The organism is Syntrophomonas curvata, from assembly GCF_052976825.1.
This window is the reverse complement of sequence record NZ_CM129641.1, coordinates 346,029-403,699: the sequence shown is the minus strand read 5'-3', so window position 1 is coordinate 403,699 and position 57,671 is coordinate 346,029. Positions and strand designations below refer to the sequence as shown.

The window sequence follows — 57,671 nt, the reverse complement described above, 5'->3', positions numbered from 1 at the left end:
GGATCTCCTGTTCTTTCGTACCGCCATCTTTCAAGGCATATGAAGCCAGCTTCTTGGCGGATATCTTCTTATCGATAATCTTGCCGCTCTGCACTTTATAGATATCAGCATTCACCAGGCCGGAGGCCAGGGCCTCGCCGAGTCCGAAGCCGGCATCAATGGATAACACCTTCCTGGTGGAAGTGACGGGATCGGCAGTAAACAAAATTCCTGCCGCCTGCGGGAAGACCATCTCCTGAATAACCACAGACAGGTACACTTTACGGTGGTCGAAGCCGTTTTGCAGGCGATAAGTTACTGCTCTCTCGGTAAACAGCGATGCCCAGCACTTGCTGATATGCTTTAGGATTGCCTCCTTTCCGATAATGTTCAGAAACGTATCCTGCTGGCCGGCAAAGGAGGCCGTCGGTAAATCCTCTGCAGTTGCGCTGGATCGTACCGCATAGGCATTTTTTTCACCAAGCCTTAAGAGGTGGCTGGTGATCTCTTTCCTAATGTCTTCAGGGATGGCTGTCCCTTCTATGGCCCTGCGAATCTCGCCGCTAAGTTCACCGATTTTATCCCGATCCTCCAACTTAAGAAGCGATAACTGAGCAAGTAACTCATTAATCAACGGCGTTTCCGCAATGATTCTTTTAAAAGCTTCAGTTGAAATACAAAAGCCATCCGGTACGCGTATTCCTTCAATCCTGGTGAGTTCCCCCAGGTTCGCGCCTTTACCCCCAACAAGCATGAGTTTTGTTTGGTCAATAGCCTGAAAACCAAGCACATATGAACTCATACGTTTCCCTCCTTTGGCAATTCCCTCTTAGATACTTTTGATGACATCATCCAGGCTAAACGATTTACCGGGGTATTTTACTAGCCCTATAATGTACCTTTTGCATACATTCTAAACACCCGGCAATTTTCTTTGTAAAGGTTGTTTTAAGGAAAACCAAATTTTCTTTGAATTATAAAACAGTAACTCTGACGGGCAATTGCATTATAGCAGCAGCAAATGGGAACAAATAGTCTATATTTACAGTTTTTTAGATGTTATAATTAAAATGGAAAAATAAAATCAAACAAGAAGCAAGAGGCCGTCCCTCCTGCTTCTTGTTTGATTAATGGGTAAAAAAAACAGTGGAGAAAAATCAGAAACAGAAGCCGTTTTGAATGGTAAACCAATAGTAAACTTCTAATCCTTATAAATCCACAATCACAAATCGGGTTGGCTGCATATTGTATACGAATAACTCAAGAAGCAAAAATACCTATTTGCTCAAATACTTGAGTATCGGGCTTGACCTCCTGAAACACTTTGGTTATCCAAAACTACTTGATTTTCGTGAGTATTCCAGTCTTTTTGTGTTTTCAGTACGCATAACGCCGCTGTATAACGGGCTCAGCGTCACAGCGGCAGCACAATCCTCAGGGTAAATATCTCGCCCTTGGCCTCAAGGGAGCAGTAGCCGTTATATTTTTCAGCAATCATGGCCATGCTTTTAACCCCAAAGCCATGACCCTCCCGAAGGCTTTGCGGCAAGCCGTTCTCCATTGCCAACTCGCCCGTGAAGCTGTTCTCTATAAAAATCAGCAAATTGCCCTTGTGGGTTTGGCAGCTGATTCTTGCTTTTCTGAATTGTTCATCGGCAGCCTGGGCAGCGGCCTCTATGGCGTTTTCCAAGCCGTTTGACAACAGGGCGCACAGCTCGGTTTCGGAAATGGAAAGCGCCTGCGGCAGCTGGGCATCCACTGAAAAAAGAACGCCATTTCTTTTCGCTTTCGCCGCAAAGGAGGACAAAATCAGATTGACGGTGTTGTTCTCACAATAGCGATTGGGGGTGATATCCTCGATATCCGCTTGTGCAAGCCTTACATATTTATCCGCCTTTTCCATGTCTCCATCGGTAAGATACCCGCCAATCAAAGCCAGATGATGCCTCATGTCGTGGCGGTATACGACAGCCTGCTCCTGCGTGGCCTGCAAGGCGGACAACTGATGTTCTGCACTCTCCAGCCGCAAGGATAAAGCTATCTTCACCCCCTGCAAGGCTTCCTTTTCACCAGCGGATTTTGCTATATCCAAAATCAGAACATACGCGGTAAGCGTGATTATAAAAAAAAGTGTGCGCAGCGTAAAAACTCCTGCAGCCTTGTCAGCGGCATAGTTATACAGTCCCAGCCAATAATTGGCTATATAATACGCTAACGGAAGCAGGCAAAGCTTTATAAAACTAAGTCCGCTATAGTTTTTGATTAAATAATTGAAATTTGTTCTGAAAAAGCGGTAAATAACCAGCAGTATAACTGCGCACGCAGCCATGTATGCAATCAAAAATCCTGCCGGATAAAGCCCTTTCGAAGTTTGTGAAACGATGGTCAGCACCACATTGGCCGGGTAAATTAAAAAAACTGCGGTAAACAAGGCAAAAATTACTTTTATTGCGGAGGTTTTGGCTGTAATCCAAAAAATAAAAAAAATAGGAACGTGAACGACCAGTATATAGAGTTTCATGTACTGGTCCGTCGGCAAAACCAGGGAAAGTGCTATATTCACTGCCAGAACCAGCAGATTTCCAACCCAGAAAAATATGCGCCGACTGCCTTTGAGGTCTTTGATACGGATATCTAAAAGAAGCATCTGGGCACAAATGCCAAACAGGATAGTTATGTCTGCTAAAAAGCTTGGAAAAACAGCCATCACTCCACCCCTTTTTCCAGAAACAAATGCTTCATATAGGCCTCCCGTACCTTCCCATAAAGCAGGCGGGAAATCGGCACGGTTTTTCCGGCATGGGTGATAAGCTCCTTTGACCCCAGCTCACCCACCTGCCAAAGGTTGACAATATAAGAGCGATGCACCTTGACAAACTCAGCGCGGGCGAGCAGCTCTTCCTCAAACGCCGCCAGGGAAGCCGTCACCTCCTGCACGCCGCCGTCTGCCAGATGAAAATACAGCTTTTTATTCATTATCTCCACAAAAGCCAGCCTGGAGAATAAAATACGGGCCATCCCCAACTGGGTTTTGACGGTCAGCCCCTCCAGTGATTTTTGTTCCTCAGCCATCACTGCATCCAGGATAGAAAAAAGCTTGTCCTTGGAGACCGGCTTGAGGATATAGTCATAGGCCTTGACTGCGTAGCTCTCCACTGCAAATTCCGGCGAAGAGGTAAGGAAGACAATTTTAACTCCCGCATCAAAGGCCCGAATCTCATGAGCGGCCTGCATTCCATTTATCCCCGGCATCAGGATATCCAAAAGCAAAATATCGTAATCTCCGCTGCCCATACTTGAGATAAGCTCGGTTGCGCTTTGAAAGGTCTTGCATATAAGTGGTACTTTACTCTCTCGCTTGTATGTATCTATAAAAGATGAAATTCGTTCGAGTTCCTGCGAATCATCATCACAAACCGCAATCTTCAAATCTTCTCACCTTCCGCAAGCATTAAAATCAGCTTAAACTTACCATGAATGCTCCCCTCTTGCCAGTAACATTTTACATTTCAGGTCGAAATAACATACATTTCAGGCAAACGCAAACTTTTTTGTAGAAATAGTTACCATAATAGAGTATCAAAAGTTTGATTTTGAGGCATCAAGCCCAAAAGGGAAGGGAGGAATGAAGCCTGACTGCCATTATCGCCTGTGTGATTGCCCTCATCAGTACAGCGGCCTTTTTAGTGCTGTGGTTTTGGGTGGTGCACCGGGAGCTGCGAGCCAGAACAGATACCGTGAACAGCGCCCGCAGCCAGCTGGCCGCCTGCCGCAAGAAACACATGCAGGCCAGGGGCGGCCCTGAGGAGCAGGATGCGAAATCCATTCTCTCCCGCAGTCTGGATATCTACCGTCAGTCGGTAATGCTTTTCAACCAGACACTGCTGAAGCCGTGGAACCGTATTCCCGGATTTCTGTTGGGCTTTCGGACAATAAAGGAGGGGGAAAACATATAGTTTATATTTGTGAAAGATGTGGACGCATGTTTTTTAGAGTGAGTAAAGTAACCCAATGCCCTTTCTGCGAGCAAGAGCATATTCGCCCAGCTACAGAACAGGAAAAACAGCAATTAATGCTAAAGCGAAAAAATGAAAACTTTGAAAATATCAAAAAGGAGAGATAAACTCATACTTTTATATAATTTCGAAAGGGTGTATTTATGAAAAAGATTTGTTTTGCTATTTTACTGTCTTTTCTTATTGTTTTATCGGGAGGAACCTTGGCATTTGCTGAGGATTATATTGATGGAGGCGTCCATAAGGACTTGTCAGCACCTTTACTCACAGAAACTGTTACCTACATAAATACATATGATGGGACTGTGGGCAATCCGATGTTTTTTAGGTTAATACCTACTGTGACTGATTATTTTACTATTGAAACAACCGGTACGGTTGACACTGAAGGTGAACTATATGATGCGTTAGGCAACTCCCTTGAAGTGCGAGATGACGTAGTTGGTTCTAATTTCCAAATACACCGTGAATTAATTGGAGGAGAAACCTATTATCTTCGTGTTACCAACTATACCATGATTGCTGGGGATCAAACAACACTTCGTATTACAGGTGATGCTGGCGGATTGTTGGCAGGTTTGGCCCCTGCCATAAGCAGCATCGTAGCATCCGATGCAGGTTCTAATGCAGGACTTGGAATAGGTGACACAGTCGCAATCACCTTCGACCAAAATACAAACAAACCGTCCATCACTGCTGCCACAATCGATTCTAAATTAAAGCTGAACAACGGACATAGTTGGGGAAGTGCGCTTGCTGATGGAGACATTGCCTGGAACGCTGCCGGCAACATACTGACCATTACCTTCAGCAGCGTAACAGGCTCTACTATCGCAGTTGGAGATACAATAACACTTGATGCCACTGCCAACATCAAAGATTCTGGTGGAACAACATCGGCAAGCACAGACAATGAACCTGTAACTGGTTCATTCGCGGATTCTACTGCCCCCACCGTAACAATCACGGCCGGAGCAACCGCCGGAGGTGACGCATTGGTGAATGGGGCTGAGAAAGCGGCCGGTTTCAATGTAGTAGCACAAAGCAGTGAAGCTACAGGTACATTGTATGTGGTACCGTCAGGTACAGCCAATAACATCCCAGCGATAACAGCAGCAGCAATCGGAAGTGCGGCATCAGCAGGAGCGAATACCGATACAACGATAGCAATATCTGCAAATAACGTTGGTGTGATAAACGGAATTTCATACGAAGTATATGCAGTAGATGCAGCAGGGAATATCTCGGAGATATCAGGAGTGGCTTTTACAGCAGAATTAGCTGCCCCGGCAGGCTATAGTGCAGTTATAAACCAGGTGGCAATAAACAACGCAAACAAAACCGCAATGTCCTTCACCTTCGCAGGTGCGGAAGTTGGAGCAACCTATAACTATACGGTGACAAGCAGCGGAGGAGCAGGAAATGTAAGCGGAAGCGGAACAATAAACAATGCAAGCCAGCAGATCACCGGAATAAATGTAAGCGGACTGGCAGACGGCACACTCACCCTGAGTGTTACCCTGACAGATGCGGCTGGAAATACCGGAACTGCATCAACATATACGGTAAGTAAAGATGCTGCAAATGCAGCCCCGACAGCAACAGTGCAGCCCATAACCGGAACATTGCAGGCAGGAAAAACCCTGACCGGGCACTATACCTACAGCGACGTAAACGGAGACTTGGAAGGAACCAGCACCTACAAATGGTACCGGTCAGATAATGCAGCTGGATTAAACAAGACCCCAATAGCAGGAGCAACATCAAAAACCTATGTGCTGCAGAGTGCAGATGAAGGCAAATACATCAGCTTCGAAGTAACTCCGGTTGCAGCAACCGGAACTCTTCAGGGAACAGCGGTTGAAAGCGCGTTGACTGGACCGGTAGCAGCGGCGACGTATGGCAGCTTCTCCTTCAGCAGCGCGGCCTATAGCGTGGCAGAGAACGGGGGCAGCGTGACCATAACAGTAAACAGGACTGGCGGCAGCGACGGGGCTGTTACGGTTGATTATGCCATCATCAACGGTACGGCTACAGCCGGCAGTGATTACACTGCACCCGCGGCCACCTTAAGCTTCGGGAACGGAGAAACCAGCAAAACCTTTACCGTCAGCATCTTGGATGATAGCGTATATGAAGGAGACGAAACCGTTAACCTTACTTTGAGCAACCCAACCGGCGGAGCGGTGCTGGGGGAAACGAGTTCTGCCGTATTGACCATAACCGATAATGAAGCAGCACCCCTGGTAGACATAACGGCAGCCAGCGTAACCATCGCAGTTCCTGTTCTGGGCGCGGTTCCGCAGAATGCCGCAGCCGTAGAAGCAGCAACGAATAATCCAGACTACACCGTAACCGGCTTGGTATGGAACGAAGCCTTGACCATGGGCAACAAATTCAAAGCGGGTCAAGTTTACACCGCCACAGTAACTCTGACCTCAAAGAACGGCAAGAAGTTCCAAGACGCAGCCTTCACACCGACCGTAGCAGGTTCAGCATCAGTAGGAACAACAACTACCGCCGGTGGAGCTGCGGAAGGCAATACCGTTTCGTTTACAGTAAACTATGCAGCCACTGGAGCATTGGCAGTAAGCAGCATAGCAGTAACAACCCAGCCGACCAAGATGAGCTATACCGAAACAACCGATGCGGTATTGGCATTAAACGGCCTGCAGGTAACGGAAACCAACAATGATGGGTCAACCAACGTTGTAACCTTTGCAGACGGAACCGCAGCAGGCTATACAGCCAATCCTGCAAATGGTGCAAGCTTGACAAATGCAGCCCATAACGGCAATCCCGTAGTAATTACGCATACCGCATCTGCTAAAATTGCAAATACCGGTAATTTGACGGTGCAGGATGCACCGGTGGCAAACGCTGCAGCACCGGTGATTACCAATAACTTAAGCACCGCCCAGGTGGAATACAGCCAGAATGCGACGGCAGCAGCCCTTGATGCCACCGCCACGGTAACCGACGGCGGAACCATAAGCTATGCGTGGCACAGCAACACCACCAGCAGTACAGTCGGGGCGACATCCCTGGGAGTAACCACCGCCACCTATACCCCGTCAACGGCAACAGCAGGCACAACCTATTACTTCTGTGTGGTGACCAATACCAATAATGCCGCAAGCGGAACCACAACCGCCCAGACCACCAGCGCCATAGCTAATATCAAGGTCAATGCAGCAGGCGGCGGAGGCTCCGGCCATAGCAGCACCGGATCCAATACACCGGTTATTACCGTATCCGAGGTAAAAAGCGAACTTTTCAGCAATGCGGGAGATATCAAGGTGGAAGCGGATGTAAACAGTGCCTTTGGACAGTCCGTAGCAGTCAAAATAACCGATGATACAGATTCGCAAAAGGAAATATTCTCATTGTCAGGTGCCAACGACCGGGTATATCCCTTTGACATCAGCTTGCATTCCAAGACAAGCAACGAAAAAATCCAGCCCAAGGACGGTTACAGCGTAAAAATAACCCTGCCGCTTCCGAAAGAACTGCTTGACGACCGGGAAAAAATCAAAGTAGTTTATGGCAAGGACGGCAAACTGGAAACCTTGAAGTCGGAACTTGCCGAGAAAGACGGTAAATGGTATATAACCTTTGAGGCTACCCATTTCAGCCCTTATGCCTTAATAGTAAGTGACGAAAAACCGGCTCAGCCTGAAACTGCCCCCTGGGCCAATCCGTTCAGCGATGTAAAGGCAAGCGACTGGTATTATGCTGCGGTGCAGTATGCCGCCCAGAATGGCCTGATGAAGGGAACCGGCAGTAATAACTTTTCCCCTGAGTTAGTTACCAATCGAGGCATGATTGCCACTATTCTGTACAACCTGGACGGTTCTGGCGATGCTGAGCAAAGCACCTTCAAGGATGTAAAACCCGGCGCATATTATGCCAATGCAGTAGCCTGGGCTCAAAAGAAAGGTATCATAGCAGGATACGGCAACGGAATGTTTGGTCCTGATGACAGCATAACCCGTGAGCAGTTGGCCGCCATGCTCTGGAAATATGCAGGCTCACCTGCGGCAGCTGACAGCAAAGTACTTGCCTCCTTTAAGGATACCGGAGAAATATCAGCATATGCCCAAAACGCTCTGGCCTGGGCAAATCAAAAAGGGATTATCAACGGCAAGGGCGGCGGTCTGCTTGATCCCAAGGGCAAAGCCACCAGAGGCGAGGCAGCACAGATTATGCAAAACTTTTTGCAGAAATCAGGTTTAATGAAATAAAACCGGGAGTCGGCAAATCCGTTCGCACCGCAAGGTGGTTCAAACCTAAATCAGAACCGTTGAGCTAATCAGGAATCTATTTTGTAGTAAAATAAGATAAAAAGATACCTCAATAAACCTGGATGGAATTGAGGTATCTTTCTTATTTCATGAGTGTATTTTATAACCAACGTAAGTAAAGTTAAGTTGGTTGTGGATTTGCATGTAATGTGTGATCAATTTAGATGCATAGACACACTTCCCAATAACAAAGCCAATTTCTGTTTATTGCATAATGAAATAGGACCTTCGCTGTATTTTTATTTTGCCATTCACAAGCATGATGTTTATTGGTTTTAAATACAGCATATAATACATCAAAGCTACTGGTAGTTTTGTTGTTTGCCTTCAGCCTCTAACAGGGTTGTTTTAGGCAATTAAAGCAGCCTAGTAAATATCTCAGCGCAGAAATGGCCGGGCAGACTGCTTAACTGAAGCGTCTATACTGGCATAAGCTACCACAGAGCCAAAACGTTCAATAGCGAAAAACCTAACTCTGAAGTAACCATTTTGTCGAGAAAACCCACACATCTATTCATTTCTCTTTTTTTTAATCTTCCGCAATATATTCATAACAAAAGCTTCCATGTTATGAAGTAGTTTTATAACAAAATTTCCAATACCTAATGATTCGCCCATCCAATTCGCTAAATTCATAAAAATCCTTGTAATAACTATTAATGCTAAGAAAAAAAATATAAATTTTAAAATGTAATACACAAAATCCAAATTTATTCAATCCCCTCTTAAAATAGAATTATGTTCAAATTATTGAGTAAATTATCGATATCTGGTTGAAAAAATAGAAATTTACTTTTTTTTACACTAAAAAATTTTTATACCAAAATTAATAAAATATAGTAATCATGATTTGTTATAATAATATTATATAATATTATACAATATTACAAATAATTTATAAAAGGAGATGGTAAATGGAAAAAAATTAATCTTATGGGTTTATTGCAAGTGCTTTAGGAGAGGGCAAAAAACAGACTGTAAATTAAGGGAGTGTGAGTACAATGAGAAAAATGTATAAAATAATTAGTCTATGCGTAGCTTTTGTATTACTATTTGCGTTATCTGCATGAATATTCCGGTGCGGCGAAGCCGCAGTTCCGGAGAATAGGAAACCGCCTGTCCGGAACTGGAAACCGCACTTGAATAATCCTTTACTCACTAAGCAATTTATCTAGACCATACACTTCACGCATTGAAATGTCTTTTGACGGATCGGTGCTTTCGATATTAATTTTGTATGCATCGTGTACGATGCGGTCAAGAATGGCATCTGCTATTGTGCTGTTATCGCCGCCCAACTGATCATACCAGCCTTCCTGGCGGAACTGGGAACAGAAGATAGTGGAAGACTTCTTTCGGCGCTTATGAAGCAGTTCGAAAATATCCTTACTTTCTGATTCAGAAGGCTTTAAAAGCAGCCATTCATCCAGAATGAGCAGCACTGGATTGGTATACTTGGTCATAACTCTTCTGTAAGAACCGTCAGTTCTTGCAATTTCAAGATCAAGAAGCAGGTCAGGTAACCTTATGTATTTTACTGAATAATATTGCTTGCAGGCTTCCATGCCAAAGGCACAAGCCATGTAGGTTTTTCCGCTGCCGGTTGCGCCGGTAATAAAAATATTTCGGTGCTCGGTGATATATTCACAGGTTGACAGTCTTTGCAGTAACGACTTATTCAGCTTTCTGCCTGAAGCATAGTTGATATCCATAATGCTGGCATCTGGCTGATCCAATTCGGCCTGCCGGATCAACCTTCTCAAACGGTTGTTTTTACGGCTGGTGTATTCGATATCCACCAGCATGCCCAGACGATCTTCGAAAGGTACGTCCTTCATTCTGGGATCGCTCAGCTGGTTGCGAAATGCATCTGCCATAGCAGTAAGACGCATTTCAATCAATTTATCGATTGTACTCTGGTTTGTCATAATGGCTGCTTACCTCCCATAGTAACCGGCACCTCTGGTGATGCCGTATTTGTTTGTGGTGGATTCAGCTATTGGGGATTGATCAGTGATCTGACCATCCTTTCCGGCTGTGAGTATGTTTTTAATACTCTTGTAGCTGGGCGCTGCAGTATAGGAGAGAGCCTTTTTACAGGCCGCTTCCAGACGCTCTGCGGAATATTTATCCGCAAGCTTCAGAAGCCCCATACAGCTTTTGTAGCTCTGTTGTTCCACCCGTTGGGAGGTAAGTATTGCATCAACAGCTTGATACGTATTGATTCCAATTTTATCAGCCCATTTACGGAATCGATCGCCGTTCCATTCCAGATATTTCTGATGGTCTTCCGGCATATGTTCCACAATGGTGCTGTACTGCCCAGGCCTACCGTGTAGACGGGCATGTGAACATAGACGGTTATGGTTAAAGAAAACCTCAATGGTTGTCTCTGTTATCCTTACATCGACCTTGCGTTTGATATACTCACAAGGAACAGAATATAGCATTCTGTCAACAGATATATGATAATTGAACTGAACAGTGGCTTTTTTCCAAGCTGCCAGTTCATAGGGGGTAGCAGGTAAAGGTGCCAAAAGTGACTGTTCTTCCGCAAGAAACAAACTGATCCGGCTACCCTCTTTCTTTTGGAATAACCGGGCATTAAAAGCTTCCAGCTTTACTCCTATGGCCTTGTTTAATTCATACAGAGAAAAGAACTGCTCGTTGCGGAGAGCTGCGGTGATCCAGGTGGATATGTTTCCGACAGATCCCTCCACGTTTGGCTTGTCCTTAGGCTTTCTGACTCTGGCAGGAATGATGGCTGTGCCATAGTGTTCTGCCATTTCATAGTAGGTGGTGTTGACCTGCTGGCTATACCAGCCGCCATTCTGGATCACAGCTGTCTTGCAGTTGTCCGAGACCAGAATCTTAGCCACACCGCCAAAGTATTGGTACATATGGATATGGGCTGTGATCCATGCCTGTTGTTTTTCGTTAATAAAAGCTTCGACATAGGCATACTGGCTGTAAGTCATGACACCTACGAATATACTTGCTTCAATGATTTCGCCGGTATCCGGGTCTATGATTTGGGCAGGATCACCTGCCCAATCGACCTCGACCTGTTCTCCCGGTTTGCGGGCTATGTGCATGGTAGCACGACGTTTCTGCTCATCCTGCTGGATGTAATAGCAGAATTGAGAATACATAAGCGGCTGCTCATTGTTAAGACGGCATTCCTCCATGTATTCGGTCCATAAGAGCTTTTTGCTGACTCCATTTTTAAGCAACTCTTTGTGGATGTAAGCAAAGTCCGGCATTTTCTTAACTGTGTTTACTTTGGATTTGGAAAAAAGAATTTGTTCTAGTACAGCATCAGTCTGGTTGTCGTCAATTGGCCATGAAATATTAAGTTCTTTAGCCCTGTTGATAACTCGATTGACTGTTTTCTTAGAGACATTGCTGCTGTAGGCGATGTTCTGCTGGCTGAATCCAAGACTATGAAGTCTTAGGATTTCCCGATACTTGGTCATTTTGTGATGACCTCCTTCAAATGTATTTACACCCTCAGGTGCATTGATACATTATATCGGAGGAGGCTTCTTTCACGGTTTCCGCTTCCGGTACAGCGGTTTCCTCTAGAACGGAATAGCGGTTTCCAACCACCGGACAGGCGGTGTAATTTGCTCCGGAATACTCAATCTGCATCGGCGGCTACATCATCAGAAGCTGATTATAGCCAATTATCAGAACAGATATCATCTGAAACTATAATTACAGAAGATAATATCTATGCGGTTCTTGAATATGTAGGTTTAGAATCAAGTGCCTTCATAAGAACGGATGAACTAAAGAGCAAAATATTAACAAAAACAGATAAATCAAATAGTAATGTAGTTACAGTGGGAGATCTGGAAAAAGAGATTGAGAAATTTAATCTGAGGCCACATACAATAATTGATACCGAAGATGTTTTTATTAAAGATGTTAATGCTAATAAAAGCTATCCAGTTAAGACTGTACACAGTGACTCAAATTACGGCTCTTATACTATGAGATATTTTGCTACTGGTGCATACTTTGTTGAACCCCCTCCACCCCACTATACTTACTGGGTACAAGCACTCGGGGGAGATATTCAGGTGGCATCTACTGATTTTCCAACAGTTGTTACAATTAAAAATATAAGCACTTTAACAAATACTTTGTATAATGGCGGTAGTCCGGGTTCGTATTTACAATTAAGTTTTAATTACACGGTTGAAATATTTATTGGAGTGGGGCAATATGGACTTATAAAGATTGGGGAAAATAATATATCAGGCTTTAAAAATTTTTATATTTAATATTTAAACACCTTATCTCAATATAAAACGATAATAATTTCTCCATAAATATTTATTTTGCCGGAATTAAAGGGATATATCCGGAATAGTAACATCTCAAGAATACACTCTATCAGCACAGAAGTCATTTTTGAGTTAACTTTCACTGTTGATAATTCAATTGCCGAGGGCAGGTATTATAATGCCCCCAGTTGTCAAGACACGCTTAGTGGAAGTCTAAGTTAGTCTCCTTTCTACTTTGTGATATTATCAGGCAGCTGGGGGCATTATACATAGCACTTACACGCAACAACACGGACTTCCCATTATTGCTATTTCATCTAAGCCAAACTGCTGATTATTAGCCTAATCTGCAGTTGGTAATAGAAAGCTCTTCTATCTATTGTGACAACAACCCTATTACTTGTTTAAAGACAATTTATAACCATTGGTCAGAGTAAACAACCGTACGTAAAAGTCTAATAGCCTCTTTCGCAATATTTTCTTCATTAGCAGAAAATTGATCATACGAGTTAAGTATATATTCATCATTCCAAGGATCTTTAATATGTACAATTTGATATCTACGAAGACTTTGTAAGAGTTCAATGTCTTTGCTATCCAATCTAGATTCATTTATTAACTCAAAAAGCCTTTTTTCATTACATTCTGTCTCGGATTTAAAATACGCTTCAATTGCAGCAACGGATGTTATTATTGATGCCCAATATGCCCCGTAAACAAATGATACATCTGCATTTCTGATTAGCTCCGAAACATATTCATTAAGAATAACGCCACCTTGAATTAATTCCTCATCGAGGCGTACTATGTAGTCCCATTTTTCTTCCTCATCACTCATTAACTTTTTATCCCCCAATGAACAAGACAAGAACCCATTTCCTAGTCATACTTTAAATAACTTTTGTGCCAGTACTTTATATGGATAATCGGAATTAATATGTATTCTGCCAAGGCTTTTTCTTATAGGTAACTTCTGGTATATAATTCCATAATAAAAGTTCTATTTCAACAACAATTGCCTTAATAATATCGTAATATTCCAAAACAAGTTCTTTTTTTAAATAATCTTCCGCAAAAACATTATGAGCTATTTCACCCCTAGTCCTCACTATATTGTTAACCTTTGAAAGTGAAGGTACTTCAAGTTGGATTCTTTCACCACTAACTCCAAGATATTTGTTAAAAAGTTCCATAACCTTATCTTTTTTAGGTGTGTTGAGTTTGTCAGTATAAGCCCGAATTTGATTACAATAGTATAATTTCCAATTATTAGCCGCAAAAACAGGTTCCAAATTATGCTTTGAATTCTTAATAATGCCCGATATATTTTTTTGTACTGTTAAAGGCAAGCCCCCAGGATCATTAATTCTATTAGAAATTATTAAACCAGCTTCTAAAGAAATTTGCTCAATATATACTTCCCAAGAAGAACAAAGAAAAATTAAAGCTGCTCGTGTAAAATGATCCAAATGCTTTCGGCCTCTGGTCGGAGGTCGCATAGTTGTGAATGCTTCAATCAATTTATCAACCTGTTTAATATTTTTCTTAAAACTGTTGTATGCTTTTGATGGCATAATTTTCTCCTTTTAAATTACTGTACTTTTTATTAAAACTAATTAGCTTGACAAGGCGCGTGTTAACATATAGTTTTAAAAATTGTCCAAGTAGATATTATTGTCCACCCTATCCCAATCATTATTAGCATTTTGGGCTAGTTTATAATGCTCCCATAGGGTGAGAGAAAAAAGTAAAAATCTAAGTTATACTGAGATCATGAGAGCAAGAAATAATTACACACCAGAATTTAAAGCCAAGGTTGTATTGGAAATTCTATCAGAAGCAGAAACAGTCAACCAAATTGCCGCCAGGTATGAGATCAGTCCAGTGGTTATTGCCCGCTGGAAAAAAGAGTTCTTGGAGCGATCTCCTGAGGTATTTCAAAAAGGGCCTTCTGAAGCCGAAAAAGAGCTCGAACACAGTAAAGAACATATAGCTGAACTTGAGCGGAAAGTGGGCCAGCTCACCTATGAGGTGGACTGGTTGAAAAAAAAATCTACACAAATCCTCGGATCCGATTGGAAGAAAAAAATGCGTTGATTTCAGTGACCCCTGCCTGACTATCAGCAAACAGGCAGAAATGCTGGGCATCAATCGTAGCAGCGTATATCGCGATCCTCCAAAAGAGAGAACCATTTCTGACGAGGATTTGTTTATCATGCGCAGAATCGACGAATTACACACTGCTCACCCGACTTGGGGTTATAGAACAATTACGAAGATTATTCGGCGCGATGATAAAATCTTAGTCAACCGTAAAAAGGTCCGCAGAATGATGCGATTTATGGGCATTTACACGATCTATCCCAAGCCTAATCTTAGCAAAAGATATCATGCCCAGTATATCCGCCCATATCTGCTCAGGAACCTAAAAATTGAACGTCCAGACCAGGTCTGGGGTGTCGATATTACATATGTTCGAATGCCAAAAGGATTCATGTACTTATTTATTATAATTGACTGGTATAGCAGACGCATTGTCGATTACGAGCTTTCAAGCACCCTGGAAAAGTCATTTGTCCTGGACTGTTTAAAACGTGCGCTCAGTAAGCGCAAACCTGAAATAATCAATAGTGATCAAGGAGGCCATTTTACTAATCCCGATTATATCAAGCTTCTGGAAGAAGCTAAAGTTAAAATCTCTATGGATGGCAAAGGCCAGGCATTAGATAATGTGAGAACCGAACGTTTCTTTAGAACCTTAAAATATGATCTAATCTATATCAATGAATTTGAGACTCCCAGAGAGCTCAGAAAGGCTATTAACAGCTATATCAATGAGTACAATACATACCGGCCCCATTCTTCAATAGGGGATTTGTGCCCAGACCAGGTTTATTATGGCCAGCTTACCCCAGCTGCCTGATAATATCACAAAGTAGAAAGGAGACTAACTTAGACTTCCACTAAGCGTGTCTTGACAACTGGGGGCATTATAGGAAACCTTCCCAACTTGTTTTAAAGGTATACTCATTATCTTTTATTAGATATCGTTGTGAACTCAACTTCCTTTTCGTGCATCTGCATAGTTTATTTTGGAAACGTTGTTCATCCTGATGATCAAGAAAATGGAACGGTCCGTTTCTAGGCTCATCATATTCATCGCAAAATGCAACGGTCATATTTCTTCTTGTATTGCTTGCATCTAACTGGAGAGTCTTTAAAAGACCGTCGATCTCCAATCGTTCATAAATAATCGACTTAACATTCAAATTTAATTCTCCTTTAAATATGCCTAAGATTTTTTGCGCTAATAATTATTATACTTTTCTACAATTAATCTCGTTTTTCCTGCATTATCCAGGAATGCGCTAAGTAAATAAAATTAGAAAAAGGCTTTGCAAAATTTACTTCGCAAAGCCTTGAAATAGTCCCAATATGGCACTACTATTATATTTTTTTATTTGGTATTAAACCCATTTTTTGGCTACCCTACTATAAAATGATACAAATGCACACCCCTGGTCAATCTTTCAACGATTTCAAGGAGGGGGTGCGCATTTTCGTCTAGGGGTGTGCAAAGCATTATTCTAGCCCCAGTCTTTTGCATTATTCTTCATACCCATGTACGCATCACCTGATTTCAGTTCATAAAAGATCTTATGAGACTTTTTTATGCGGGTTTCCTCGCGCTTGCCGCCCGCAGTCCAACCGATGTAATCTTTCGACTGTTGAAGATTGTAAACCGGAAAGATCCAGATCCCCCATCCCCCAAAAATGCATTTCATAAAAAGAACGTCCCCTGGGTAATCTCTTGACATCGTGTATAGTGTCGCTATATACTATACATAATTAAGATTGTAGGAGAGTATACCATGACGCAAGAGACTAAATTATGTAAGATGAGCGACTTGGTACGTTTATCTGGCGTATCCAAGCAGACAATTCACTTCTATCTCCGTGAAGGTTTACTGCTGCCACCGATACGCACCAGTAAAAACATGGCCTATTACGATGAGTCAACGGTTGATGATATCCGCTTCATTAAAGAACTCCAGGAAAAACGCTACTTACCTCTGGCGGTCATCAAGGAGGTTCTGAAGGCAAAACGTGAAGGCCATGATCCCAGAGAAGAAGACCATCTGATTTTGTTTGATCATCTGTTTGGCCAGTTCCAGGATGATGGAGCAGACCAGCAATTTGATGAAGTTTCCTTTTTAGCGAAGACCGGCCTTACCGACAGGGATTTAAGCCAATTGATCGATATAGGGATTATCTCCCCGTCGCCTAAAGTGGGGAACTGCACGTTTGATAGCTTTGACCTTGCTGTGGCAGGAGCCTTAAAAGGATTAGTGGCCATGGGGGTAAAACTTCAGGACCTTAAACTCTACAGCAGCTTTCTGCAATGTGCCCGCATGGAAGCCGAGCTGGTTCATGATCGGATCATTCACCGGGACGACGATGAACAGCATCTGCCCATCAAGGAGATTTATGCTAGGTTGGAAAAAGTGAAAACTCTCCTCACGGTCAAAGCCTACCGTGAATATTTTCTCATCCATGACCATGCAGAGCAGGCTAACAAAGGAGATGGCAGAAATGATTGAGTTTTACGCATCGCACAAACTGCTAGTATGGATCGCGGCTATCAGCCTACCCATAGCAGGCTGTCTGCTTTATTACATAGCTCTTGGATCCCATCCAGTATCGCGCAAAGGAACCGACCTAGGTGCTCTGGTGCGCAGATTCGGGATCCGGGAATGGATATCCCATTGGCTGATGCTGCTCGGGTTCCTGACTTTGGCAGTGACTGGTTTTATGCAGATCGTTCTGGATAGTACACTAAGCCATACAGGTCGACTTCATGGCTGGTTAGGAGTCATATTTTTCATTATCGCTTTGATAACTCTGCTTGGATGGGTTCGTGGCGCAACATTCAAGCAATATGACTGGCCTTGGTTGCTGAAGCTGGGTGGATATTTATCCCCTGATCCTAAACCGTTAGCAGCCGGAAGATTTAATGCCGGGCAAAAGATATATTACTGGTCGATCTTACTGGTGTTGATTGGCCTGCTGGTCAGCGCCATCATTATGGAACATGGCTTTCATAGTCCTGCCAGTAGAAAGGAGTTGTTCTGGTGCATTCATGGTTTACTGGGATGCTTGGCAACCATAATGGTCATCGGGCATGGTTTCCTTTCTCTTTTCGTCAATCCGGATACAGCCCGGGTTCTACGGGATGGCCGAGTTTCCAAAGCATATACAGATAAATACCATTCCCTCTGGAAAGCCCCTCGGTGAACCAGGAAAGGGGTTAGCAAAATGGGCAAATCTACGGATCATATTATGATAAACATCGAAAAATGCGTTGCCTGCGGCAAGTGTATTGAAGCCTGTCCAAAAGAAGTACTTGGTAAAGTAAATGTTATATTCCATAAACATGCCCACATAGATAAGACTGAACAGTGCGTAGGATGTCTGAAATGCGTCAAAGCATGCCCACAGAACGCCATAATCTCACGCCGCGATCTCGAAAAAGTGGACATATCACCTGCCATTCCCAACCATAGGCATAGGAGGCATCGTCAAAACCTTCGGACAGTAAAGTAATAATGCCTGGTATCTCGGCCCGACACACTCTAAGTGTTTAATATCTTGACGATTGCCGATCAGGCAACGATTTTCAATGATCGGAGGTGCAATATGCAAAATACCAGGATAATTAGATCAGCATGCCGTATGTGCCACGGAGGATGTCAAGTTCTGGTTCACATGGAAGGAGAACAAGAGACCCAGAAACCCCTACCAGCCGTGGCTACATCTGCCCCAAGGGAGCTGCTTCAGCGGAACTACTGTATCACCCCGACCGGGTGCTGCAGCCGTTGCGCAGAACAGGCAAACGCGGGGAAAATAAATGGGAGCCAATATCCTGGGATGAAGCCTTGGATGAGATGGCGGAGCGACTGCTCAAAATAAAACGCGAGAACGGGCCACAGTATTTCGGTATGATGCACGGAACAGGACGGCCTTACGAAAATCTGGGAGCTCGTTTCGCCAAGGCTTTTGGAACGCCTAATTTCACCGGTGTGGCTCATATCTGTTTTTGGCCTCGTGTTTACGCCAATATATTTACACAAGCCGCACTGGGCGGCTCGGTTAGGTGTTCTTCGGTTGTGTATAGGACTTTGTCGGCAAAGCCCAGCTCCACTGCTTTCCAGGCATTAAACCAGCTTTCGGCATCCATCATGTGCGAAATTTTGGCTCTTGATAAACCGGTTTTCTGCTCATAGGCATTGATGATGCTTTCTTTAACCTCGGACAGCATGGCAAAACCGCTTTTAAGGTCAGATATTTCCCCGAATATGACGGTGGCGGGGTTATGGATCATCATCATGGCTACCGGAGACATGTGAACCTCGTCTGCCGCCATGGCGATTACCGAAGCCGCGCTGGCAGCAAGCCCTTCGATTTTGACGGTGATGTGTCCAGGATATTCTTTTAACATGGTGTAGATTTGACTGGCGGCAAATACATCACCGCCTGGAGAGTTGAGCATCACCATCCTCAGCGTAGAGCTCGTCTTTAAACTGCTTGGGGGTAATATCGTCCTCGAACCAGCTGTCCTCAGCGATATACCCATCTAAAAAGAGGGGTCGATTCTGTTCGTTTTTTAGCCAGTTCCAAAACTTTCTGCTCATTGGCTGACCTCCTTTCTGTTGGTATTGGCATACGCGCCCACATCTTCAAGCTTCAGCATGTTACCGTTCATGGCATAAATATCGCCATGCTCGATGGTGTTCATGTTTTCTAAGGTTCTTACATCGTTGGGGCTTAAGAAGCCGTTTTGAATACCTATGGCGTAGCCTTGCATCCTCGAAGCATAGTCGCCCCGCAATAGTCCGTCCACCACAAAACCCACAAAATACCGGCCTTTTTCGGATGGGCTGAGCAGAGCTTTATTTTATTCCTTGCTCGAGCCTTACCAGCCAAGGCCGGATGGTATGGACTACAAAACTGATAGATTGATGCTCGATGTTGCTGAAAGTGGCTTTATCCAAGTTAGCCACCAGATGGGGCAGCACCCGAAAGATCCGGCAAATCTCCTCGGTCTGAAACTTCCTGGTTTCAAGAAACTGCGCTTGTTCCGGCGGAATGCCTATCGGCTGAAATTTCATGCCTTCTTCCAGCACAGCTACCCGATGGACGTTGCCGCTGCCCTGGTAGACCGCGTTCCAGCTTTCCCGGATTCGGGCCGGGTCTTTGACTACTCCGGGATGCTCTAAAACTCCGCCCGGACTGGCTCCATTGGCAAAGAATTTGCCCCCATATTCTTCGGTGGCGATTGCCATGCCGATGGCGTTCTTGGCCATAGCGATGGGGGAGTAGCCCACCAATCCGTCAAAACCAAGCCCGGGAATATGCAGGATATCTTCCGGCCTTAAGATTACATATCCGGTGTCCTTGCGGTATTCGTAATAGAGCTCTCCATCAGTTGTCCGATCCACTGTCATGCGGTCGGGCAGTAGGGGATAGAGGGCCAGTACCTTGCCCCGCCCGTCTCGGATAATTTGAGCATAGGCGTTGCCCCATAATAAAAGATGACTCATCAGTGTTTCCCGAAACACAAATGAAGTCATCTCCGGATTAGGCTCATCATGGAGCAGATAATATAGCTGGTGGTCTATGGCTTTCTCCTTGCCATTGCCCGTGGATCGGTAAATATTGAGTGGCAGACTGGCTATGGTTTCCGCCAGGATGCGAACGCAGGCATATACCGCGGTGGTCTGCATGGCCGTTCTTTCATTAACGGTTTTGCCGCTAGCGGTCCCGCCGAAAAAAAAGCTGTATGTGCTGCCATACAGACGATTTTTAGGACTGGCTCGGGGCTTCAGCAAGCCCGAAAGAAAAGGTATTTTCATAAATCGTTCCTCCTGAAAATGGGCATGAAAAAAGCACCTGTTTTCAGCAGATGCTTTTTTATTCGCTTAGCTTTATGCTATGCAATAATCTTATATTGGGTTTTTAAGTCGTTGTGCCAACTATATTCGATATAACCTTCTTTTTGCAGCCTTCCGACTACAATGCCAGCATCAATTTCAATCATATTAGCAAATTGAATAATTGATGATTTAGTGAAATCTTTTTTTGCAATAAACGAATCGAATTCCTCGCTTGGGATTAGAGTCTCCTTAGCGAATTCATCCGCGGCAGACTCATCCGCATCTGAAGTGCCATTCGGCTGACCAATGTGCCCATAAATAATGTGGGCAATTTCATGGAAAAGACTAAACCAAAAGCGATCTGCATCTTTGCCTCTCACAGTCAGTCCCATGACAATTTTATCTCCGTCATAGAATGTAGCACCATGCAAAAATGATCCACCGATATGAGGAAGAAAAACAATCGCTATACCGCAGTCGGCAAGCATAGTTACTAACTCGCCGCAAAATATCCCAGGATCCTCCCGCGTCATCTTCCTAATGTGCGGTATGATATTTGCGAGCTTGTTTATATCGATGGGTTTCGTATTGACGTGTCTTGCCTCAAGTTTAGCTTTCTGCGCCCATGCATACAAAGCGTAATCGGCTTTTTCATGGTCAGCTAAGCGTCTGCAGGCTATACCCGGAATTAAAGAGTCCTGAAGCAGACCAAGCCGAACTACTTCAAAGTGTTTACGGAGATGAATCACCTTTTCTTTAGCTTCGCTTGTTTCCGGAACCCATCCGTTTTTTGACATCTCTTTGTAAGGGAACTTTTTTGCTATTTCTATATCTGCATCCATTTCATTCTCGGCGTTGGCCTTTGCAAGCTTTTCACGATAGACTGACTCTAGCCTGCTCCAAAACTGTGCAGGAGCTCCAAGCACCATCTCAAGACGCATGGCCATGTCAGGGGTCAACTGGACTTCACCATTGATAAGCCTACTGATATGCTTTTCAGACATATCCATTCTCCGAGCAAACTCTTTCTGGCTCATTCCTCTGGTAACAAGCTGCTCCTTTATGGTCGCGCCTGGTGGTGATGCAATTATTGTACGACTTCTCACCATCTGTGATACCTCCTTATTATGCCACAGATTTAATGGTAGTCTATAATTCCTATGATACGGACAATTTGAATCTCAGAATCTTTCATCTCGAAAACGAGGCGGTAGGGCTGAATTAAAACCATGGCATATTGTTTTTTTCTATCTCCCTTTAGTATGTGGCAGCCGCCAATTTTATATTGAATCAGCATTTCGACGGAATCCGCAGCGGTTATTTCATCTATTCGCTGGTGTATCTTCGCCGCCATGTCTTTTCCGTGCTTCTTTTCGGCCTCGTGAGCGTTTGTACATACCTTTTTGAGTCCACGGCTCTTATACTCTATATGCAATCCATCACCTCATTTTGCAATTTACCTTTGAGGTAAATTTACTATAACACGAACAGATAGCAAGGTCAAGATTGAAGTTAACCTCAGAGGTAAATTTAGAAAACGAGGAGCCCACGATCATCATAAACAGATCTGTAATTTGCTGCACCACAACGAATTGCTCGGTCCAACGCCATGATCAGCGCCACAGCGCCGTTAATCCGCTCGGTGCTTTTCTCCTTGTCCGGCTTGATGTTGCCGGCCGGATCAGTTCTGATGAAGATATTGTCCATCATCCATCTAAGCACCGGCTGACCGCCATGCGCAATCTTTTCTTCCAAAGTCAGTTTCATCAATTCCTTTGTAGGCGGGGACAAATCCTTAAAGCCCTATCCAAAGCGGTTTTGTCGTCGAGGTCGCGAAAGCGGTGTATTCGCACCAAATCAAAGGCATTCAGCAGCCTGCCGCAGGCCGGATCAGTAGCGTGATGGCTGTAGGCGAATTTGCCATCGTATATTACCAGTCCCGCTGAAGAATCAGCAGGGATATAGTCGTAACAGCCATTTATGGTGCTGGGTTCATAGACATCAGATAGAAAAGTGGCAATTGCGTCCTCAATGGAATAAGCCCGGCAGAACGCACCGACTGCGCCTTCCTTAGTAAGGGGATCTGCCTGCTAGGTAATCTGGCTACGAACCACTTCTGACTGACGCGAGGATACCGGCCACATGGAAGTATCCCGCCAGTCAGCATATTTTCCGAGATATGCATCGGGGTTGAGCAGTTCGCCTTCTTTTTCTTGAAACACAAACTCACCATCGGATGGCGTAGACGGCCAATACATAAGCCGCGAGGGTTCATAAGTCGTGTCGTCAAACAAGTCGATACCGATTTCCTTGGCTACCATGCGACCAAGAGCGGGGTACTCGTCCTCGCTGACCTCGCGGGACAAAGGGATAACAAGCCGCAAGCGCAGTGCATCCTGAGTATGTTTGTGAGTAGAGTAAACACAGCACTTGAAATCGTGAAGCATATTAATTTCATCCCATATTCCTGGCCTGGCGTAGTCCATATCCAAGGTGAGCAGGGAGCGGCAGAGGACATAACCGTTCCTGCGTTTACCTTCACGTAAAGCGCCGCCCACGAAGCCGCCCACATCTTTGATGGAATCCTGCTGCGCGCGGCTCATCTTACGGAATTCCGATACCGTTTCGGTGGTGCGGATCGTCGTGCTGACCCGGGTGAGGAAATTATCCCATGAGATGTCCCTGTTTTTCCATTTCTTATCCATGCGGCTGTTGCCGACTGCTATCTTCACGTTACCTGCACCTCCTCACACTTCTCGGTAAAGTACCGAATGGGTATGCCCTGCTTTTTTGCTTTTCTGATTTCCCGGGCCATACCATTTGACACCCGGTGTCCGAACACCCATAGTTCATCGCATTTACTAAGTAGAACCAGGGCAAAAAATAGTCCGAGTTCGCGCTCTTTTCGGTCACTGTCATCCATAAACTGTGGATAGTGGAGGTGTGGCGCGAGGGGGATATATCCCTTGCTAACTGCGAACCGACAATAGCCTAGCACACGGATGAGGTTGTGTTTCGTGTCACCGGCAAAAGGAGAGCAGATGTAAACCAGCGGACGGTGCCTTATTTCATTTTGTGCCGCACAGTCCAAAGAAAGAGTGGCTATATGTTCCGGGCAGCCCTCGCTGTTATGCTCGTCCATCCCTATCCACCCCTCCCCCGAGGAAGTAGTTGACAAAATACTGCTGCCCTTTGCCAGTAACTTTGGTGGTTTTACTGATGGTGACATGACCATCCGAATGGGTAATGGCGGTTTCTTTAACTTTGAAAAGACCAAGTTCCATGGCCTTCTGAGTTGGCGCGTTGTAGTCGGTGCCTTTGCGCTTGATAAGGAAACCGTCCTGGCGGAGCCTTTCAAACAGGCGGTTTTGCCCGATTTCGATACCGTTGCCTTTGAGAATTTTCGCCAGTTCGCCGATTAAAATGGTTCCGTCCGATGCGGATACAGCATCGGCAAATACTACCTTAGGCTTATCTTGGGCGGTCTGTACCTGAAGCCGCTCTTTTTCCTGGCGTTCCTTCTTGAGGGCGGTCAAGAGCCTGATCCAGGAGTCAGGGTCATTTATGATTTCTTCCAGCTTAGAGGTTGTGATGTAAGCTCCATGCCTGCGAATCTGAGGAAGAACCTCGTGGGTAACCCAGCGTTTAAACTTCTTGGCTTCGGGCTTGTCAGAGCGCAGGATAACGTTGTAAAGCCCGCTCTCGTTAACAATGTTAGTTTGCTGCTGCCTGCCCATGCTGTCGGTGACGTAAGCCAGACTTACATCATCCTCATCAAGCCGGTCGGCAATCATGCGAGCATTGCTGAGTCCCAGCACTCCGCACACGTCCTTTAGGACCCACCAAGTTTCACCGTTCCTCTGGATGGTTCTGATCTCTTTTCCCTCGTAGGAGAATACCTGCAATTCGTTCATATGGATTCGTCCTTTCCGAAGGCTTGGATTTGTTTTTTGGCCTTCGCTATATCGCCACCACAAGGAGCGGAATCGGACGGTCCATTAACTTTTTTCTAATCTTTTTTATAGAACTGGCACTCAAAGCCATCGGCGCGAAGCAAAAGTCCCTTTGCCCAGGGAGGAGTCTCACCCATAACTTGGCAGATATCATCAACCGATGCCTGAGCCGGGGCTTCAATCACAACCTCATCATGAACATGCATCACTATGTTGTAGCCCAAGGCATCCAAACGGCGCATGGCATAACAAAGGATATCCCTGGAGGTTGCCTGGACAATGTTCTCAACAAACTTAGGCCCATAGCTTTCGATGCGTTCCCATTTTTTTGCGGCACCAATACCCTCATATGTCACCGATTCGCTGCCGAAGCGGTTTAGTTCTATTCGGGGCTTTACATAATAAAGCTTCCTGCCGGATGGCAAGGTGATGAACAGCATTCCGCTGCGGTACCCAATACGGATTCCGTGTGTTTGCGTAGTGACGCGATCCTTGACCGCCCTTTTGACAGCCCGGTCAACGTCCCACCAGAACCGGACAATATTGGGATTGGCCTTTCGCCAGGAGGTTACCAGCGGCTGGAGTTCATCCTCAGTAAGCCCCATATCAAGAGCTCCCATAGCGGTTAGAGCACCGACCGATCCGCCGTAGCCAAGCGCCAATTCGGCTATTTTCCCTTTCTGGCGCAGCGGACTGCCTTTGGTGACCTCTTCAATAGGGACATGGAACATCTGCGCCGCCGATGCTTCATAAATCTTGCCGTGAGAGGCAAATACCTCATTACGCCATGTTTCACCAGCCAACCAGGCTATTACTCTAGCCTCAATGGCGGAAAAGTCAGCAACAATAAATTTGAATCCAGATTGGGGGATGAATGCGGTACGGATAAGTTCAGATAAAACGGAGGGTACAGACTCATAGAGCATCTCTGCTGCATCAAATTGCCCGGAACGAATAAGATTGCGAGCTTCCTCCAAATCTGGTAGATGGTTTTGCGGAAGGTTTTGTACTTGAATCAACCGTCCAGCAAAACGCCCGGTGCGATTAGCTCCATAGAACTGCAGCAACCCGCGCGCCCTGCCGTCGGAGCAGACTGCGTTTTCCATGGCTGTGTATTTCTTTATACTGGACTTGGCTAGTTTCTGCCGTAATTCTAAAACACGTCCTAGACTGCCGGGTGCGGTCTTAAGCAATTCTTTAACCGCGGCTTTGTCCAACGTGTCTGTTTCAAGGCCATGATCAGCAAGCCAGGACTTCATCTGCGCGACTGAGTTAGGATTATCTAGTGCAGTCAGCTCTTGCATAACCCGCGTCAGTTCCGACCGGGATTGCTCATCGCAGCAGATCGCCTGCCTGACCAGGGTCATGTCCAGCAGGATACCCCTGTCATTGATTTCCTGGTCAAGGATATAGTTTTTACATTCATCCTCCGGTACAGGAAAGTTTGCCAGCTTTGCCTGTATTGCCATTTCCGTTTCTACATCGCGAGCATTATAGGCTTTGAAGCGTTCCCATCTTTCAAGGTCGTGTTCGGGGAGATTACGTGTTCGCTGACCGTTTGTTTTTGTAGGCTTGCAGGGCATGGAGAAGTAGCGGATTAGATCTTTCCCCTCGGTCAGCTTTTGCTTTTCTGCGCTGGTGACCAACGCAGCGCCCTCCAGTGATAAAGGCAGACCAAGATAGGCTGACCAGACCATGGTGCAGCGCCAGGAATTTGGTTTCAGCCACTGGTTAAGATAGCGGGACAGACATACCCGTTCAAACTGCGCATTATATGCCCATTTGATAATGGATTCATCTAAAAGGGTGCTGTAAATCTCATCCGGCAAATGTTCACCTCTGGCCAGATCAATAACCTGAACACCTCCGCCGTCAACACTGTAGCCGAACAACAAGATTTCAAAATCCGGGGACTCAGTATAGCGATAGACCCCGCTTCTCGCGAGGTCTACCGTGCTGAAAGTCTCTAAATCAATACTAAGCGTTCTCATGACAGAAAATCATCGTCCACATCAGTGGCAAAATCATCAGCAGCACTTGATTTGCTGCCCAGCGGTTCACCGTCACGAATTTTCTGGATGTTGCCCAAGCCACAGGCAATCCCTTTGTTGCCGTTGGAGTTGAAGGCATAGAAGTTGATGCTGACTCTCGCGTAAACGCCAGAATAGATTTCGGAACGTTCAAGGATAGGATTGACTTGTCTGTCCACGATTTGCGGAGCGGTATTGCTGTTGGCATTTACAAAGTAGCTGTTGGCGTAGGCTTCGTCATCAGGGCGGTCAATATCGCCATCACGAAGCGGAAGTTTTAACTGCGCTTTAGAAGGAATCTTGCCGCCAAATTTGCCTTTGCCTTCCTCGATCGCAGCATCCACAGCAGCATTAATGGCCGCGACGGTCTTGGTGTCTGACTTGGGAATAATCAGGCTGACACTGTATTTTTCCGCGCCGCCGTTGATGGACTTGGGTTCCCATACGTTCGCATAGGATAGGCGTACAATGCCGGTGATAACCTTGGTAGGATTTTTCCCAGGACTACGATTAACTCTGTTTGCTGTATTTGACATAATATTAAACCTCCATAAATTCGTTTTTTGCGTTTGATATACTCATCGCCGGTCGCTTATCTGTAACCGGAACCAGGGTCGGTTTGCCGGGCGGCTTTATAACCAGTCCGCCGAGAATTTCATTGAACCTTGATTTGCCCATCAGCTTTTCCATCTCAGTAATGGTGATAAGGCTCTGCTTATAGATGTCACGATATCCAGCAGCTTTTGCCGCTTCGGCGACCGCCTTCTCGTCGGTATATTTCCGGACGGAGCGCCCTTCGACCACCTTGAAACCGGGCCATTCCTTGCCATGGTTCACAGCGGCGTCTGTAGCATAGGCTATAATCTCATTTGCCCAGCTGGTCAGGTCGCCGATCAAATTAAGGACCTCGCCAATTTCCTCATCGGAAAGCAAGGGAGGAAGGGCAAACTCAAAGGCCGCCAGTTTAAGCTTGGCTTCAGCTCTGGCTCGACACTTTACCGCAGCCCGGCAGAACTGGCAGTGTTCACCCGGGACGTAGTCGCCCTCACCTTTAAAAGCCAATTCAGCGGTCGGTATCAATGTTTCCTCCGCCCATTGATAAAGCGATTCTTTAAATACCGTGAAGGTGCTGACATTCTCCCGGCGTGGCTGGAAAATTGTCATGGCCACTGTGCTGATGTCATATATCCCGTCAAACAGTTCCAGGGCACCAATTGCATACAGCTTCATCTGGGGATTGTCCTTGGCATCCACCAGAACGCCCTGCCCATACTTAAGATCGATAACATGGAGTGTAGCATCGCCGATAATAACGCAGTCGCCGGTACCGAAACCATTCGGTACATACCTGGAAAAATCCAACCTCTGCTCAATAAGCACCAACGGGTCGTTGCAGGTCAACTTTATCTGGGCGATGGTTTCAAGCACAAAATCCACGTAAGCGTCGGTGTGGGCGTCCATTTCGTCGCAGTCGTACTTGGAGATTGGCTTCCTTGAGCGCATTTTTAGTGCCCGGCGCAGCTTGTGTTCAGCGAGGGCATGAGCTGCGGTACCCTCAGCAGCAGCTTCGCTTTCACTCTTATCAAACTCCAGTTCCAGCCTGGCCGATGGAGTACAGTTCATCCAGCGGTGCGCCCCGGAAGCAGAGAGAATAGCATGTTTGCTCATTTCAGCCCCTCCGCATCCGCGAAAAGTGAGGGATAATTTGCCGGGTCAATTTCACTGAGCCTTGATGCACCGTGCTTCTCCAACAGTGCTCGGACCTCAGCGGTAAAGCCATCATGGCTTTTCGCAGCCAGCACAGCCCGGACTTGCTCAAGCGTGACCGCTTTGGTTTCAGGTTTTTCTTCCTTTTTGACAGTTGCTGCTTCCGGCTTCAAAGCCCCGCTAGGCTCACCATCCGCCATTGTCTCTGCTACAGCCCAAATGCTGTCTGCCAGATTTTTTAGGTTAGCCGCTACATCCAGCAATAGCTTGGTTTTGCTCATGGCCCTCACCCCCCTCCTCAATAATTGAAAGCGCTCTCACGCTGTCGCCTGGGACAATGACCGTCAGCCTTTGCTTGTCACCCAGCAGGAGACGCAGCAGTCTCTCGCGCACGGTGACATGGCGACAGCCAACTATTCCGCCGCCCTGTGGTTCCTTTGAAACACTAATTCTAAGCGTGTGCTTCATGCGGATCACCTTGCCTTTCCGAAGGCTGATTTCTTGTGCCTTCTGCCTTATGCCACCTGCGGAAGATAAATCGGACGGTTACTATAACATTTTTTTGAGTTTGTTCTTTGCTCGGTTTACGGCGTGGCGTATAGCGGACTCGTCCACGCCTTCCAGTGCAGCAAGTTCTGTGTATTTCCAACCTTCCAGACAGGTTTTACGGATAAGGTACTGCTGTCGCTCGGTCAGGTGGGACATAGCGCGGCTAACAGTTTCTGAAGCTATAAGGTCGTTAAGCAAGTCCGTTCCATCATCGAAGAACCGCTTGTCCTCATAGGTGAAACTCTCAAGGGAAGTATGGCGGCGGGTTTCCCGTCTTTCATTTTTCTTTTCTTCTTCTACTGAACTGAGATAGAAGGTACCGACTTCGTCAGAAACCTCCAATTCGATAATTTTGCCATCGGCATCTTTGTAATTTATTAACATCTTTTTCCTCCTGCGATTTTCAAAAGTTGGCTTGAAAATCCGCAGGGAGCCGATGTCTCAAATCCGTAGAAACAAAACGAGACGGGCGGCAACACCAATTGTTGGTGTCATCCTGCCCGTCTCGCGGTTCTGCGGATTTTCGCTATTAACTTGTATTTGCGGTTATGCTACTTCTGTATTTATGATTTCTGCTGTTCCATCTGGTTTAATAAAAATCAGCGTCTTGCAGCCTTTGTGGACAATTTCTACTACGCCAGCTTTCTCATCCAGGCGACAGACCAGCTTGCCGCGAGCGTTTCGAATGTCTTGCATCTCGACGCATCTCCTTTCCATGAAAAGTACGGCTTGTCTGACCGTCTATATTGATTTTATTGGCTCAAGCACGGTGAGTCCTCAGCTACAGCTCCGCTATCACTCCGCTACTACTCAGCAAATTTTCATTTGTTTGTATCGCAGAAAATTGAACTAAGCATTTGCAAAGATTAAATTCACATATTTAAATATATGTTTTTTATTTGCTTATTTATTTGCTATAATTAGGTAACAACTTATTTTGAGAGCGTCCAGAATGCTTGGAGGCGATAAAATGGCATTTAGTTATAACAAGCTTTGGAAACTATTAATTGATAAAAAGATGATGAAAAAAGACTTGATGGCAAAGACGAATCTGACATCAACTACGATAGCAAAGATGAGTAAGGACTTGCCGGTAAGCATGGACGTATTAGCCAGAATCTGTAAGGCTCTTGATGTGAACATTGGTGATATTGTTGACTATGTCGATGATGATGCATCGAATTCTTAGATTTAATTAAGGGGGCGCAATTTATGAAAAAGCTGTGCTTTGGTTCTTACGCAACGGTTTTAACGCTTTGTAAAGCAAAAAGCGTTACGCAAAAGCGGTTGTGTGGCACCATCTTGCTTTCTATTGCGCCAAATTATGATATTCGTGAAGATGATGGCACTACTTCAGATTTGGTTCGTGGTAAGAAAAATCTATCGCCTATCGTGACTGAAAATGCCCCAACAGTGGACTTGCGTACTGTTGCTGATTATTTCAAACATAATATCCTATCTCTCCTGGACAGCAACAAAAGGAGCCACATCGTTCTTGCGTTGAAGGATATTGTCGCTTCTGATGACACAATCGAGCCTGATACAATTGTGGAAAGAGTTAACGGAATGACAAAAGCAACTATTGCAGGACGTAATGCTTTTGTATTAGAAGACTTTCTGGCCGGGCTTTTCCTATATACGGTGGTCAATGTAGAAAACCGCAACTGTCAAGAAAGCATAAGAGAGATAACCAGTGAGTACATACAGTCCTTTGAAACGCAAAAAACGATCATAGACTTTCTTACGGCATACAGCAATTTCTCAATGGGGATCGCCGATGAAATAGCGATTAACACTCGCGCTTTGGTTTTACTAACAGAGACAAGCGGCAAATGTCAAAAATGCGGGAGACCATTAGGCATAAAAAAAGAAGGTAACGACGTTAATTACGCTAAAGTCGTTCACCTTTCTGAAACTGATGATGTTATTCTATGTGTTGACTGTGAACGCGAAATGCAAAATGCCTCAGAAGACGATAAATTGGCTTTATTATCGGACAAACATTATTTAGAAAATCTTACGGCGGCAAGGAATGCAACGTCACTATATACATTGCAAAATCAAATTGAAGATGTGCTTCGTGAAGTAAACTTAATGGATGTTACAGATGATACACGTCTCAAAATAGAACCTGTCAAGGTTGAAAAGAAAGTCACTGAAAAGCGGTTGAAAGAGCGGGTGCTTTTTGATGTTACGCAGTTGTATGAAGGCGTTAATAATGCGTTAGATCGATTGGCAGGAGAAAACAAGCTAAACGTTGATAAGTTTGCTAAAAGTATTAAGCGGATGTATGAAGATGCAAGCGAATCGCTTTCCTCCCAAAGTGCCATTTATAATCTTCTCGTTGAAACATTGTTTGAAAAGACTGGCCGCAAATACAAAGAAGCCTGTGAAATCATAATCTCCTACTTCGTGCAAAGGTGTGAGGTATTCGATGAGATTGCCGAATAAAGTTACATCTTATACAAACAGCGTTATTGCTCGTTTTCCAGATATCTTAGAAGTGTTGACGCAGCGAGATATGTCTCCTAAAGAGCTGTTTGAACTAACCACATCAGGAAAGAAGGATATGGGCGATTTTCTAAGTGCTTTAAACTGCTTGTTTGCATTGGGGAAAATTGAACTAATTGAGGAAGGGAGGGTACTACGCTATGTTGACAGAAATTCGATGTGATAAATTTGCACCTGGGCATCAAAACATCCAATTTAATTCAGGACTTAATACGGTTTTAGGTAGTGCTGGCGGCAGTAATGCCATCGGCAAATCAACATTCCTGTGGATTATCGACTATGCATTCGGCGGTGAAGGCTACTACACCCTTTCTGATGACATTAAACAAGAGATCGGCCCTCATACCATTTATTTCACTTTTCAATTTGAAGAACAGCCACATTACTTTTATCGGAGAACCGATGAACCTAAAAATGTATATCGCTGTGATAAAGAAGGCCATTTCATTACAAAGTTGTCACTTGATGAATTTCGGAGCTTTCTCTTTCAGGAATACAAGGTTGGACTTCCAGCCCTTACATTTTCGGAGATTACAGAGCGGTTTTTTCGTATTTATGGCCGGGAAAATACACTGGAAAAGTACCCCCTGCTCGTAAAGCCTCGTGAACAGGATGAAAAAGCAGTTGATTTTCTGATGAAACTATTTGGTCACTACAATATTCTTTCTGCCATTAAGAACATGGAGGAAGAACTTGGTGTCAAATTCTCGCAGCTTAAATCGCGTAAGCGTCAGCAGGTTGACACCGCAAAAATTGAAATGAATCAGAAGACTATAGAGTCACTGAAAAAAAGGCTCCAGAAGCTAATGAAAAATAGTGAAGAGGCCCAATTAGCGCTGTTTGGGTTTGATACACAGACATTTGAACGGATAAAAGCAACTCAAAAAGAGTTGAATAAATTCATCCGCAAACGCAATCGTCTGCAGTCTCAGCTTAATGCAATTTCGAGTAACATCGCTGACACTAATCCTGAAACCGCCAGTGAATTTGATTCCCTGGTGCATTTTTTCCCAAATACTGATATAAAAGCCTTCGAGGAAATTGAGCACTTTCATAAGAGAATAAGAGAAATTCTGGGCGAAGAAATGGCTCAGGAAATAGCACGTTTGCAACCGCTCATTGATCATTGCGATAAAGAAATCAAACGTCTACATCAAAAGATAGAGGAATCCGGCTTGGCAAAGGAGATGTCGGAACGAGTGCTCTCCCAATGTGTCAACGTGTCAAAAAGCATTGATAGACTAGAAGAGGAAACAGCCGAGTTGATCCACCAGAAACAATTGCAGGAAATCCGCGCCGAAGCAGAGCACAAGCTAGAAAGACTATTGCTACAACAAACCGAGAAGCTGGAAGAAATACAGGACAACATCAACCTACGTATGGCAACGATAAATGGTGTAGTGACTGAACACCAAGAAATAGCACCCATTCTGCAGATTACTCCCCAAAAGGAAATTACCTTCGAGACTCCTGGAAACACCAGTGAGGGTACTGCGTTTAAGAGCCTGGTGGTTTACGATTTAAGTGTGCTTGAGTTACGACCAATCCCTGTACTCATTCATGATTCTAATATTCTCAAACGCATTGAGGATATACACCTAGAACACATATTGGAACGTTATCAGGCCAGTGGACGACAGATCTTTATTGCGTTTGACAAGGCTGATTCTACAACCACAAAGGCACACAAGATTTTAGAAGCTACAACGATTTTGCGGTTGTCGGATGGAAATGAGCTTTTTGGTCGTTCGTGGAGTAAGCACGAAACGAATGATATTAATGGGAGGATCTAAAATATGGCTGCAATCAATGATTTAATAAAGCAAATTCCTGATACGTCTTTACGTATTCGCTTGGAACAGGAAGTTGCTCGCCTATCTAAGAATAAAAAATTTGGACTAGTTTTCGAGGAACACATCCCTGAATGTACTCCGCTTTATGATGTTGCTGTCAAACTTGGCTCGACTGTTGCACGAAAAACAGGACACATCAATGATGTTTATACAGTGGTGAAATTAAATGCCGATATCGCCCTTTGCCGTAACAAGGCAACAGGCGGCACTGTAACCATCCCACTTACGGAGCTTGTTTCGGTCGCCCAATTTGGCGAGCCGATTTTTCCTATGCTCCAACCGATTGATTCTATAGAGAATGCGCCTGATAGTAACCTGTGGCACACACTCATTGAAGCAGACAACTACCACGCTCTCCAGTTGCTGGAATACCTATACCCCAAGCAGGTAGATTGCATCTACATTGACCCGCCATACAACACAGGGGCAAAAGATTGGAAATACAACAACGACTATGTGGATTCCTCTGATAGCTGGCGGCACAGCAAGTGGCTGTCGATGATGCAGAAGCGGCTGAGGATTGCGAAGAGGATTTTAAATCCAGACACAGGTGTTCTCATCGTCACCATTGACGAACACGAGGTGCATCACCTTCGAATTCTGTTAGAACAGCTATTTCCAGAGTATTATATCCAAATGGTAACCGCTGTGATAAACCCGAAAGGGGTTACTCAGGGACGCTTTTCGCGGGTAGAGGAATATATAGTGTATTGCTTTGCTCCTAACGCATTTGTTGATCCCAGTGATGATAATCTGCTTAACCCACCTGTTTCAAACAGAAAACCACGTTGGAAAGGACTCTTACGTTCTGGAACAAATGCACGGCGTGAAGATAGAAAAAAAATGTTCTACCCGGTTTTAATTGATACTAAACTAGGCAAAGTTGTTGGTACTGGTGAAACTTTACCTTTTGAAGAATATCCAAATTTCGATTTGAAAATTGATGGCTATGATGTTGCGTGGCCTATAAGAACAGATGGCTCGCTAGGTAATTGGGGGGTTGGATATGAGACTCTTCGAACATTAATTAATAAAGGGTACGTTTCTCTTGGAAAATATGATTCAAAACGTAAAACATGGGGAATTTCATATATTAGCCTACCTAATCAGAAGATGATAGACGATGGACGTATTAGAATAGTAGATAGGGATCCCAAAACTGGGGTTGTATCTATTGAATATACTGACGGTAATAATAGGGCAATTAAAACTGTATGGCACAGGAGTTTGCATGACGCTGGAGCTTATGGATCCGATTTGGTTTCAAGTATTATTGGTCAGTCAAGAGCATTTTCTTTCCCTAAATCACTTTATTCTACTAAAGATGCAATTATGGCAGTGGTTCGAAATAATAAAAATGCCCTTATCGTTGATTTCTTCGCCGGAAGTGGTACAACTCTCCACGCCGTGAATCTGTTGAACGCTGAGGATAGTGGCCACAGACGGTGCATATTGGTCACTAATAATGAGGTTTCAGTTGACGAGGCACGGGACTTACAAAGAGACGGCTATCAACCAGGTGACCTCGAATGGGAAAAACATGGAATTTGCCGCGCGGTAACTTGGCCGAGGACAAAATATAGCATTCTTGGCAAACGTGACGATGGTACGGTTCTAACGGGAGAGTACTTTACGAACCAGACCGTAACAAAGGAAGTTGATCGTTCATTCTATCAGCTTGGCTTTGTAGAGAACCCCACAGAACTAACAACCAGTGCTAAAAAGCAGCTTGTTTCCTTGCTTCGTGGCAAGGATGGAAAGGCACAACTGCCGCAAACGTTGGTAAAAGCGGGCAGTAAATTTATTGTTTCGGATAAACATTCAGCGTCGGTTTTATTTGATGTAAACGCTGTTGATGAATGGCTGGAAGCGTTGGAAGATCAAGACCACATCACAGACTTTTACATATTGGTCAAAGAGACGGCGAGATTCAAAGAAATAAAAGCACTGGTTACTGATTTGCTTGGTCCCATTAACGAGACAACACAAGTGAAACGCCCCATGGGTGATGGCTTTCCTGCCAATGTCGAATATTTCAAACTTGGTTTTTTGGATAAAAACAGCGTGTCGCTGGGACAGCAGTTTCATGAAATACTACCACTGCTGTGGCTGAAATCTGGGGCACTTGGTCAGCGACCGGAACTGAGCAGCGATGAAGAACCAGAAATGTTAATTCTTCCACAGAACGGCTTTGCTGTTCTGGTTGATGAAACAAAGTTTGCCGAGTTTGCCGAAAAGCTCTCGGAAGAAGATAAAATCAGGGTGGTCTATTTCGTAACAAACTCCGAGGACGCTTTCCGTGAAATGACCGCTGGGATAAAAGTAAATAACACCTACCAACTATACCGCGATTACATCGATAACTTTGTGTTGGGGAGCAGGAGGGATTCATAAATGAGAGATACATTATTTCCGTTTCAGGAAACAGCTCTTGCTGAATTGCATGAAAAGATAAATAAAGCACACTTGATGTGGAGCGAACGTGACCCACAAGTAATTTCCTTTTCTGCACCTACAGGTTCGGGAAAAACAATCATCATGACCACACTCTTTGAAGAAATTCTGTTTGGGAGTGCAGATAACATTGGCGAGCCGGAGTCAGTGTTTGTTTGGCTTTCCGATTCACCGGAACTTAATGAGCAAACGCGACTTAAAATTGAAAGCAAGTCTGATAAAATCCGTGTGCGGGATTTAGTTACTATTGATGCAAACTTTAGCGCCGAGTATCTTGAAGGCGGCCGCATCTATTTTCTGAACACACAAAAACTAGGTTCCGACAAACTATTGACGGCAAAGTCCGATACACGGCAGTATTCAATTTGGGAAACACTTACTAACACTGCCAAACGTAATCCAAAGCAGTTTTATGTGGTGATTGATGAAGCGCATAGAGGCACCTATACATCCGTTCAAGCGGAGAACAAGGCGCAGTCCATCATGCAGAAATTCATTAAAGGCAGCAAGGACGACGGGCTCTGCATTATGCCTCTTGTTATCGGCGTAACTGCGACCCCTCAGAGATTTGATAATTTAATTGCTGGAACTACATCGACAGTTCAGAAAGTCATCGTTCCGCCTGAGCATGTGCGTGATTCCGGACTTTTAAAGGACAGAATCATCATTCATTTCCCGGATATTCAACTGAGTGCCGAAATGACCATGTTCAAGGGTGCAGTAGAAAATTGGCTTAAAAAGTGCTCTCACTGGAAAGCTTACTGTGAACGCGAAAACGAGAAAATGGTAAATCCTATTCTCGTTGTTCAAGTCGAAGATGGCAACGAACGCGAAGTAACCCATACTGATATTGGGGCTTGTATTGATTTACTTGAGGAATCACTGGGGCGCAAATTACTGCCTGGTGAAGTGGTGCATACCTTTAATGACCGTGGCACGATTAAAGTGCGTGACGTCGAAATTCAGCAAATTGAGGCCTCTCGAATTGAAGACGAAGAAAATGTGAAGGTAGTATTCTTCAAAATGAACCTTTCCACAGGCTGGGACTGTCCCCGTGCTGAAACGATGATGTCGTTCCGCAGTGCACAGGACTATACTTATATTGCGCAGCTTTTGGGACGTATGATTCGCACTCCTTTAGCGAGAAGAATTGCCTCCGATGCTGAACTTAATAGCGTCAGTCTTTTTCTTCCGTACTTTGACGAAGATACAGTGAAAAATGTGGTTAATGCTCTACGCGATAGTGAGTCGGCTATGCCCGCCGAAACAGGTACTAACAAAGAACTTGTTACACTTGGTCGCAACCTTGCCTATGCCGATGTGTTTGATGCAATGGATAACCTCGTCACTTACCGGGTAGATTCATCCCGCAAACAGGCACCGCTTAAGTTACTAATACAGCTTTCCCGCGCACTGACGATGGACGGCATTGATTTGGGAGCGCAGAAAACAGTTAAACATGCAGTTTTATCAAAAATGGATGAGGAAATTGCGCGGATAAAAGAAAGCGGAGAATTTGACAGCCGAGCTGCTGCAATCACCGGATTTGCTCTGGGTACACTGATATTTGAGTACGGAGTCAATGCCTATTCCTTTGACGAAGCAACACAAACCATGACAGTATCGGATTTCGATATTTCACGACATTTTGAACAGGCCGGAAAGCTGTTGGGCGAAGGCCTGCACAAAGAATATTGGATTCGGCACAGTAGCCGTGACCATATCGATATAAAAAAGGAGATTATCGTTCTTACAAACGATACGGACGCAATGGAACGAATAGAAGCCTTTGCAGAGGAAAAATTCATTAATCTCTACGAAAGCAATAAGCGCTCCATTGCAAGATTAAACGAGGCACGAAAGAATGTTTATGAAAGGTTAATCAATGCTTCTGCGCAACCGATAGCTGTGCCATGGGTATTACCCGATTCAATCGATTTTTCTGTGCCGGATGATAGCATTAAGTTTGAACAGCACCTCTATTGTTCTAAGGATGACACATTCCAAACATCACTAAACCGGTGGGAGAGCGGAGTTATTAAAGAAGAACTTAAAAACGGTGCCGTCTGCTGGTTACGTAATCTCGACCGTAAAAAGTGGTCACTTGAAATACCATATGAAGTTAGCGGTATTACCACTTCTATGTTCCCGGATTTAGTGGTTGTTAGAGCAGATGCACAGGGTTACGTTTTCGATATTCTGGAACCACATGACCCCAGTCGTAAGGATAATTACCCCAAGGCTGTAGGCTTGGCGAAATTTGCCGAGAAACACTGGGATAAATTTGGCAGAATTCAGCTCATCCGTCTAAAAAAAGGTGTAGATGGTCACGAACATTTCTATCGATTGGATATGGGAAAAACAACGGTCAGGAATAAGGTTCGCGGTATAACGTCAAACGAGGAGCTTGATAGAATTTTTGATTCTGACGCTATCCGTGAGGATTGAGAAATTCTTAATAGAAATAGTGATTTTGTGTCATTGGGTATTAAAAGGAGGGCACGTTTCATGGCTCAAAGTATTGTTCCTAAAAAGGAAGAAAAAATTAAGGCTATTTTTGATGTTATGACTGATAAAAGCAGTCTTGAAGAATTTAAAACAAAATTTAAAGAAATGTTCCCAAAAGATTGGCAGCGTATTATCGCTCGGTACAACGAACATGAGAAAAGAGACACTAAACGTAAAGGGCACCCTATGCCTAACCCGGAAAAATATTTGCAAAATATGTTTAATACTTATTTGAAAAAATAGTTATATTCTATATTGTTCTGAGTTAATATTTTCATACTCTGTTTCAAAGGTGCTAGTAAACATAAGCCGGGTTTGAGACTCGAACTGTGATTTTACAAGCAAAAAAACGGTAATAGCTGAACATATCCGTAAAACGAGGATCTTAATATGTTTTATTGGAAACAGAAAACAGAATCTGGTACAACTTTAGAGTCTGAATTGCTTTCGTGTAAATCAGTGAGCAAAGCCGTAATAGCTTCTGCCTTTTTGTCCCGAGAGGGTGTCCGAATATTGCAACAGATAAAGGACACATATTTGCTGCAAAAGGATGACATCACGTTGTATCTTTCGGCACAATTTTCGGCTGACAAACCTCACGAAATCCTTAAACTGCTTTCTAGCCTGTGTGTTACGAAAATAATCTTCGATTACAACTTTCACGCCAAAGTATATCTTCTCGTGGGGAAACCAGACAAAATAATCTATGGATCATCCAATTTTACAGAGGGAGGTATGGCGAGTAACATTGAGTTTGATTATATTGGCTGTCCAACGCCGGATGAATTAAAGTCGTTCAATTCCTTTTTCAGTTTCTGTGACTTTATCTCTAAAGAAATAAACGATGAGATTATTAAGTATTATGAAGACAATCAGAAGAAAATATCGGAACTGCATCGTACTCAGAAAAAGCTAACAATGACCCTGACAGGCTTTACTCATCAGAACGATGCTTTCTTACCGGATGATTATGATATTGATGATTATTTCTTTGACTATAGTGATTATGAAACCTTCTTCTTTAGAAACCGAAAGAAGAACGGCGCGGACATTAAAGTAAAACGCGAGCGAGTTCAGAGTAAAATGCTCGATATCCACCAAAAGATATATCCGAGCGTTAAGAAGCTGGGCATAGCCCATCATAAGAGAAAAGAGAACATCACTTCCCTGATTATCCCTCATCCCATTAATCAGTATTCAGTAGGCTGGTTAGGTGTTCGCTATGGAAAGACACCACCGGAAGTTGAAGTACTGAATATGGGTAAAAGCAAAGATGAAGATATATACGGATTCCAAAAACACGGTTGTTTGCAGTATAGCATCGGTAGTGACGGGTTCGAAATAAATCTCTTTTTAGCCGTAAGGCACGGAGCCGTTGACCGTGCTTATCTGCATCAACATTTAGGAGGACTAAAACCAAAAATAGAATCCGAACTTAGGAAATTAAAAGGCCATGGAATGGAATGGATCATTTGGGATAACGATAACGAAGATCCTTTCGTTTTTGAAGTTGACAAAGAAGAGCCTACAGCATTTTACGACTTTTTTAAAGAAAACGACCGTGATGGGCGTGAGTCATATTTGCGAAAATATTATCAACCTGACGATGTTGTACTTCAAACTAAAGATTCTATCTGTAGGGAGATTCTAAGGATAATGAAGATTTTACTGCCACTTTACAATATTATGGTATGGAGACCTCCGCTTAAAAGTAGATAATAGTATCTTTTAACGATTAACCAATCTTTCAACGATTACCCGTTGGCGATGCACACCCTTGCTATCTTTCAACGATTATCCAGATAACTCTTCGAAAATGCAGGAGTTAAAATCCTGTAAATAGTGAAAATGATCCCCTACAAATAGATAAAAGCCGCCCCGCTAAAACCACAGGAACGGCTTAAATACCAGCTTTTCAAGCAATATAAAAACCACCCACCGATAAAATTTATTTTATCAATAGATGGTAGATAATCTGGTGGAGGCGGGGGGAGTCGAACCCCCGTCCGAAAGCAAGACCAGTCCAGTCTCTCCGAGCGCAGTCCGTGTTTTGAGTTTCGCCAACCGGACGCCCACGAACAGGCTTCCTTCGGCTATCCCCGATTAGTTTCCCCTTGAAGCCCCTCGAGGAGGAAGGCTTCAGGGTACCCTAACTAAGTGACGCCCTGCACCAGGCCGTTAGGAAACCTGGCCGGACGAGCCGCTTAAGCGGCTAGTGCGAAGTTATCTTCTGCAGTTACTTTAAGTTTTTCGCCTTTTTATCGAGCTGGCGACAACTCGGCTCGCTGCTCGACCCATCTTATCCCCCGTCGAAACCAGTACGCCCCCATATATTTATGGTAACTGCCGGTTATGCTAATAGAGAATAAATGAGCTATTTAATTATTTAATTACAACCGCACCAGTCATAATAATATCGCAGTACGCTTTTGTCAAGAAGTGAGCCAGAGGAACCGTCCCTTGACTCAATTCATGCGGCTGCGTTCTTTTACTGCCCGGTCAATATCGCGTTTGGCATCCCGGGAGGCGATGTCTTCACGCTTGTCGTAGAGTTTCTTGCCTACCGCAACAGCTATCTCCATCTTAGCCCGGCCGTTTTTAAAGTAAATCTTCAGCGGTATCAGGGTGCACCCTTTTTCCTTCTGCATCCCCAGCAGGTGATTTATTTCCCGGCGGTTCAGCAATAGCTTTTTGGGCCGCAAAGGGTCATGGTTGAAGCGGTTGCCTTTGTCATAAGGACTGATGTGAAAATTATTCACCCAGACCTCCCCGCCTTTAACCGTGGCATAGGCGTCCTGCAGGTTGCCCTTGCCCATGCGCAGGGACTTGACCTCGGTGCCCACCAGCACCAGTCCGGCTTCAAAGCTTTCTTTTACATGGTAGTTGTGCCGGGCCTTGCGGTTATCAACCACCGGTTTTATGCCCTTTTGTTTACCCATTTCAGCACCCCGATTAGAAAACTCGGCTTGAGCCGAGCCGTTGACTTAAGGCAAATAGCCTTGTTTCATATCTTTCCGCCTTTGAAAATAGTTGTCTGATGCGGTTAAAATAACCCTCGCCTCGGTTTTTCAAGGCCAGGGTTTTTGCTTCTATATCTGCCTCTAAAGTATACCTTACGCCTGGTTAATGGTCAAGTATCCTGTATATCGCTAACTTTAAGGTACGAATAGGAACTGTCCTTACTGTCTGACCCTCACCGATATGATCAGCAACCCCGACCTCCCGGCAACTTTAGTCAAGTAATTCAAAGTCGATTTTGGCCTCATCCACATCTACCCGTACCAGCTGCACCCGGACCTGGTCACCGATGGCAAATTTGCGGCCGCTATGGCGTCCTGCCAGGGTGTAGTTGCGGTCATTGAACTCGTAGTAATCATCGGTGATGCTGGATATGTGTACCAGTCCTTCCACCGTATTATCCAGTTCAACAAAGAAACCAAATGACAGAATGGAAGAAATGCGGGCTGCAAATTCCTCTCCTATGAACTGTTGCATATACTGGGCTTTCTTGATATCAACCAGTTCCCTTTCCGCTTCTTCCGCCCTTATTTCCTGCTGCGTAGACTGCTCACCGTATTTAGCCATCTTCTTTTCCAAAGCAGCCCGTTTTTTGGCATTCATATTACCGTCCAGCAGAGCAGTCAAAGCCCGGTGCACTACCAAATCGGGGTAGCGGCGGATGGGACTGGTAAAATGACAGTAGTATTTGGAGGCCAGGCCGAAATGCCCCAGGGCTTCCTGAGTATAACGGGCATGCTTCATGGAGCGCAGCAACAGCATGGCAATCATCTGCTCTTCCGGCCTGCCCTTGATATCTTCCAGGATTTTTTGATAAATAACAGGCTCAATTTTTTTGGCTTTAATCTTATGTCCAAATCCACCCAGAACCAGGTTAAGCTTGGCTAATGACTCTTCATCCGGCTTTTCATGAACCCGGTAGAGTATCGGTATCTGCCTTGAGTACATATGCTCGGCCACCACTTCATTAGCCTTTATCATAAAGTCCTCAATCAGCATTTCTCCCGGGCCCCGCTCCAGGCATCTGATTTCAACCGGGAAGCTGTTATCATCAACTATTACCTTGGACTCGGGAAAATCAAAGTCCAGACTGCCCTGACGGGTTCTTCTGGCTCTCAAGATATCGGCCAGTTCCTTCATCAGATAAAAATCTTCCAACAGTTCCTGGTAGCGCGCCTTTTCTTCCGGGTCATCATCAGCCAGGATGCGGTTTACGGCTGTATAGGTCATGCGCTCTCTGATATTGATAACCGACTTGCAGATATCATGGTTTAAAACCTCTCCATTAGGATCGATATCCATGATACAGCTCATGGCCAGGCGCTCCCGGCTGGCATTAAGGCTGCATATGTTATTGGAAAGCTCCGGCGGCAACATGGGCAGTACTTTATTTATCAGATAAACGCTGGTACCGCGGGCAAAAGCCTCCTTGTCCAGGCGGCTGTCCTCCCTTACATAGTGGGATACATCAGCTATATGCACCCCCAAACGGTAGCCCGCGGGAATCCGGCTGATGGAAACGGCATCATCCAGGTCTTTGGCATCTTCGCCGTCAATGGTAACCATGCGCCAATCCCTTAAATCACGGCGCTTTTTTATCTCCGCAGCCGTAACCGGCTGGGCCACTTCCCCGGCCTCCTGCAGCACCGCTTCAGGAAAGTCGGTTCTTAATCCATGTTTTTTAATAACCACCTGCAAGTCCAGTCCCGGCTCCCCTTTACGTCCCAGCACCTCTACAATTTTCCCTTCCAGAGCCCGATCCCGGTCGGGCCAGGAGATTATATTAACCAGTACCTTATCTCCATCTTTAACTGCCATTTTCCTAACCGAACGAATATAAATGGGATAAAAATGGCGATTATCGTCCGGTATTACCTGCCCCCGCTTCCTGCCCCGTTCATAAGTGCCTACCAACTGCTGGTTGGCTCGCTTGATTACCCGGATTACCTCGCCTTCGGGCCGCTGCCCCCCGTTCTGGCTGGCATTGAGCCTTACCATAACTTTATCACTATGCATGGCGCCGTTCAGGGCACCGCTGTACACAAAAACTTCCGGACGGGTAATATCGTCAGGCACCAGGATGCCGTATCCCCGCTGGTTTAGCCTGATCGTCCCCCTTACCAGGTTCATCATCTCCGGGAGACCGTACTTATTCTTGCGCGTCCTTACTATCTCGCCATCCTTTTCCAGGTGTCCCAATTCCCTCATAAATTTATTCTCTTCTTCTTCGCTTACCCCGAACACATCCCTGAGTTCATGATAACTCAGAGGCCGGTAACTTTTCTGGCGCATGTGTTCCAGGATGCCATCACTATTGATCATATATCCTCCTTAAATATCACAGGAATTTTACTTCTATATATTATTCCCACTAAAGCCGGCTATTTAGCCCTGCAAACCGATATCGGCAGCAATTGTTTTCATACTCTGCAAAGCGATAGTCAAAAACTCTTCCAGCTCCAGCCCCAATTCCGCACAGACGGCCATATTCTCCCGGCTCGCTCCCCGGGCAAAGGCCTTTTCCTTGAAACGCTTTTTCAGTGATTTAAGTTCCACCCCGGCCAGGCTTTTATCCGGGCGTACCAGGGCGGCGGCGGTGATAAAGCCGCTGACCGGATCGGCAGCGAACAGGGCTTTATCCATCATGGTCTTCCGTTCCAGACCATGAGCCTCATTATGCACCTTGACAGCATAAACGATATCAGCAGGAAGCCCATGTTCCTCCAGAATCTCGGCTCCTTTAAGGGAATGGGCTTCTAAATCTTCGACAGTAAACTCATAGTCTATATCATGCAGTAACCCCGCCAGAGCGTAGGTTTCTTCATCCTCCCCCAGCTTGCGTGCCAGTCCCCTCATAATCGCCTCCACCGCCAGGCAATGGTTAATCAAGTTCTCCGTGTGTAAATAATGCCTTAGCAAGGCCATTGCTTCTTCTCTCAACATTTTTTGCCTCCTCTGTTGCAAATAATTTATAAATCCGCGTTCTCAATTTCGAACTATGTAAGCATAGGTTGCCCTCATAGGCGGCGCTAACCTGTGGTTATTAAAAACTCTGCTATAGCTTTAGCCAGTTTGTCCTTTTCGCTGCCCATGGTGGCTATGTGGTCGGAATCGGGGAGCTCCAACAGCTCCGACCCGGGTAATTTCTCCTGCAGATAGTACCCGCTGCGGGGGTGCACGGATTCATCCCGCAGGGACTGAACGAGCAGAAGCGGCAGTTTTACTTCATTGATCTCCTGCACTACTAAATTCCGCAGTTTGGTAACACTCTGAAAAGCCTTGACCGGAATGACATCATAGGCAAATCTGCCCTGTTCCTCCAATTCCCGCAGGTGCAGGCGATCTTTTTTAGGATAGAAGGGCCTTACACATCTTATTAAGGGGCTGGCTGCAGTCAACACCGGGGAATGGTTAAAGATAGGGGTATTTATGGCAATAGCCCCCTTCAGCCCGGGCACAAGACAGGCAGCATGCAGAGCAAGCAATGCCCCCATAGATAAACCCCCAACAAAAACCCGTAGATAACTCTCCATTAAAAAGCCCAGCTCTTTCTCTACCGCAGCATACCATTGCTCCCAATTGGTTTGGTTGAGAAAACGGGGAGTAGAACCATGACCAGGTAAAAGCGGGACACTGAGGGTACAGCCACACAGGTCATGAATAAGGCGGGCGGTGGGATATAATTCCGAAGGTGAAGCAGTGAAGCCATGAATAAATAGGAGAGCTGTCTCCCGGCTGCCACCTAAGAAAAAAGATTCCGCTTGTGGATATATGTATATCATGATTGCCTCCTGTCAATGCCTCTTGGGGTAATTATAGCATTAAAAAGCAGGCGGGACTAAACCCCCTGTCCCCTTATAAGTAATGAGTTATGCTATAAAAGGGACAACTAAAGCCAGGGAAACAATGAGCAGGAATTTAAGCAGGAGATTCAGGCTGGCTGCGTAGGAATATTCTCCGGCTCTCAGAATAGCCAGGAGGGTACCTGATACAACCGCGCCAATAATCAGTGCGGCCAGGGCTTGCTTACCCAGCAAAATCCCGGTAAGAAGCGGTATTGCTGTCGCCATCGCCAACACCAGCAACGATTCCCCATATTTGCCATAACTGAAATCAGGCAGTGAAAAATCGCCCTTCGCTTCACTTGGAATTTCATCTGCAGGGGGTTCGCTGTCTTCAAGACCTTGTTCCTCTGAACTGTTCCGATCTTCACCAGCCATCCAGCCGGAAAACAGATAGGGCAGAGTGCCGCCTATCGCCAGACTAAGCAAAACCACACCGTTGAATACGGGTATTATTTCCATTCCGCCCATCTGGGTAAAGGTCAGCAGAAGGACAACCGAAGCCAAAGCAGCCGAACATATATTAAAGCAACTGACCGGTTTATCATTATGGTCTTGTCCAGCAGCGATTTCCTGATAAACCTTGTCTGTATCAGCCGGTTTTTCATTCCCCATCATAGCTCCATCAAATAAGCCCAGGGAATAATTCCGCATCGGTTTCAGGGTCTGCATGAATACAGCTATACCGGTAAACAGAATCACAGCCAGAGCAGCTATGGCAATACCATAAAATCCAGAAGTATAATAGGCTAACACCAAAGCCAGCAGCAGAACGGGAACAGAAATCAGCAGGTGATAGCTATGCGGTTTATTAATAAAGAAGGGGAGTTTGAAGTACCAAGGTAAAAGCAGGAGTATGGCCGCTGCCCACCCTGCCCCAAACGAAAGGAAAACCTTTGCCTGTTCGCCGGGGAGCAGGACTTTGATCGCAAACAGGGTAAACACAAGCATGAATAAGGCGAAAAGGCCTGATGATATAGCCGTTGCCTTCAACCATCCCCGGTTGCGCAAGATGATTATAATCAGCAAAATAGTCATATAAGCCGGAAGAGCAGCAGCAAAAACTGATAACGGCAGGAGTACTCCGCCGAATCCATACCGGACCATACCCAGAGCTCCGATGCTCATCGCCCCCGCCAGGACAGCAGCACAGGAACTGCATAAATCAAGGACAGTAGTTCCCGCGTGAAGGACAACGGATATTGGCTTGACAGTTGGGCACGCTTCGGGCAGGGGAGCCTCTGATGTATATATTTCGGATTTGACCGGGAAGACAAAAAAGTTGCCGGCAGCAGCATAGAATAAAGCCGGTAAACTAATCCCCAGCACAAAAAAGCTTAGCGAACCGGGAGTACCGACGCAGAAAAACACCAGGCCGCATCCCAAAAAAACGGCGGAAAATACCAGTAACCCCACAGCGCTGGCTGCACAGAGCAATACCGCCATAGCCTTACCGGGAGAGCCGGCGGCGGCAGCCCTGGTTCCCGCCCGCTGCAGGTTGGCAACGGCTTGGTTCAGCAGCAGTAAAGCGGTCAGTATTCCCGCCCAAAAACATACCGCGAACGACCAGCCATATATAAACCCCAGCATACAAAAAGCTACCAGGGCGCCCCCGGTAGCGACTATGTAATATCTGTTTAAAAAAGCCCTTAATAAACTCTCGATATTAGCCGCATTTCCATCTGCGGCAATTGTCCCCGGAGGCAGGCGGTTGATGCCCAATATCAAAAATATTGCCAGCAATAAGCCCGCTGCTCCGAGTACAGGGGTATAAACTAGATAATTTTGCATGGCATAATATCCATCCTCTCATATCACGCCAGGTTGAATATTTAGCCCATAATGGCCAGAGCCAGTGTCAGTATCATAAACGCTACGCACAGATAGGCGGTTATTTTGCTGAGCAAGTCATCCAGACCCTTTTTCTTGCCGAAAATAGCCTCGCCGCCACCGGCAATGCTTCCAGACAGACCGGCACTTTTACCGGATTGCAGAAGAATAGTGGCAATTACGCCCAGAGCGCATATAATCTGGAGTATTAACAAGATTATTTTTAACATGTTTCCCACCTCCATGTGTATAATCAGATTCCGCTTAAGGCGAAAATCGATAGTCATGTTTACAAGACAGAATATATTTTATCATAAAAGTGTGGAAAACAAAATAGCCGCTTTATTTCTTAAGATTGTAAAAAGCCTTGATTCCCCGATACAGCGCGAACTCGTCCAGCTCTTCCTCAATTCTTAGCAGTTGGTTGTACTTGGCCACCCGATCCGTCCGGGCCGGGGCCCCGGTTTTTATCTGCCCGCTGCCGGTTGCCACCGCAATATCAGCAATAGTGGCGTCCTCGGTCTCTCCTGAACGGTGGGAAATAACACAGGTATATCCGGCACGGCGAGCCATTTCAATGGTATCCAGGGTTTCAGTCAGAGTGCCGATCTGGTTCACCTTTATCAGGATACTGTTGCAAACCCCCAGTTCGATCCCTTGTGCCAGCCTCTCGGTATTGGTTACAAACAGGTCGTCCCCTACCAGCTGCACTTTACCGCCGACGCGGTCGGTCAATAGTTTCCAGCCCTCCCAATCGTCCTCGGCCAAACCGTCTTCGATTGATATTACCGGATATTTCTCCACCAGACCGGCATAGAAATCTACGATTTCCTGGGATGACAGCACTTGCCGGGTACTTTCCAGGTGGTATTTGCCATCCCGGTAAATCTCACTGGCAGCTACATCCAATCCGATATAAATGTCTTTTCCTGACTGGTAACCAGCCTCAGCAATAGCTTCCAGGATAACTTCAATCGCCGCTTCGTTGGAGGGCAGGTTGGGAGCGAATCCGCCTTCGTCCCCTACTGCAGTAGCCAGGCCTTTCCGGCTCAAAACTTTTTTTAAGGCATGGTATACTTCAACTCCCATACGCAACCCTTCGGCAAAAGAAGGCGCGCCACAGGGGATTATCATAAATTCCTGGATATCCACATTGTTATCAGCATGCTTGCCGCCGTTTAAGATATTCATCATCGGAACCGGTATTTCCTTGGCATTAACCCCGCCGATGTACTGGTAAAGCGGTATCCCCAGGTAATTAGCCGCTGCCCGGGCCACCGCCAGGGAAACTCCCAGGATAGCATTGGCTCCCAGCTTGCCTTTGTTGGGGGTGCCGTCCATCTCTATCATCAAGGTGTCGATGTCCACCTGGTGAGTGCAGTCCATGCCGATAACTTCCGGCGCAATAATGTCATTTACATTATCTACCGCCTTTAATACCCCTTTGCCGTTATAGCGGCTTTTATCCCCATCCCTTAACTCCACCGCCTCGTGGGCGCCGGTGGACGCCCCGGAAGGTACGATAGCCCGTCCCATGGTTCCATCCTCTAATATTACCTCTACTTCCACCGTAGGGTTACCCCGGGAATCAAGCACCTCACGCCCATAAACATCAACAATAACACTCATCCTGGTCTGCTCCCTTCGTAAATAATCTGACGCGGACCTGCCGCATCATACTAAAGTCTGTGATCTAAAAATCTGTGTTATCTATGGTTTCTAAATAAGTGGTTTCCCCGTCATTTCCTCCGGTATCGGGATACCTAATAAGGCCAGCATGGTTGGCGCTATATCCCGCAGAGAAGCATCAGCGCGCAGACTTTGGCCCTTAAACCTGTCTCCTGCCAGTATAAAAGGAACCTGGTCGGTAGTATGGGCAGTATGCGGACCGCCGGTCTCCTGGCAAATCATCATCTCACAATTGCCATGGTCAGCCGTTATCAGCACACAGCCTCCCCTGGTCAGTACGGCATCAACTATCTGGGCCATGCATTCATCTACCGTTTTAACTGCCTGAACCGCAGCTTCCAGCACTCCGGTATGGCCTACCATATCAGGATTGGCAAAATTAATGATGATGACCTCATAGTAATCCCGCTCAATCGCCTTCAGCACCCGGGCGGTAACCTCAGGTGCACTCATCTCCGGCTGCAGATTATAGGTAGCCACATTGGGGGACGGAACGAGAATGCGGTCTTCGCCCGGGTTGGGCTCTTCTACCCCGCCATTGAAAAAAAAGGTGACATGAGCATACTTTTCGGTCTCCGCAATCCTCAGCTGATGCAGGTGGTGCTCCCCCAGCACTTCCCCCAGAGTATTATCCAGGTTCTGAGGCAAAAAGGCCACCGGTGCATCAATGGTAGCGTCATATTGGGTCATGCAAACGTAATATATCCGGGGACGAAGCCGCCGTTCAAATTTATCCATAACCGGCTCCACAAAGGCCCGGGTAATCTGGCGAGCCCGGTCAGCCCGGAAATTAAAGAAAATAAGCCCGTCCCCGTCTTTGATGGTTGCCACCGGATCACCCTTGTCGTCAACTATTACCACTGGTTCCACAAATTCGTCGTTGACCCGGGCTTCGTAACTGTTTTCAATAGCGGCATAAGCGTTGGGAGCTTTTACTCCTTCTCCCAGCACCAGAGCATCATAGGCTTTTTCAATCCGCTCCCAGTGATTATCCCTATCCATGGCATAATAGCGCCCCGACAGGGAGGCAATTTTGCCCACGCCCAGTTCGTTCATCTTCTTTTCCAGCGCCGTCACATATTGGGCCGCACTCTTAGGGTTCACATCCCGCCCATCAAGGAAAGCATGTACATATACATTCTTCATTCCCCTATCCTGACACAACTGGAGCAGAGCGTAGATATGTTCCATATGGCTATGTACGCCCCCGTCGGAAAGCAGTCCCATCAAATGTACGGCTCCTTTATTCTTTTGGGCATAATCCATCGCCGCATTGAGCTCCCGGTTCTTATAAAAACTGCCGTCTTCTATAGCACTGCTGATGCGGGTTATTTCTTGAAATACAATACGGCCTGACCCCATATTTAAATGGCCCACTTCGGAGTTTCCCATCAATCCCCGGGGCAATCCGACATCCAGGCCGGAACATTTTAAACAGGTTGACGGATATTCATCCCATAAGCGATAGAAATTGCGGGGGTCAGCCAGGGTAATAGCGTTGCCCTGGTCGGTATCACGCAAGCCCCATCCGTCGAGTATCATCAAAACCACGGGCGTTATTGTCATCTCTTACTTAAACCTCACTATACCGGCAAAAGAATCTGCCTGCAGGCTGGCGCCGCCCACCAGTGCCCCGTCAATATCTTCTTCTGCCATAAACTCTGCAATATTCTCCGGCTTGACGCTTCCTCCGTACAAAATACGGATAGATTCCGCTTGTTCCCTTCTATATAACCGGGCCAGACAACTGCGGATAAATCCGGTCATCTCCTGTGCATCATCGCTGCTGGCATTTACCCCGGTACCGATGGCCCATACCGGTTCATAGGCTATAACCATGCCTCCGGGAGCAAAGGATACATCCTTAAGATCCCGGCTGAGCTGTTCTTTGACCACTTCCCGGGCCATATGGTTCTCCCGTTCCTGCAGGGTTTCGCCTACGCAAAGAATAGGAGTAATACCCGCATCTAGGGCTGCCCTTACCTTGCGGTTAATGATGGCATCGTTCTCCCCCATTATCTGGCGTCTTTCCGAATGTCCCAGTATTACATAGCTGCAGCCGGCGTCCACCAGCATCAAGGGTGATATTTCCCCGGTATAGGCCCCCTTCATCTCCCAGAACAGGTTCTGCGCTCCCACTCTGATACCGGAACCTGACAGTGCTCCCCTCAATGCCGGAAGACTGACAAAAGACGGACAAACCGCAACTTCTACTTCTGTTACGCCGCTCAGCAGCGGCAGCAAATCCTGCACAAAGGTCTCGGTATCCCGGATGCTCTTATTCATCTTCCAGTTAGCCACTATGAGTGGAGTTCTCAACCCCAAACATCTCCCTTCTCCCCCGGCTTAAGCTCCACAAGCCACCACGCCGGGGAGCTTTATCCCTTCCAAAAATTCCAGTGTGGCGCCTCCTCCAGTTGATATATGGGTTATTTTATTTTCCAGGCCCAAATCGTGAGCTACCACTGCCGAATCTCCACCGCCTATTACGCTTACGGCGGTTGAGTTAGCTATGGCCTCGGTTACCTCACGGGTTCCGCGGGCAAATTGCTCGTACTCATAGACCCCCATGGGGCCGTTCCAAATAATAGTCTTGGCCTTATAAATCTCTTCTTTGTATTTTTCAATAGTCTGCGGGCCGATGTCCACTATCATCATATGCTCGGGCACCTCGTCAACGCTCGCGACTGCAGCTGCGGCATCAGTCGAAATCTCTTCGGCGATCACCACATCGGTCGGCAGCAGCAGCTTTACCTTTTTCTGCTCGGCTTTCTCTATCAGTCTTAGAGCTTCTGTGAGCAGGTCTTTCTCCAATAATGACCTGCCTACATTTTTACCCTGAGCCTGGATAAAGGTATTCGCCATTCCCCCGCCAATCAGAATCACATCCATTTTTTCCAGTAGATTTTCTATTATACCCAGTTTATCGGCAACCTTGGCCCCCCCCAGTATGGCCATACGCGGACTTTGGGGAGAATTCAGCACATTGGAGAGCATTTTTACTTCCCGTTCCATCAGAAATCCAGCATAGGCGGGTAAGTGATCGGCTATACCGGCAGTTGAAGCATGGGCCCGATGGGCGGTGCCAAAAGCATCATTTATATAAAGGTCTCCAAGAGCAGCCAGTTGTTGGGTGAATTCCGCATCATTCTCTTCTTCACCGGAATGAAAGCGCAGGTTTTCCAGCAGCAGTACTTCTCCGGGATTCAGGCCCTCCACCCTTTCCTCCACTTCTTTGCCTACACAGTCCTCGGCCATACTGACCGGAGCTTGCAGCAAATCATTAAGGTGGGCAGCTACTCCTTTAAGGCTGTATTTTTCCTCCGGCTTGCCCTTGGGCCGGCCCAGGTGGCTCATAAGTATGAGCTTGCCCCGGTGGGCCAGGATATACTCCATACTGGGAAGGGCTGCCCGCATCTTGGAATCATCCAGTATGTTGCCTTCCTTATCCATAGGTACGTTAAAATCCACCCGCATCAAAACCCGTTTCCCATCCAGTTCCGCATCCCTGAGATTTCTCAAGTATTACACCTCCAGGATTAATTAAGAATTCTTTGCTATATACTCCACTACATCCACTACCCGTACCGAATAGCCCCATTCATTGTCATACCAGGCGATTACTTTTGCCATGCGGTCGCCGGCCATCATGGTCAGCAGCCCGTCAACTATGGAAGAGTTGTTTTCTCCCCGATAATCACTGGAAACCAGGGGCTCTTCGGTGTATTTCAAGATGCCTTTGAGATTAGTCTCACCGGCAATTTTAAAAGCGTCGTTGATCTCTTCCACCGTGGCTGCTTTCTCCAGTTCTACCGTCAGGTCAACCAGAGAAACATCCGGGGTAGGTACCCGGGTGGCCATCCCATCAAGCTTGCCCTTCAGTTCCGGAATAACCAGCCCTACGGCACTGGCTGCACCGGTAGAGGTAGGAACGATGGACAAAGCTGCAGCCCGCGCCCTTCTCAGGTCGTCATGGGCCAAGTCCAGAATCCGCTGGTCATTCGTATAAGAATGAATAGTATTCATTAGTCCTTTCACTATGCCAAATTTCTCAATCAAGACCTTGGCCACCGGCGCCAGACAGTTGGTGGTGCAGGAAGCATTGGAAACCACGTCATATTCAGGCCGGTATTGTTCGTGGTTTACACCCATAACCATTGTAAGATCAGCCCCCTTGGCCGGGGCGGTAACAACTACCTTCCTGGCTCCTGCCTTAAGATGGCGGGCAGCTTTTTCCCGGTTGCGAAAAGCACCGCTGGATTCAACCACGATCTCTACTCCCATTTCCCCCCAGGGTAATTGTTCCGGGTCTTTATTGGAGAGATAGCGGATTTTACGCCCGCCTATAGCCAGGTAGTCCTCCTCCGCTTTGACCTCGGCCGGGTAAACCCCGTGTATGGAATCATATTTAAAAAGATGGGCATTGGATTTGGCATCACCCAGATCATTTACCGCCACCAGTTCCATGTCATCCCTGTCCAGGGCTATCCTGGCAACCAATCTGCCAATTCTCCCAAAACCGTTGATGGCAATTTTAACCGACATCAATTATCATCCTTTCCGTTAATTATGCTTATGATTTCCTTGGCTGCACCCTCATCGGTAATAAGAAGGCTTTGCCGCCGGCTGCTGAGCACTGCTTCGATCGCTTGAGCCTTATTGCTGCCGCCGGCAACTGCAATAATAACCGCGATGTTGTCCAGGTCGCTCAATTCCAGACCAATTCCCGGAACTTCATAGACTATTTTGCCCCTTTCGTCAAAATAATATCTAAGCGCCTCCCCCACAGCCCGATTTTTCTTTAAGAAATCGATTTCCGCAGGAGTAAGGCGTCGACGGTTAGCCATCTCCAGAGCTGACCCGATACCATGCACCAATATATCACTGGCCTTTATATTCTCTATCACGCGGGCAATATGAAAATCCTTTTTCAGTATCTCTACCGTAGTTTCCTCCAAATTATCCGGAATATGCAGCAGTCGATACTGAGCACCAAGCGACTTGGCTATCTTGGCGGCGATAGTACCGGCCTGCTGTTCCATTTCTTCCCCCAGGCCTCCCCGGGCAGGCACTACCGTCATATCCGGCAGATTCATACCCGAACCTATAGACTCAGCCATTTCCGCCAGGGTGGTGCCGCCGGTAACCGCTAAGGTACAGGAGGGATAGAGCAGTTTTTTAAGATAACGGGCTGCCGTCCGTCCCAAATCTTTTCGAGCCAGAGGGTCAGAATAGGAATCCCCTGGTACCACAATCACTTCAGGTATACCAAACAATTGTTTAAGTTTCTCAGCTAATGTTTGAGTCTGATACAGGAAGGGAATTATATCGTCAATTTCATGCAGCATCTCTTCTCCGGCAGCGGTGAGATATATCCCCGCCGGGGTTATATGTATTATTCCCCTTTCCTTTAATATGTCTATTTCACTGCGAACCGCTCTTTCCGTCAAGCCCAAATCCTTGACCAGTTGCCTCCTGCCGACAGGCTGCCGGTGCATTACCTGCCGCAGTATTTGATACCTGCTCTGGATGGTCTCCAAAGTCTCAGGAGCAAATCGTTCCATCAATGAAAAAAATCTATCCATAAATCGTCCTCAAAAAGACTTATTGGGGCAAGTTTACACACCAGGGGCAAAAATGTCCCAAATTTATTAACCTTGTATGCAAAATACCTTGCTTTATTAATTATTATATCACAATTGAGGAAAAATGATGCACATAGGTGAGAAAAAACCGTGCAGGCTGAAAGCAAAGGGCAGGAGGCGAAGACGCAGGCGGACACTCGGTATGATAACCGCCTCCCACCTGCGCGTTATCGTACTCTCAACAGCTAATAGCGTTTACGGGCCATGGTGGACAAAATTCCCAGTTCCTGGCGGTATTTGGCTACCGTGCGGCGGGATATCCTTATACCCTTCTTATTTAAAATCTTGGCAATGGCATCATCACTCAGAGGTTTGGTGGAATCTTCCGCTGCCACTATTTCTTCCAGCATATGTTTGATGCTCTTGGAGGAAATCTTTTGACTGCCATGGTAGGATTCGACTCCGGTACTGAAAAAGTATTTTAATTCAAACAGCCCCTGCGGGGTCTGAATGTACTTGTTGGTGGTAGCCCGGCTGACGGTAGACTCATGTACCTCGACAATATCCGCCACCTGCTTGAGGTTGAGGGGCTTCATATACTCCACCCCGTGATCCAGAAACTCGGTTTGGATGTCAACTATACAGCGGGCGACTTTGTAAAGGGTCATACGCCTCTGTTCGATACTGCGAATAAGCCAGATCGCAGAGCCCATTTTATCCTCCAGATATTTTCTGGCATCCTGGGTAAAGGAATTGGGCTGACGCAGGATGCTTTCATAGACCTGGTTGATTATCAGGCGGGGAAAATTAAAATCGTTTACTATGACAATATATTCTCCTTCCACCTTTTCCACAAAAGCATCGGGCAATATATATTTTATCTCATTACTGTTGCTGTACTGAAGACCAGGCTTGGGATCCAGGGTTCTGATCAAATCGCATATATCCTGTACTTCCTCTACCGGAACCGCCAGCACCTGAGCAATCTTGTTCAGCTTGCCCCGGGCCAGATCTCCCAGATGGTTGTTAATAATGTCCCGGGCCATATCACTTTCTTTACCGTAATGGCGTAATTGCAGAAGCAGGCATTCGGCCAGGTCACGGGCTCCAACTCCGTGGGGGTGAAACGACTGAATCAATTCCAGGGCCTCTTCAACCTTGTCCTTGCTCACATTCAGCTTGGCGGCCACTTCGTTCAAATCTATGCAAAGATAGCCGTTATTATCTATGCTCCCTATTAGATAATTGCCTATAACCAGGTTATCTTCTTTTTTGCTGGCGATATGGAGCTGAAACTCCAAATGCTCATAGAGACTGGGGCGACGGGTTAAGAAGTTATCAAAAGACTTTTCTTCGTCCCTATCCCGGGGAGTAAGGCCTATATCACGGTCATGGAAAACCTCCAGCCATTCTTCCATTTTAACATTCTCGTTTTCCTGGGCCTGTTTGTCTGCTTCCCCCTGCTCTTCACGCTCCTCCAAAAAGGGGTTCTCTTCCAGTTCCCTTTGGATATATTCAGTCAACTCCAGGGTGGACATCTGCAGAATGGCAATGGCCTGCCGCAGCTCCGGAGTCATAAGTAATTTTTGTTGTTGTTCCAGAAAAACATCATGTGTTAACCGCATGCAGATCCCCCTTTTATCTAACCCTTTAAACATAAATATTTCTGCACTGCCCGATTTATGTCCTTCTGTCTAGCTATCCCCAATAATCTCTTCCGCTATTTTTTCCAGTTTGCGCATTCGGTAAGCAACACCTGGTTTACTCAACTGGGGTTCAGTCAGTTCACCCAATTCCTTAAGGGTACAATCGGGATAGTCTACCCTGAGAAGGGCAAGTTCTTTGTACTGCGGCGCCAGGCTTTTCCACCCTTCTTTTTTCATTGCCCGGCTGATCAGGTCAATCTGCCGCACCGACGCATCTATGGTCTTGGCCAGATTGGCCGTCTCACAGTTCACCTGTCGATTGACGGCATTACGCATCGATTTAAGAATACGTACATTTTCAAAGTCCAGCAGGGCTCTATTCGCGCCTACAACCCGCAAAAAGTCTCCGATCTTCTCACTCTCTTTAAGGTATAAAACCAAGTTGCTTTTTCGTTCAAAGCTGCGCATATGGATACTGAAGCGCCCCAGCATTTTCTGTACCTGCACCGCCAGTTTATGGTCATTAAATACAATTTCCAGGTGATAATCACCTTCAGGCCGGTTTATAAACCCTCGGCTGAGAAATATCCCCCGCAGATATGCACGCTTGCAGCAGGCTTTTCTAGTAAAATATGTGTTAAGTTGCCGTTTACTATTATTATTGGCGGTAATCAATTGAAATTCCTGCAATATCGACAAATTATCTAAAGAAAATTGCGTGTTGACTTCATAAATCTTCGTTTTGCCAAAACGCCTGCGGTTTTCTATGCTAACGCTGGCGGGCAGGCTATAACTCTCCTTTATCAGCTTAAATATTTTCCGGGCCGTAGCTGCATTTTCGGCTCTTACTTTAAGAAGATATCCTTGTTCACCGGCATCAACAACTGTAGCTGCACTGTCCAACAGCGCCAGCAGCTCAGCTTTACGGCAGCATTCCTTCTCCGGTATCACCCGGGCCAGCTCATTCCTGACATCATTACAAAAACTCATGAACATTCTCCCCGCCAGAGCCCTGAATCCATAATCCCAGCTCGCCCTTGTCTGTATTGTGCCCAGCCATCCATGCGTTCGTTAACTTTCGCGCTTTATATTCTCCAGTATCACCCGGGCCAGTTTCTCAGAATCGTGCCAGGCCACATCGGTGTGTGACACCAGGTCTCTCTCAATAATATTAATTCCCATTTTTACTATTTCTTCTCCTGCCGTTCTTACCGGTATGGCTTTTTCCTCCTGATAACGCCTAAGTCTGTCTTCATCGATGCTGCCGCAGTTTATCACCGCATGCTCAATTAGCTGGCGCCCGCTGTACCGGGCAATCACCTGCAAATGGTCCGCAGCCGTAAATTGGTCGGTTTCCCCTTGTTCAGTCATTATATTACTGATGTAGAACGTGGCGGCCGGGGAGGCAGCTATAGCTTCACTGATGCCTTTTACCAGGAGATTGGGAATTATGCTGGTATAGAGGCTGCCGGGCCCTATAATAATAGCATCAGCCTCTTCAATAGCCTGCAATGTTTCCGGAACCGGACTGCACTCGGGCAGCAGAAAAATCTCCTGAATCCTTCCCCCATACTCCCGGATAGCGGTTTCACCCGTTACTCGCCGGCCGTCGGCCATAATTGCACCCAGGGTTATGGTTTCCAGGGTGGCTGGAATGACCTTGCCCCTGACTGCCAATACCTTGCTTGTTTCCCGAATAGCAGATACGAAATCCCCTGTTATTTCGGTCATAGCTGCTAACAGCAAGTTACCCAGATTATGTCCCTGAAGACTTCCCTCCTGGCGGAAACGGTGCTGAAAGACCCTATCCATCAGGGTTTCGGTCTCGGCCAGGGCTACCAGACAGTTGCGGATGTCACCCGGGGGCAGCACCCCGAGTTCATTCCTCAACCGGCCCGAACTGCCTCCATCATCACTAACCGTCACTACTGCCGTAAGTCTGGAAGTATATCGTTTTAGTCCCTTCAGCAA

At 45.9% G+C, this 57,671-nt stretch carries 48 protein-coding genes, 1 other RNA gene and 5 pseudogenes (2 of these 54 cut by a window edge); 16 read left to right on the top strand and 38 right to left on the bottom strand.

The features are described from left to right. The 3 genes from ppsA to ACU70B_RS01920 form a co-directional block, all read right to left on the bottom strand. Positions 1-781, bottom strand: partial view of a phosphoenolpyruvate synthase gene (gene ppsA, locus ACU70B_RS01930; protein ID WP_447184676.1) — the beginning only. Its footprint begins 1,832 nt before the window's first position; only the first 781 of its 2,613 coding nucleotides appear in the window; its start codon is at positions 779-781; its stop codon lies off the left edge, out of view. A gap of 612 nt (positions 782-1,393) precedes the next feature. Next, a complete protein-coding gene (locus ACU70B_RS01925) occupies positions 1,394-2,686 on the bottom strand; it encodes a sensor histidine kinase (RefSeq protein ID WP_447184675.1) in 1,293 nt (430 codons plus the stop codon). Next, positions 2,686-3,408: a LytR/AlgR family response regulator transcription factor gene (locus ACU70B_RS01920; protein ID WP_447184674.1), complete on the bottom strand. Its 723-nt coding sequence runs from the start codon at positions 3,406-3,408 to the stop codon at positions 2,686-2,688. The genes ACU70B_RS01925 and ACU70B_RS01920 overlap by 1 nt, the downstream gene beginning before the upstream one ends. 257 nt (positions 3,409-3,665) lie before the next feature. Here ACU70B_RS01920 and ACU70B_RS01915 point away from each other — a divergent pair, with 257 nt between their 5' ends. Together ACU70B_RS01915 and ACU70B_RS01910 are read left to right on the top strand one after the other, a co-directional pair. Next, on the top strand, positions 3,666-3,935 hold the full coding sequence (locus ACU70B_RS01915; protein WP_447184673.1) for a hypothetical protein: 270 nt from the start codon (positions 3,666-3,668) through the stop codon (positions 3,933-3,935). A gap of 377 nt (positions 3,936-4,312) precedes the next feature. Continuing rightward, positions 4,313-8,239 (top strand): S-layer homology domain-containing protein, encoded by a 3,927-nt coding sequence (locus tag ACU70B_RS01910; RefSeq protein WP_447184672.1) that lies wholly within the window; start codon positions 4,313-4,315, stop codon positions 8,237-8,239. Between the two features lie 1,211 nt (positions 8,240-9,450). Here ACU70B_RS01910 and istB read toward each other — a convergent pair. Then, positions 9,451-10,227 carry an IS21-like element helper ATPase IstB gene (istB, locus tag ACU70B_RS01905; RefSeq protein WP_447184671.1) on the bottom strand — a complete coding sequence of 259 codons (777 nt, stop codon included), beginning with the start codon at positions 10,225-10,227 and terminating at the stop codon, positions 9,451-9,453. Between the two features lie 9 nt (positions 10,228-10,236). After that, on the bottom strand, positions 10,237-11,775 hold the full coding sequence (gene istA, locus ACU70B_RS01900) for an IS21 family transposase (protein ID WP_447184670.1): 1,539 nt from the start codon (positions 11,773-11,775) through the stop codon (positions 10,237-10,239). 150 nt (positions 11,776-11,925) lie between these two features. Here istA and ACU70B_RS01895 point away from each other — a divergent pair, with 150 nt between their 5' ends. Beyond that, positions 11,926-12,588, top strand: a complete 663-nt coding sequence (locus ACU70B_RS01895; protein WP_447184669.1) for a hypothetical protein — start codon at positions 11,926-11,928, stop codon at positions 12,586-12,588. A 418-nt stretch (positions 12,589-13,006) separates the two neighbouring features. Here ACU70B_RS01895 and ACU70B_RS01890 read toward each other — a convergent pair whose 3' ends face one another. Both ACU70B_RS01890 and ACU70B_RS01885 read right to left on the bottom strand, forming a co-directional pair. Next, on the bottom strand, positions 13,007-13,429 hold the full coding sequence (locus ACU70B_RS01890) for a hypothetical protein (protein WP_447184668.1): 423 nt from the start codon (positions 13,427-13,429) through the stop codon (positions 13,007-13,009). 94 nt (positions 13,430-13,523) lie between these two features. Next, positions 13,524-14,165, bottom strand: a complete 642-nt coding sequence (locus ACU70B_RS01885) for a HEPN domain-containing protein (RefSeq protein ID WP_447184667.1) — start codon at positions 14,163-14,165, stop codon at positions 13,524-13,526. Positions 14,166-14,364: 199 nt separating this feature from the next. Between ACU70B_RS01885 and ACU70B_RS01880 the strand changes: the two genes are divergently transcribed. Next, positions 14,365-15,514, top strand: a protein-coding gene (locus tag ACU70B_RS01880) for an IS3 family transposase (protein ID WP_447184666.1) whose coding sequence is annotated in 2 segments (ribosomal slippage) — positions 14,365-14,643 and positions 14,645-15,514 — 1,149 coding nt in all. Because the reading frame shifts where the segments join, the coding sequence is not laid out codon by codon here. Positions 15,515-16,178: 664 nt separating this feature from the next. Here ACU70B_RS01880 and ACU70B_RS01875 read toward each other — a convergent pair. Next, entirely contained in the window at positions 16,179-16,376 is a 198-nt protein-coding gene (locus tag ACU70B_RS01875) for a hypothetical protein (protein WP_447184665.1), read from the bottom strand. Between the two features lie 87 nt (positions 16,377-16,463). On the opposite strand from ACU70B_RS01875, the gene ACU70B_RS01870 reads away from it, so the two are divergent. The 4 genes and pseudogenes from ACU70B_RS01870 to ACU70B_RS01855 all read left to right on the top strand — a co-directional run. Continuing rightward, on the top strand, positions 16,464-17,192 hold the full coding sequence (locus ACU70B_RS01870; RefSeq protein ID WP_447184664.1) for a MerR family transcriptional regulator: 729 nt from the start codon (positions 16,464-16,466) through the stop codon (positions 17,190-17,192). Next, positions 17,185-17,886: a cytochrome b/b6 domain-containing protein gene (locus tag ACU70B_RS01865; RefSeq protein ID WP_447184663.1), complete on the top strand. Its 702-nt coding sequence runs from the start codon at positions 17,185-17,187 to the stop codon at positions 17,884-17,886. The genes ACU70B_RS01870 and ACU70B_RS01865 overlap by 8 nt, the downstream gene beginning before the upstream one ends. A 21-nt stretch (positions 17,887-17,907) precedes the next feature. Continuing rightward, positions 17,908-18,195: a 4Fe-4S dicluster domain-containing protein gene (locus ACU70B_RS01860; protein ID WP_447184662.1), complete on the top strand. Its 288-nt coding sequence runs from the start codon at positions 17,908-17,910 to the stop codon at positions 18,193-18,195. Positions 18,196-18,317: 122 nt separating this feature from the next. Then, positions 18,318-18,605 (top strand): annotated as a pseudogene (locus ACU70B_RS01855) (molybdopterin-dependent oxidoreductase); the annotation flags it as partial. A gap of 143 nt (positions 18,606-18,748) precedes the next feature. Here the strand turns inward: ACU70B_RS01855 and ACU70B_RS01850 are convergent. The 14 genes and pseudogenes from ACU70B_RS01850 to ACU70B_RS01785 all read right to left on the bottom strand — a co-directional run. Continuing rightward, positions 18,749-19,283, bottom strand: a pseudogene (locus tag ACU70B_RS01850) (head maturation protease, ClpP-related); the annotation flags it as partial. Continuing rightward, a pseudogene (locus ACU70B_RS01845) lies at positions 19,280-20,504 on the bottom strand (phage portal protein). The pseudogenes ACU70B_RS01845 and ACU70B_RS01850, both read right to left, overlap by 4 nt. A 77-nt stretch (positions 20,505-20,581) precedes the next feature. After that, the gene (locus ACU70B_RS01840; protein ID WP_447184661.1) at positions 20,582-21,634 is read right to left on the bottom strand and encodes a HigA family addiction module antitoxin; all 1,053 of its coding nucleotides are present in this window, start codon (positions 21,632-21,634) and stop codon (positions 20,582-20,584) included. Positions 21,635-21,663: 29 nt separating this feature from the next. Then, on the bottom strand, positions 21,664-21,960 hold the full coding sequence (locus ACU70B_RS01835; protein WP_447184660.1) for a type II toxin-antitoxin system RelE/ParE family toxin: 297 nt from the start codon (positions 21,958-21,960) through the stop codon (positions 21,664-21,666). A 95-nt stretch (positions 21,961-22,055) separates the two neighbouring features. Continuing rightward, positions 22,056-22,328, bottom strand: a pseudogene (locus tag ACU70B_RS01830) (terminase TerL endonuclease subunit); the annotation flags it as partial. After that, a pseudogene (locus ACU70B_RS01825) lies at positions 22,325-23,257 on the bottom strand (virulence-associated E family protein); the annotation flags it as partial. The pseudogenes ACU70B_RS01825 and ACU70B_RS01830, both read right to left, overlap by 4 nt. Continuing rightward, positions 23,254-23,667, bottom strand: a complete 414-nt coding sequence (locus ACU70B_RS01820; protein ID WP_447184659.1) for a DUF7768 domain-containing protein — start codon at positions 23,665-23,667, stop codon at positions 23,254-23,256. The gene ACU70B_RS01820 and the pseudogene ACU70B_RS01825, both read right to left, overlap by 4 nt. After that, a complete protein-coding gene (locus ACU70B_RS01815; protein ID WP_447184658.1) occupies positions 23,654-24,439 on the bottom strand; it encodes a phage antirepressor in 786 nt (261 codons plus the stop codon). Before ACU70B_RS01815 ends, ACU70B_RS01820 begins: the two co-directional genes overlap by 14 nt. 95 nt (positions 24,440-24,534) lie before the next feature. Beyond that, entirely contained in the window at positions 24,535-26,469 is a 1,935-nt protein-coding gene (locus ACU70B_RS01810) for a DNA polymerase (protein ID WP_447184657.1), read from the bottom strand. Further along, positions 26,466-27,044 carry a DUF2815 family protein gene (locus ACU70B_RS01805; RefSeq protein WP_447184656.1) on the bottom strand — a complete coding sequence of 193 codons (579 nt, stop codon included), beginning with the start codon at positions 27,042-27,044 and terminating at the stop codon, positions 26,466-26,468. Before ACU70B_RS01805 ends, ACU70B_RS01810 begins: the two co-directional genes overlap by 4 nt. Before the next feature lie 4 nt (positions 27,045-27,048). Next, positions 27,049-28,176: a DUF2800 domain-containing protein gene (locus ACU70B_RS01800; protein ID WP_447184655.1), complete on the bottom strand. Its 1,128-nt coding sequence runs from the start codon at positions 28,174-28,176 to the stop codon at positions 27,049-27,051. After that, positions 28,173-28,496 carry an rRNA biogenesis protein rrp5 gene (locus ACU70B_RS01795; protein ID WP_447184654.1) on the bottom strand — a complete coding sequence of 108 codons (324 nt, stop codon included), beginning with the start codon at positions 28,494-28,496 and terminating at the stop codon, positions 28,173-28,175. Before ACU70B_RS01795 ends, ACU70B_RS01800 begins: the two co-directional genes overlap by 4 nt. A 268-nt stretch (positions 28,497-28,764) precedes the next feature. Beyond that, on the bottom strand, positions 28,765-29,148 hold the full coding sequence (locus ACU70B_RS01790; RefSeq protein ID WP_447184653.1) for a sigma factor-like helix-turn-helix DNA-binding protein: 384 nt from the start codon (positions 29,146-29,148) through the stop codon (positions 28,765-28,767). A 162-nt stretch (positions 29,149-29,310) separates the two neighbouring features. Next, positions 29,311-29,460, bottom strand: a complete 150-nt coding sequence (locus tag ACU70B_RS01785; protein ID WP_447184652.1) for a hypothetical protein — start codon at positions 29,458-29,460, stop codon at positions 29,311-29,313. A gap of 274 nt (positions 29,461-29,734) precedes the next feature. Here ACU70B_RS01785 and ACU70B_RS01780 point away from each other — a divergent pair, with 274 nt between their 5' ends. The 8 genes from ACU70B_RS01780 to ACU70B_RS01745 all read left to right on the top strand — a co-directional run bounded on the left by ACU70B_RS01780 (position 29,735) and on the right by ACU70B_RS01745 (position 39,809). Next, the gene (locus ACU70B_RS01780) at positions 29,735-29,953 is read left to right on the top strand and encodes a helix-turn-helix domain-containing protein (RefSeq protein ID WP_447184651.1); all 219 of its coding nucleotides are present in this window, start codon (positions 29,735-29,737) and stop codon (positions 29,951-29,953) included. A gap of 23 nt (positions 29,954-29,976) precedes the next feature. Next, positions 29,977-31,215 (top strand): ABC-three component system protein, encoded by a 1,239-nt coding sequence (locus tag ACU70B_RS01775; protein ID WP_447184650.1) that lies wholly within the window; start codon positions 29,977-29,979, stop codon positions 31,213-31,215. Continuing rightward, the gene (locus tag ACU70B_RS01770; RefSeq protein WP_447184649.1) at positions 31,199-31,438 is read left to right on the top strand and encodes an ABC-three component system middle component 7; all 240 of its coding nucleotides are present in this window, start codon (positions 31,199-31,201) and stop codon (positions 31,436-31,438) included. Before ACU70B_RS01775 ends, ACU70B_RS01770 begins: the two co-directional genes overlap by 17 nt. Next, entirely contained in the window at positions 31,416-33,068 is a 1,653-nt protein-coding gene (locus ACU70B_RS01765; protein WP_447184648.1) for a DUF2326 domain-containing protein, read from the top strand. Before ACU70B_RS01770 ends, ACU70B_RS01765 begins: the two co-directional genes overlap by 23 nt. Before the next feature lie 3 nt (positions 33,069-33,071). Next, on the top strand, positions 33,072-35,522 hold the full coding sequence (locus ACU70B_RS01760) for a site-specific DNA-methyltransferase (RefSeq protein WP_447184647.1): 2,451 nt from the start codon (positions 33,072-33,074) through the stop codon (positions 35,520-35,522). Beyond that, positions 35,523-38,030, top strand: coding sequence for a DEAD/DEAH box helicase (locus ACU70B_RS01755; RefSeq protein WP_447184646.1), 2,508 nt, complete (start codon positions 35,523-35,525; stop codon positions 38,028-38,030). A 60-nt stretch (positions 38,031-38,090) separates the two neighbouring features. Next, a complete protein-coding gene (locus tag ACU70B_RS01750) occupies positions 38,091-38,333 on the top strand; it encodes a hypothetical protein (RefSeq protein WP_447184645.1) in 243 nt (80 codons plus the stop codon). Positions 38,334-38,480: 147 nt separating this feature from the next. Then, the gene (locus ACU70B_RS01745; protein WP_447184644.1) at positions 38,481-39,809 is read left to right on the top strand and encodes a phospholipase D-like domain-containing protein; all 1,329 of its coding nucleotides are present in this window, start codon (positions 38,481-38,483) and stop codon (positions 39,807-39,809) included. A gap of 257 nt (positions 39,810-40,066) precedes the next feature. On the opposite strand, the gene ssrA is transcribed toward ACU70B_RS01745, so the two are convergent. From ssrA to ACU70B_RS01665, 16 genes are all read right to left on the bottom strand, one after another. Next, positions 40,067-40,418, bottom strand: a transfer-messenger RNA (tmRNA) gene (gene ssrA / locus ACU70B_RS01740). A 137-nt stretch (positions 40,419-40,555) separates the two neighbouring features. After that, positions 40,556-41,029 carry an SsrA-binding protein SmpB gene (smpB, locus tag ACU70B_RS01735; RefSeq protein WP_447184643.1) on the bottom strand — a complete coding sequence of 158 codons (474 nt, stop codon included), beginning with the start codon at positions 41,027-41,029 and terminating at the stop codon, positions 40,556-40,558. A 292-nt stretch (positions 41,030-41,321) separates the two neighbouring features. Further along, on the bottom strand, positions 41,322-43,430 hold the full coding sequence (gene rnr, locus ACU70B_RS01730) for a ribonuclease R (RefSeq protein WP_447184642.1): 2,109 nt from the start codon (positions 43,428-43,430) through the stop codon (positions 41,322-41,324). Between the two features lie 63 nt (positions 43,431-43,493). After that, entirely contained in the window at positions 43,494-44,051 is a 558-nt protein-coding gene (locus tag ACU70B_RS01725; protein ID WP_447184641.1) for an HDIG domain-containing metalloprotein, read from the bottom strand. Between the two features lie 86 nt (positions 44,052-44,137). Continuing rightward, complete coding sequence (locus tag ACU70B_RS01720; RefSeq protein ID WP_447184640.1) at positions 44,138-44,890, bottom strand: alpha/beta hydrolase; 753 nt, start codon at positions 44,888-44,890, stop codon at positions 44,138-44,140. An 87-nt stretch (positions 44,891-44,977) separates the two neighbouring features. Continuing rightward, the gene (locus ACU70B_RS01715) at positions 44,978-46,741 is read right to left on the bottom strand and encodes a sodium/proton-translocating pyrophosphatase (RefSeq protein WP_447184639.1); all 1,764 of its coding nucleotides are present in this window, start codon (positions 46,739-46,741) and stop codon (positions 44,978-44,980) included. 41 nt (positions 46,742-46,782) lie between these two features. Continuing rightward, positions 46,783-47,010, bottom strand: coding sequence for a preprotein translocase subunit SecG (gene secG, locus ACU70B_RS01710; RefSeq protein ID WP_447184638.1), 228 nt, complete (start codon positions 47,008-47,010; stop codon positions 46,783-46,785). A gap of 112 nt (positions 47,011-47,122) precedes the next feature. After that, positions 47,123-48,409: a phosphopyruvate hydratase gene (gene eno, locus ACU70B_RS01705; protein WP_447184637.1), complete on the bottom strand. Its 1,287-nt coding sequence runs from the start codon at positions 48,407-48,409 to the stop codon at positions 47,123-47,125. 90 nt (positions 48,410-48,499) lie between these two features. Further along, positions 48,500-50,035, bottom strand: a complete 1,536-nt coding sequence (gene gpmI / locus ACU70B_RS01700; RefSeq protein ID WP_447184636.1) for a 2,3-bisphosphoglycerate-independent phosphoglycerate mutase — start codon at positions 50,033-50,035, stop codon at positions 48,500-48,502. Between the two features lie 3 nt (positions 50,036-50,038). Beyond that, entirely contained in the window at positions 50,039-50,788 is a 750-nt protein-coding gene (gene tpiA / locus ACU70B_RS01695; RefSeq protein ID WP_447184635.1) for a triose-phosphate isomerase, read from the bottom strand. Between the two features lie 27 nt (positions 50,789-50,815). Next, complete coding sequence (locus ACU70B_RS01690; RefSeq protein WP_447184634.1) at positions 50,816-51,991, bottom strand: phosphoglycerate kinase; 1,176 nt, start codon at positions 51,989-51,991, stop codon at positions 50,816-50,818. 21 nt (positions 51,992-52,012) lie between these two features. Beyond that, entirely contained in the window at positions 52,013-53,014 is a 1,002-nt protein-coding gene (gap, locus tag ACU70B_RS01685) for a type I glyceraldehyde-3-phosphate dehydrogenase (protein ID WP_447184633.1), read from the bottom strand. Continuing rightward, the gene (locus ACU70B_RS01680) at positions 53,014-54,054 is read right to left on the bottom strand and encodes a sugar-binding transcriptional regulator (RefSeq protein WP_447184632.1); all 1,041 of its coding nucleotides are present in this window, start codon (positions 54,052-54,054) and stop codon (positions 53,014-53,016) included. The genes gap and ACU70B_RS01680 overlap by 1 nt, the downstream gene beginning before the upstream one ends. Before the next feature lie 245 nt (positions 54,055-54,299). Then, on the bottom strand, positions 54,300-55,679 hold the full coding sequence (gene rpoN, locus ACU70B_RS01675) for an RNA polymerase factor sigma-54 (RefSeq protein ID WP_447184631.1): 1,380 nt from the start codon (positions 55,677-55,679) through the stop codon (positions 54,300-54,302). A 69-nt stretch (positions 55,680-55,748) separates the two neighbouring features. Next, positions 55,749-56,690, bottom strand: coding sequence for a DNA-binding protein WhiA (gene whiA, locus ACU70B_RS01670; RefSeq protein WP_447184630.1), 942 nt, complete (start codon positions 56,688-56,690; stop codon positions 55,749-55,751). An 81-nt stretch (positions 56,691-56,771) separates the two neighbouring features. After that, on the bottom strand, positions 56,772-57,671 hold the 3' portion of the coding sequence (locus tag ACU70B_RS01665) for a gluconeogenesis factor YvcK family protein (protein ID WP_447184629.1). 63 nt of this gene lie beyond the right edge of the window; only the last 900 of its 963 coding nucleotides appear in the window; the start codon falls outside the window, past its right edge — the gene reads right to left on this strand; its stop codon occupies positions 56,772-56,774.

Coding starts and splice junctions, on each gene's coding strand:
- ACU70B_RS01925 (WP_447184675.1), bottom strand. CDS start 2,686: ATGGCTGTTTTTCCAAGCTTTTTAGCAGACATAACTATCCTGTTTGGC.
- ACU70B_RS01910 (WP_447184672.1), top strand. CDS start 4,313: ATGTTTTTTAGGTTAATACCTACTGTGACTGATTATTTTACTATTGAA.
- istB (WP_447184671.1), bottom strand. CDS start 10,227: ATGACAAACCAGAGTACAATCGATAAATTGATTGAAATGCGTCTTACT.
- istA (WP_447184670.1), bottom strand. CDS start 11,775: ATGACCAAGTATCGGGAAATCCTAAGACTTCATAGTCTTGGATTCAGC.
- ACU70B_RS01890 (WP_447184668.1), bottom strand. CDS start 13,429: ATGAGTGATGAGGAAGAAAAATGGGACTACATAGTACGCCTCGATGAG.
- ACU70B_RS01885 (WP_447184667.1), bottom strand. CDS start 14,165: ATGCCATCAAAAGCATACAACAGTTTTAAGAAAAATATTAAACAGGTT.
- ACU70B_RS01875 (WP_447184665.1), bottom strand. CDS start 16,376: ATGAAATGCATTTTTGGGGGATGGGGGATCTGGATCTTTCCGGTTTAC.
- ACU70B_RS01870 (WP_447184664.1), top strand. CDS start 16,464: ATGACGCAAGAGACTAAATTATGTAAGATGAGCGACTTGGTACGTTTA.
- ACU70B_RS01865 (WP_447184663.1), top strand. CDS start 17,185: ATGATTGAGTTTTACGCATCGCACAAACTGCTAGTATGGATCGCGGCT.
- ACU70B_RS01860 (WP_447184662.1), top strand. CDS start 17,908: ATGGGCAAATCTACGGATCATATTATGATAAACATCGAAAAATGCGTT.
- ACU70B_RS01840 (WP_447184661.1), bottom strand. CDS start 21,634: ATGGTGAGAAGTCGTACAATAATTGCATCACCACCAGGCGCGACCATA.
- ACU70B_RS01820 (WP_447184659.1), bottom strand. CDS start 23,667: ATGGACGAGCATAACAGCGAGGGCTGCCCGGAACATATAGCCACTCTT.
- ACU70B_RS01815 (WP_447184658.1), bottom strand. CDS start 24,439: ATGAACGAATTGCAGGTATTCTCCTACGAGGGAAAAGAGATCAGAACC.
- ACU70B_RS01810 (WP_447184657.1), bottom strand. CDS start 26,469: ATGAGAACGCTTAGTATTGATTTAGAGACTTTCAGCACGGTAGACCTC.
- ACU70B_RS01805 (WP_447184656.1), bottom strand. CDS start 27,044: ATGTCAAATACAGCAAACAGAGTTAATCGTAGTCCTGGGAAAAATCCT.
- ACU70B_RS01800 (WP_447184655.1), bottom strand. CDS start 28,176: ATGAGCAAACATGCTATTCTCTCTGCTTCCGGGGCGCACCGCTGGATG.
- ACU70B_RS01795 (WP_447184654.1), bottom strand. CDS start 28,496: ATGAGCAAAACCAAGCTATTGCTGGATGTAGCGGCTAACCTAAAAAAT.
- ACU70B_RS01790 (WP_447184653.1), bottom strand. CDS start 29,148: ATGTTAATAAATTACAAAGATGCCGATGGCAAAATTATCGAATTGGAG.
- ACU70B_RS01785 (WP_447184652.1), bottom strand. CDS start 29,460: ATGCAAGACATTCGAAACGCTCGCGGCAAGCTGGTCTGTCGCCTGGAT.
- ACU70B_RS01780 (WP_447184651.1), top strand. CDS start 29,735: ATGGCATTTAGTTATAACAAGCTTTGGAAACTATTAATTGATAAAAAG.
- ACU70B_RS01775 (WP_447184650.1), top strand. CDS start 29,977: ATGAAAAAGCTGTGCTTTGGTTCTTACGCAACGGTTTTAACGCTTTGT.
- ACU70B_RS01770 (WP_447184649.1), top strand. CDS start 31,199: ATGAGATTGCCGAATAAAGTTACATCTTATACAAACAGCGTTATTGCT.
- ACU70B_RS01765 (WP_447184648.1), top strand. CDS start 31,416: ATGTTGACAGAAATTCGATGTGATAAATTTGCACCTGGGCATCAAAAC.
- ACU70B_RS01760 (WP_447184647.1), top strand. CDS start 33,072: ATGGCTGCAATCAATGATTTAATAAAGCAAATTCCTGATACGTCTTTA.
- ACU70B_RS01755 (WP_447184646.1), top strand. CDS start 35,523: ATGAGAGATACATTATTTCCGTTTCAGGAAACAGCTCTTGCTGAATTG.
- ACU70B_RS01750 (WP_447184645.1), top strand. CDS start 38,091: ATGGCTCAAAGTATTGTTCCTAAAAAGGAAGAAAAAATTAAGGCTATT.
- ACU70B_RS01745 (WP_447184644.1), top strand. CDS start 38,481: ATGTTTTATTGGAAACAGAAAACAGAATCTGGTACAACTTTAGAGTCT.
- smpB (WP_447184643.1), bottom strand. CDS start 41,029: ATGGGTAAACAAAAGGGCATAAAACCGGTGGTTGATAACCGCAAGGCC.
- rnr (WP_447184642.1), bottom strand. CDS start 43,430: ATGATCAATAGTGATGGCATCCTGGAACACATGCGCCAGAAAAGTTAC.
- ACU70B_RS01725 (WP_447184641.1), bottom strand. CDS start 44,051: ATGTTGAGAGAAGAAGCAATGGCCTTGCTAAGGCATTATTTACACACG.
- ACU70B_RS01720 (WP_447184640.1), bottom strand. CDS start 44,890: ATGATATACATATATCCACAAGCGGAATCTTTTTTCTTAGGTGGCAGC.
- ACU70B_RS01715 (WP_447184639.1), bottom strand. CDS start 46,741: ATGCAAAATTATCTAGTTTATACCCCTGTACTCGGAGCAGCGGGCTTA.
- secG (WP_447184638.1), bottom strand. CDS start 47,010: ATGTTAAAAATAATCTTGTTAATACTCCAGATTATATGCGCTCTGGGC.
- eno (WP_447184637.1), bottom strand. CDS start 48,409: ATGAGTGTTATTGTTGATGTTTATGGGCGTGAGGTGCTTGATTCCCGG.
- gpmI (WP_447184636.1), bottom strand. CDS start 50,035: ATGACAATAACGCCCGTGGTTTTGATGATACTCGACGGATGGGGCTTG.
- gap (WP_447184633.1), bottom strand. CDS start 53,014: ATGTCGGTTAAAATTGCCATCAACGGTTTTGGGAGAATTGGCAGATTG.
- ACU70B_RS01680 (WP_447184632.1), bottom strand. CDS start 54,054: ATGGATAGATTTTTTTCATTGATGGAACGATTTGCTCCTGAGACTTTG.
- rpoN (WP_447184631.1), bottom strand. CDS start 55,679: ATGCGGTTAACACATGATGTTTTTCTGGAACAACAACAAAAATTACTT.
- whiA (WP_447184630.1), bottom strand. CDS start 56,690: ATGAGTTTTTGTAATGATGTCAGGAATGAGCTGGCCCGGGTGATACCG.